Annotated in this window: 49 protein-coding genes; 29 read left to right on the top strand and 20 right to left on the bottom strand. The window is 68.9% G+C overall.

All coding sequences use genetic code 11. The annotated features are described in order from the left end of the window. The first annotated feature begins 339 nt into the window (after positions 1 to 339). Positions 340 to 1,674: an LLM class flavin-dependent oxidoreductase gene (locus MKK63_RS26815; protein ID WP_244006962.1), complete on the top strand. Its 1,335-nt coding sequence runs from the start codon at positions 340 to 342 to the stop codon at positions 1,672 to 1,674. Between the two features lie 311 nt (positions 1,675 to 1,985). Here MKK63_RS26815 and MKK63_RS26810 read toward each other — a convergent pair whose 3' ends face one another. Together MKK63_RS26810 and MKK63_RS26805 are read right to left on the bottom strand one after the other, a co-directional pair. Then, complete coding sequence (locus tag MKK63_RS26810; protein WP_244006960.1) at positions 1,986 to 3,023, bottom strand: class I SAM-dependent methyltransferase; 1,038 nt, start codon at positions 3,021 to 3,023, stop codon at positions 1,986 to 1,988. 632 nt (positions 3,024 to 3,655) lie between these two features. Next, the gene (locus MKK63_RS26805; protein WP_244006959.1) at positions 3,656 to 5,542 is read right to left on the bottom strand and encodes an ABC transporter ATP-binding protein; all 1,887 of its coding nucleotides are present in this window, start codon (positions 5,540 to 5,542) and stop codon (positions 3,656 to 3,658) included. Positions 5,543 to 6,000: 458 nt separating this feature from the next. Here MKK63_RS26805 and MKK63_RS26800 point away from each other — a divergent pair, with 458 nt between their 5' ends. From MKK63_RS26800 to MKK63_RS26760, 9 genes are all read left to right on the top strand, one after another. Beyond that, positions 6,001 to 7,587 carry an ABC transporter substrate-binding protein gene (locus MKK63_RS26800; protein WP_244006958.1) on the top strand — a complete coding sequence of 529 codons (1,587 nt, stop codon included), beginning with the start codon at positions 6,001 to 6,003 and terminating at the stop codon, positions 7,585 to 7,587. A gap of 389 nt (positions 7,588 to 7,976) precedes the next feature. Further along, entirely contained in the window at positions 7,977 to 8,918 is a 942-nt protein-coding gene (locus MKK63_RS26795; protein WP_244006957.1) for an ABC transporter permease, read from the top strand. Next, on the top strand, positions 8,915 to 9,889 hold the full coding sequence (locus MKK63_RS26790) for an ABC transporter permease (RefSeq protein ID WP_409564565.1): 975 nt from the start codon (positions 8,915 to 8,917) through the stop codon (positions 9,887 to 9,889). Before MKK63_RS26795 ends, MKK63_RS26790 begins: the two co-directional genes overlap by 4 nt. A 13-nt stretch (positions 9,890 to 9,902) precedes the next feature. Continuing rightward, entirely contained in the window at positions 9,903 to 10,901 is a 999-nt protein-coding gene (locus MKK63_RS26785; RefSeq protein WP_244006956.1) for an ABC transporter ATP-binding protein, read from the top strand. Next, positions 10,898 to 11,914, top strand: a complete 1,017-nt coding sequence (locus MKK63_RS26780; RefSeq protein ID WP_244006955.1) for an ABC transporter ATP-binding protein — start codon at positions 10,898 to 10,900, stop codon at positions 11,912 to 11,914. Before MKK63_RS26785 ends, MKK63_RS26780 begins: the two co-directional genes overlap by 4 nt. Before the next feature lie 13 nt (positions 11,915 to 11,927). Beyond that, positions 11,928 to 13,067 carry an amidohydrolase/deacetylase family metallohydrolase gene (locus tag MKK63_RS26775; protein ID WP_244006953.1) on the top strand — a complete coding sequence of 380 codons (1,140 nt, stop codon included), beginning with the start codon at positions 11,928 to 11,930 and terminating at the stop codon, positions 13,065 to 13,067. Between the two features lie 157 nt (positions 13,068 to 13,224). Continuing rightward, complete coding sequence (locus tag MKK63_RS26770) at positions 13,225 to 13,995, top strand: ABC transporter ATP-binding protein (protein WP_244006951.1); 771 nt, start codon at positions 13,225 to 13,227, stop codon at positions 13,993 to 13,995. Further along, complete coding sequence (locus MKK63_RS26765; protein ID WP_244006950.1) at positions 13,988 to 14,941, top strand: ABC transporter permease; 954 nt, start codon at positions 13,988 to 13,990, stop codon at positions 14,939 to 14,941. Before MKK63_RS26770 ends, MKK63_RS26765 begins: the two co-directional genes overlap by 8 nt. Positions 14,942 to 15,475: 534 nt before the next feature. Then, positions 15,476 to 15,925 carry a MucR family transcriptional regulator gene (locus tag MKK63_RS26760; protein ID WP_244006949.1) on the top strand — a complete coding sequence of 150 codons (450 nt, stop codon included), beginning with the start codon at positions 15,476 to 15,478 and terminating at the stop codon, positions 15,923 to 15,925. Here the strand turns inward: MKK63_RS26760 and MKK63_RS26755 are convergent. The 6 genes from MKK63_RS26755 to MKK63_RS26730 form a co-directional block, all read right to left on the bottom strand. After that, on the bottom strand, positions 15,898 to 16,248 hold the full coding sequence (locus MKK63_RS26755; protein WP_244006948.1) for a hypothetical protein: 351 nt from the start codon (positions 16,246 to 16,248) through the stop codon (positions 15,898 to 15,900). The genes MKK63_RS26760 and MKK63_RS26755 overlap by 28 nt on opposite strands. Before the next feature lie 191 nt (positions 16,249 to 16,439). After that, a complete protein-coding gene (locus MKK63_RS26750) occupies positions 16,440 to 18,044 on the bottom strand; it encodes an ABC transporter ATP-binding protein (protein WP_244006947.1) in 1,605 nt (534 codons plus the stop codon). Positions 18,045 to 18,047: 3 nt separating this feature from the next. After that, entirely contained in the window at positions 18,048 to 19,469 is a 1,422-nt protein-coding gene (locus tag MKK63_RS26745) for a M20 family metallopeptidase (protein WP_244006946.1), read from the bottom strand. 61 nt (positions 19,470 to 19,530) lie between these two features. Next, complete coding sequence (locus tag MKK63_RS26740; RefSeq protein WP_244006944.1) at positions 19,531 to 20,466, bottom strand: ABC transporter permease; 936 nt, start codon at positions 20,464 to 20,466, stop codon at positions 19,531 to 19,533. Between the two features lie 14 nt (positions 20,467 to 20,480). Further along, positions 20,481 to 21,398 carry an ABC transporter permease gene (locus MKK63_RS26735; protein WP_244006941.1) on the bottom strand — a complete coding sequence of 306 codons (918 nt, stop codon included), beginning with the start codon at positions 21,396 to 21,398 and terminating at the stop codon, positions 20,481 to 20,483. A 242-nt stretch (positions 21,399 to 21,640) separates the two neighbouring features. Further along, the gene (locus MKK63_RS26730) at positions 21,641 to 23,173 is read right to left on the bottom strand and encodes an ABC transporter substrate-binding protein (RefSeq protein WP_244006938.1); all 1,533 of its coding nucleotides are present in this window, start codon (positions 23,171 to 23,173) and stop codon (positions 21,641 to 21,643) included. A gap of 170 nt (positions 23,174 to 23,343) precedes the next feature. Here MKK63_RS26730 and MKK63_RS26725 point away from each other — a divergent pair, with 170 nt between their 5' ends. Beyond that, positions 23,344 to 24,243, top strand: coding sequence for a LysR family transcriptional regulator (locus MKK63_RS26725; protein ID WP_244006936.1), 900 nt, complete (start codon positions 23,344 to 23,346; stop codon positions 24,241 to 24,243). A 7-nt stretch (positions 24,244 to 24,250) separates the two neighbouring features. On the opposite strand, the gene MKK63_RS26720 is transcribed toward MKK63_RS26725, so the two are convergent. Further along, positions 24,251 to 25,003: a CDP-diacylglycerol diphosphatase gene (locus tag MKK63_RS26720; protein ID WP_244007006.1), complete on the bottom strand. Its 753-nt coding sequence runs from the start codon at positions 25,001 to 25,003 to the stop codon at positions 24,251 to 24,253. Between the two features lie 137 nt (positions 25,004 to 25,140). Between MKK63_RS26720 and MKK63_RS26715 the strand changes: the two genes are divergently transcribed. Both MKK63_RS26715 and MKK63_RS26710 read left to right on the top strand, forming a co-directional pair. After that, positions 25,141 to 26,145 (top strand): DUF2891 domain-containing protein, encoded by a 1,005-nt coding sequence (locus tag MKK63_RS26715; protein ID WP_244006935.1) that lies wholly within the window; start codon positions 25,141 to 25,143, stop codon positions 26,143 to 26,145. A gap of 770 nt (positions 26,146 to 26,915) precedes the next feature. Next, positions 26,916 to 27,848, top strand: a complete 933-nt coding sequence (locus MKK63_RS26710) for a DUF535 family protein (RefSeq protein ID WP_244006933.1) — start codon at positions 26,916 to 26,918, stop codon at positions 27,846 to 27,848. Here MKK63_RS26710 and MKK63_RS26705 read toward each other — a convergent pair. Further along, a complete protein-coding gene (locus tag MKK63_RS26705) occupies positions 27,822 to 28,586 on the bottom strand; it encodes a class I SAM-dependent methyltransferase (RefSeq protein WP_244006931.1) in 765 nt (254 codons plus the stop codon). The two genes, MKK63_RS26710 and MKK63_RS26705, sit on opposite strands and share 27 nt — an antisense overlap. Positions 28,587 to 29,254: 668 nt before the next feature. Next, positions 29,255 to 32,098, bottom strand: a complete 2,844-nt coding sequence (locus MKK63_RS26700) for a PAS domain-containing protein (protein WP_244006930.1) — start codon at positions 32,096 to 32,098, stop codon at positions 29,255 to 29,257. 485 nt (positions 32,099 to 32,583) lie between these two features. Between MKK63_RS26700 and MKK63_RS26695 the strand changes: the two genes are divergently transcribed. Further along, positions 32,584 to 35,883 (top strand): DEAD/DEAH box helicase, encoded by a 3,300-nt coding sequence (locus MKK63_RS26695; RefSeq protein ID WP_244006929.1) that lies wholly within the window; start codon positions 32,584 to 32,586, stop codon positions 35,881 to 35,883. A 64-nt stretch (positions 35,884 to 35,947) separates the two neighbouring features. After that, positions 35,948 to 36,382, top strand: a complete 435-nt coding sequence (locus MKK63_RS26690; protein ID WP_243924497.1) for a GlcG/HbpS family heme-binding protein — start codon at positions 35,948 to 35,950, stop codon at positions 36,380 to 36,382. Positions 36,383 to 36,390: 8 nt separating this feature from the next. On the opposite strand, the gene MKK63_RS26685 is transcribed toward MKK63_RS26690, so the two are convergent. Next, complete coding sequence (locus MKK63_RS26685) at positions 36,391 to 36,942, bottom strand: PAS domain-containing protein (protein WP_244006928.1); 552 nt, start codon at positions 36,940 to 36,942, stop codon at positions 36,391 to 36,393. A 390-nt stretch (positions 36,943 to 37,332) separates the two neighbouring features. On the opposite strand from MKK63_RS26685, the gene MKK63_RS26680 reads away from it, so the two are divergent. Beyond that, positions 37,333 to 38,604 (top strand): Zn-dependent hydrolase, encoded by a 1,272-nt coding sequence (locus tag MKK63_RS26680; RefSeq protein ID WP_244006927.1) that lies wholly within the window; start codon positions 37,333 to 37,335, stop codon positions 38,602 to 38,604. A gap of 82 nt (positions 38,605 to 38,686) precedes the next feature. Here MKK63_RS26680 and MKK63_RS26675 read toward each other — a convergent pair whose 3' ends face one another. Next, entirely contained in the window at positions 38,687 to 39,058 is a 372-nt protein-coding gene (locus tag MKK63_RS26675; protein ID WP_244006925.1) for a hypothetical protein, read from the bottom strand. Between MKK63_RS26675 and MKK63_RS26670 the strand changes: the two genes are divergently transcribed. Together MKK63_RS26670 and MKK63_RS26665 are read left to right on the top strand one after the other, a co-directional pair. Next, positions 39,057 to 39,362: a hypothetical protein gene (locus MKK63_RS26670; protein WP_244006923.1), complete on the top strand. Its 306-nt coding sequence runs from the start codon at positions 39,057 to 39,059 to the stop codon at positions 39,360 to 39,362. The two genes, MKK63_RS26675 and MKK63_RS26670, sit on opposite strands and share 2 nt — an antisense overlap. A gap of 54 nt (positions 39,363 to 39,416) precedes the next feature. Next, the gene (locus MKK63_RS26665) at positions 39,417 to 39,935 is read left to right on the top strand and encodes an SRPBCC domain-containing protein (RefSeq protein WP_244006921.1); all 519 of its coding nucleotides are present in this window, start codon (positions 39,417 to 39,419) and stop codon (positions 39,933 to 39,935) included. Between the two features lie 74 nt (positions 39,936 to 40,009). On the opposite strand, the gene MKK63_RS26660 is transcribed toward MKK63_RS26665, so the two are convergent. Next, positions 40,010 to 40,261 (bottom strand): hypothetical protein, encoded by a 252-nt coding sequence (locus MKK63_RS26660; protein WP_243924492.1) that lies wholly within the window; start codon positions 40,259 to 40,261, stop codon positions 40,010 to 40,012. 124 nt (positions 40,262 to 40,385) lie between these two features. On the opposite strand from MKK63_RS26660, the gene MKK63_RS26655 reads away from it, so the two are divergent. From MKK63_RS26655 to MKK63_RS26640, 4 genes are all read left to right on the top strand, one after another. Further along, entirely contained in the window at positions 40,386 to 41,129 is a 744-nt protein-coding gene (locus tag MKK63_RS26655) for a spermidine synthase (protein WP_244006919.1), read from the top strand. Positions 41,130 to 41,195: 66 nt separating this feature from the next. Next, positions 41,196 to 41,402, top strand: a complete 207-nt coding sequence (locus MKK63_RS26650) for a hypothetical protein (RefSeq protein WP_243924489.1) — start codon at positions 41,196 to 41,198, stop codon at positions 41,400 to 41,402. 93 nt (positions 41,403 to 41,495) lie between these two features. Continuing rightward, complete coding sequence (locus MKK63_RS26645) at positions 41,496 to 43,841, top strand: Orn/Lys/Arg decarboxylase N-terminal domain-containing protein (protein ID WP_244006917.1); 2,346 nt, start codon at positions 41,496 to 41,498, stop codon at positions 43,839 to 43,841. Further along, positions 43,841 to 44,419, top strand: a complete 579-nt coding sequence (locus MKK63_RS26640) for a GNAT family N-acetyltransferase (protein ID WP_244006916.1) — start codon at positions 43,841 to 43,843, stop codon at positions 44,417 to 44,419. Before MKK63_RS26645 ends, MKK63_RS26640 begins: the two co-directional genes overlap by 1 nt. Before the next feature lie 200 nt (positions 44,420 to 44,619). Here MKK63_RS26640 and MKK63_RS26635 read toward each other — a convergent pair whose 3' ends face one another. After that, positions 44,620 to 45,228 carry a YceI family protein gene (locus MKK63_RS26635; protein WP_244006915.1) on the bottom strand — a complete coding sequence of 203 codons (609 nt, stop codon included), beginning with the start codon at positions 45,226 to 45,228 and terminating at the stop codon, positions 44,620 to 44,622. Positions 45,229 to 45,329: 101 nt separating this feature from the next. On the opposite strand from MKK63_RS26635, the gene MKK63_RS26630 reads away from it, so the two are divergent. After that, on the top strand, positions 45,330 to 46,325 hold the full coding sequence (locus tag MKK63_RS26630) for a LysR family transcriptional regulator (RefSeq protein ID WP_244006914.1): 996 nt from the start codon (positions 45,330 to 45,332) through the stop codon (positions 46,323 to 46,325). A 135-nt stretch (positions 46,326 to 46,460) separates the two neighbouring features. Further along, positions 46,461 to 46,823, top strand: coding sequence for a hypothetical protein (locus tag MKK63_RS26625; RefSeq protein ID WP_244006913.1), 363 nt, complete (start codon positions 46,461 to 46,463; stop codon positions 46,821 to 46,823). Positions 46,824 to 46,833: 10 nt separating this feature from the next. On the opposite strand, the gene MKK63_RS26620 is transcribed toward MKK63_RS26625, so the two are convergent. Beyond that, positions 46,834 to 47,325 (bottom strand): hypothetical protein, encoded by a 492-nt coding sequence (locus MKK63_RS26620; protein WP_244006911.1) that lies wholly within the window; start codon positions 47,323 to 47,325, stop codon positions 46,834 to 46,836. A 303-nt stretch (positions 47,326 to 47,628) separates the two neighbouring features. Beyond that, positions 47,629 to 48,609 (bottom strand): hydroxyacid dehydrogenase, encoded by a 981-nt coding sequence (locus MKK63_RS26615; protein WP_244006908.1) that lies wholly within the window; start codon positions 48,607 to 48,609, stop codon positions 47,629 to 47,631. A gap of 227 nt (positions 48,610 to 48,836) precedes the next feature. Here MKK63_RS26615 and MKK63_RS26610 point away from each other — a divergent pair, with 227 nt between their 5' ends. Further along, positions 48,837 to 49,604, top strand: a complete 768-nt coding sequence (locus tag MKK63_RS26610; protein WP_244006906.1) for a hypothetical protein — start codon at positions 48,837 to 48,839, stop codon at positions 49,602 to 49,604. A gap of 9 nt (positions 49,605 to 49,613) precedes the next feature. Here the strand turns inward: MKK63_RS26610 and metB are convergent, their stop codons facing one another. Further along, on the bottom strand, positions 49,614 to 50,774 hold the full coding sequence (gene metB / locus MKK63_RS26605) for a cystathionine gamma-synthase (protein WP_244006904.1): 1,161 nt from the start codon (positions 50,772 to 50,774) through the stop codon (positions 49,614 to 49,616). A gap of 338 nt (positions 50,775 to 51,112) precedes the next feature. Between metB and MKK63_RS26600 the strand changes: the two genes are divergently transcribed. The 4 genes from MKK63_RS26600 (at position 51,113) to MKK63_RS26585 (ending at position 54,362) form a co-directional block, all read left to right on the top strand. Continuing rightward, positions 51,113 to 51,715 (top strand): TetR/AcrR family transcriptional regulator, encoded by a 603-nt coding sequence (locus MKK63_RS26600; RefSeq protein WP_244006902.1) that lies wholly within the window; start codon positions 51,113 to 51,115, stop codon positions 51,713 to 51,715. Positions 51,716 to 51,845: 130 nt separating this feature from the next. Next, positions 51,846 to 52,076, top strand: coding sequence for a hypothetical protein (locus MKK63_RS26595; protein ID WP_244006901.1), 231 nt, complete (start codon positions 51,846 to 51,848; stop codon positions 52,074 to 52,076). Positions 52,077 to 52,164: 88 nt separating this feature from the next. Beyond that, entirely contained in the window at positions 52,165 to 52,848 is a 684-nt protein-coding gene (locus MKK63_RS26590; RefSeq protein ID WP_244006900.1) for a type 1 glutamine amidotransferase domain-containing protein, read from the top strand. A 107-nt stretch (positions 52,849 to 52,955) separates the two neighbouring features. Continuing rightward, positions 52,956 to 54,362, top strand: coding sequence for an amidase (locus MKK63_RS26585; RefSeq protein WP_244006899.1), 1,407 nt, complete (start codon positions 52,956 to 52,958; stop codon positions 54,360 to 54,362). A 109-nt stretch (positions 54,363 to 54,471) separates the two neighbouring features. Here MKK63_RS26585 and MKK63_RS26580 read toward each other — a convergent pair whose 3' ends face one another. Together MKK63_RS26580 and MKK63_RS26575 are read right to left on the bottom strand one after the other, a co-directional pair. Continuing rightward, positions 54,472 to 55,011, bottom strand: coding sequence for a cytochrome b (locus tag MKK63_RS26580; RefSeq protein WP_244006898.1), 540 nt, complete (start codon positions 55,009 to 55,011; stop codon positions 54,472 to 54,474). Next, positions 55,008 to 56,120 (bottom strand): catalase family peroxidase, encoded by a 1,113-nt coding sequence (locus tag MKK63_RS26575; RefSeq protein ID WP_244006896.1) that lies wholly within the window; start codon positions 56,118 to 56,120, stop codon positions 55,008 to 55,010. The genes MKK63_RS26580 and MKK63_RS26575 overlap by 4 nt, the downstream gene beginning before the upstream one ends. Positions 56,121 to 56,915: the final 795 nt, after the last annotated feature.

Here is a 56,915-nt window from a genome sequence, read left to right as displayed (position 1 = left end):
TCAATGCGGATTTATGATGCATTGAATTCCGAACAATTCCAAATCACGTCTCGTTAAAGCTCCTGAGTAGCGCTATCGTGCTACAAGGCCGGCACTATTCATGCCCGGTGATCGCCCGCTCGGCCATCGGCGAAGGCCGGGTGACGGGATGGATCGTCACGGCGCGTGCGTCACCCACCGCGGCCTCGCGGTGTCGCGAACCGCCGCTCCGGGCCCCATCTGGAGAAGACGCTTCTCAATCGCGGGCCCGGATCCAGGCGGCGGTTGCATCCCGCCCACCGGCCTGATTCACATCGGCGGACTCACGTCCCGCCCGCACCGCCACGAGTCCATTGGTTCATGCGACACGACACGCTGCGCCTCGGCGCCTTCTTCTACGCCACCGGGCACCACGTGGCCGGCTGGCGCCACCCGTCCAGCGAGGCGGATGGTGGCCTCGTGCTCGAACGCTACGTCGGGTGGGCGCAGAAGGCCGAGGCCGCGAAGTTCGACCTCGTGTTCCTCGAAGACGGGACCGGCATCCGCGACAGCAACCTGCGCTCCAGCGAGCGGACGGCGCGCTCGACCCATTTCGAGCCGGTGACGCTGCTCTCGGCGCTGGCGGCTGTGACGAGCCGAATCGGGCTGGTGGCGACCACCTCGACGAGCTTCAACGAGCCCTACAACGTCGCCCGCCGGTTCGCCTCTCTGGATCATCTCAGCGGCGGCCGCGCCGGCTGGAACCTCGTGACCTCGACCACCGACGCGGAGGCCGTCAATTTCGGTGCCGACCGGATCGCGCGCCACGGCGACCGCTACGAGCGCGCGGAAGAGTTCGTCGACGTCGTCCTCGGCCTGTGGAACACCTGGGACGACGGGGCCGTGGTCATCGACAAGACGACCGGCCAGTTCTCGAAGCCGGACGGCTTCCGCCCCCTGAACCATCACGGCACGCATTTCGAGGTGCGGGGCCCACTCAACATCTCGCGCACGCCCCAAGGCCAGCCGGTGCTGGTGCAGGCGGGCGCGTCGGGCCCCGGCAAGGATCTCGCGGCCCGCACCGCCGAGATCGTGTTCACCGCCAACCAGACGCTGGATGAGGCGACGGAATTCTATGGCGACCTGAAGGACCGGATGGGCCGCTTCGGCCGGGAGCGCGACGATCTGAAGGTCATGCCCGGCCTGTTTCCCGTGGTGGGACGCAGCGAGGCGGAGGCACGGGCGAAGTTCGAGGCGCTCCAGGACCTGATCGACCCCGTGGTCGGTCTCGCGCTCTTGGAGCGGATGATCGGCGGCTTCGACCTCTCGGGCTACGATCCGGACGGGCCCGTGCCGGAACTGCCCGAGGCCAACGGCGCCAAGTCGCGTCAGCAATTGATGTTCGACCTCGCCCGCCGGGAGGGGCTGACCCTGCGCCAGCTCTATCTGCGGATCGCGGGCGCGCGCGGCCATTCGCAGATCGTCGGGACGCCCGCCCAGATCGTGGACGAGATGGAAGAGCGCTTTCAAAAGCGGGGCGCGGACGGCTTCAACATCATGCCGGCGACCCTGCCCGGGGGGCTCGACGACTTCATCGAACTGGTTCTGCCGGAACTCCGCCGCCGCGGCCTGGTCCGCACGGAGTACGAGGGCCGGACCCTGCGCGGGCATCTCGGCACGCGGCCGCCGGCCAGTCATCCGCTGCGTCAGGGGTGATCGGGCCTGCGGCTCTCGCTGGGAACGCGCGCCGGCTCGGCTTCTCTCCCTCCCCCGCGGATCCCCGACGTGCGGGGCGCCTGCGATAGGTCCATGGAGCCGGACTTGCCGGCCCCGATCAGGCCCACCCGAACGGGCCGGCCCTCCTGTGCGCGCCGCTGCAGCTTGGCGGATAGGGACATGGCGGATCCTCCCCGGCCTTTCAGCGGTCGGTCGGGATCGGGGTCCCGTGCCCGCCGCGTTTGGTCTCGGTTGCCGGCCGGGATTACCAATTGCGGCTGTCCGAGCCTACGCGACGGCGTGTGCCGCGCTCAGTCCGCCCCGGCCGTCATCGTCATCAGCCTGGACCGGTGGACGACCGTGTCCTCGCCCTGCTGGCGGACGGGCCAGGGGAGGTCGAGGGGCGGCCGAGTCGGCTTCAGGGATTTGGCGCCGGGGATGTCGGAGTTGGCCGCGGCGATCATCGTCGCAAGGGCATCGGGACCTTCGAGCCACGCGGATGGTGCAGGGGCATGACGACCCCGATCGAGGGGCGTTGCGAAGGCGACATCGCCGCCCGGCCGCGTGACTCGGCTGGCCTCGGCGACGAGGCGGGCCGGATCCGGCACGCAATCGAGCCCGTTCAGCGCGACGACGAGGCGGAACGTGTTCGCGGCGAACGGGAGGGCCTGGGCATCGGCGATCCAGAAATCCACCCGTTCGGCCTCGGGCGGGAAGTGGTAGGTTTCCCGGCGCTCATAGGTGTCGCCGCCGTGCCGGAGCGGGTAGCGCAACAGGCCCCGATCGAGGATGCCTCGGCCAATCCGCAGAAGGGGCCAGTTCAGGTCCACGCCGAGCACCGGCGCGTCGTAGGCGGCCGCCAGATCGAAACTGGTCCGGCCGGCGGTGCAGCCGATATCGAGCCTCGGGCCGCGCCCAACACCAAGGTGCCGCAGGGCTTCCGCCAGGCAATGCCGGGCCCGGCCGTGCGGCGGCTCCGCACCGTCCGGCTCGCCCTCGAACAGGTCACCGTAATGATCGTGGGCGTATCGCGATTGCTGTGCGCGGCCGATGCTGTGGACCGAGTCCGGCCCGAGCGCTGCACTGATCACCGCCTCCACCGCTGCATCCTCGACATCGCTCGCCAGGACGAGCGGAAGATTCGCCGAAAGCCAGCCGCGGACGTCCGGGACCAGGATCGGGACGCCCGCGATGATCGGGAAGCGCTCACCGCACGCCGGATCGAGGCAGCGCAGGACCCCGGACACGACCGCGTTGCTCGTCGCCTGCGCGCCCGGCTCCAGGACCAGCGCGATGCGGCGGCAGGTCGGGCAGATCGGCTTCAGGGCGTCGAAGTGCAGGCGGCGCATCGGGTCAATTGCCGATCATCACGGCGGCGCGCTGCCGGCGCGAGAGTATCAAGCCGGGCGCATTCAGGTTGCGCCAGCGCCCGCCGCCGGCCCGCCACTGTACATCAACCATCATCATCCAATCGTTTCCAGCGCTCATTTTAGGCCATCATAAGCCATATCCCGCTTTATGGCCATCTTTCATGGTTTGTGGTGCAGATTTCGAGAATTAAATGAAAGATATTTAAGGAAAATAACAATTTCAGAAGCTTATTTATCGTTCGAAAAAATCGTCCATTGTATATGATCCAGCACACAAAATATTTTATTTTCCAGCGATAAGCTATTCCAGCAGAAGTTTTATTGGATACAGGTTTGACAGCGGTTGGTTGTTTCGCAAACGCTCAGGTTTCTTCACCGATGCAGCGTCGCGGTCGGCTCGCCTGAAGGCCACCGCACGTAGGGGACACCGCGGTCGGTTGAGCGGCCCTGCACAGCGCTGCAGCGCCCGCCGGTCGGCCGTTTCGCGTGGACGGCCGCGTGCGGCACGGCCGGCCCATCAGGCGCGGTTCGATCGGCAGGGGTGCAGGCTTCGGCGCAGCCGACTGGGTCGGGTGCGGAGCCCGCGTCGTGCCGTCAGGCCATCGCTGCCGTCAGGCGGCTGCCGCCCCGGGCTCGACGTCGGCCCCTGCGGGGCCCCAATCGGCGTCCCAATCCTGCACGCTGTGGCCGGGTGAGACCTCCCGATACAGCCGCTCCGGCGGCTCGTAGTCCGGGGCGCGGATCGGGCTGCGGATCTCGTCGTCCGGCAGGGCGTGCCGCGCCCGGCGCCGGGCCGGATCAGGCACGGGGACGGCCGCCAGCAGCTTCTTGGTGTAGGGGTGCTGCGGGTTCCCGAACACGGCGTCCCGCGGGCCGATCTCGACGATTTCGCCGAGATACATCACCGCCACCCGGTGGCTCACCCGTTCCACCACCGCCATGTCGTGCGAGATGAACAGATAGGCGAGGCCGAACTCGGCCTGCAGGTCGAGCATCAGATTCACGACCTGCGCCTTGACCGAGACGTCGAGGGCCGAGACCGCCTCGTCGGCGACGATCAGCCGGGGGTTCAGGGCCAGCGCCCGGGCAATGGCGATGCGCTGGCGCTGGCCGCCGGAGAACTCGTGCGGGAAGCGCCGCGCCATGTCGGGGGCGAGCCCGACCCGGGCGAGCAGATCCTCGGCGCGGCGCAGGGCGTCCGTGCGGGAGGCGAGGCGATTGATCAGCAGCGGCTCGGCCACCGCGGCGCCGACGCTCATGCGCGGGTCGAGGCTCGCGAATGGATCCTGGAAGATCATCTGCATCCGGCGGCGGCGGGTGCGCAGGGCGCCGGCGTCGAGACCCGTGATGTCCTCGCCGTCGAGCACGACCGAGCCCGACAGGGGCTCGACGAGCCGCAGGATCGAGCGGCCGGTGGTGGACTTGCCGCAGCCGGATTCACCGACCAGCGCCAGGGTCTCGCCCGCCGCGAGACTGAACGAGACTCGCTCGACCGCATGGACGCGGCCGGTCACGCGGCCGAACAGGCCGGAGCGGATCTCGAACCGGGTGGTCAGGTCGCGCACCTCCAGCAGCGGGCGTTCGGCGGCTCTGACGGTGTCGGGCAAGGGATCGGGCGAGAAATCCGGATCGTCGGCAGGCGCCGTGGCGAGGCCGGTGGCCCGGTCGATGATGGGGAAGCGCATGGGCCGGGAGCGGCCCGCCATCGCGCCGAGCCGCGGGACGGCGGCGAGCAGTGCCCGAGTATAGGGCTCGGTGGGCTCGGAGAAGATCCGCGCGGTCGGGCCGTCCTCGACGGCGCGGCCTTTGTACATCACCACCGTCCGGTCGGCGATCTCGGCCACGACGCCCATGTCGTGGGTGATGAACAGGACCGACATCCCCTCCTGATCCTGGAGGCTCTTGATGAGGTCGAGGATCTGGGCCTGGATGGTCACGTCGAGGGCGGTGGTCGGCTCGTCGGCGATCAGGAGCTTGGGCCGGCAGGCCAGCGCCATGGCAATCATCACCCGCTGGCGCATGCCGCCGGAGAAGCGGTGCGGGTAGTCGTGCAGCCGCGCGCGGGCCGCCGGGATCCGCACCGTGTCGAGGAGCCGGAGGGCCTCCGCCTCGGCGGCGGCGCGCGACAGGCCCCGGTGCCGGATCAGCGCCTCGGCGATCTGGAAGCCGATCGTCAGCACCGGGTTTAGAGAGGTCATCGGCTCCTGGAAGATCATGGCGATGGAATCGCCGCGCACCCGCCGCATCTCGGACTCCGGGGCGGCCAGGAGGTCCCGGCCTTCGAAGCGCACGCTGCCGCCGATGCGGCTCGCGTCCTGGGGCAGGAGCCGCAGGACCGACAGGGCGCTGACGCTCTTGCCCGAACCGGATTCGCCGACGAGCGCCACGGTCTCGCGGGGGCCGACATCGAAGGAGACGCCGTGCACCACCGACCGCCAGCGCCCGTCCGAGCGGAAGGAGACCGTGAGGTCGCGGACGGAGAGGATCGGATCCGTCATGGCCTGTCTCCCGGGGCTTTCATGGAAGCGTAGGGCGTCGCGCCCCGTCGGCGAGGGGCGGGGGCGCTGCCCGCGTGTCGTAAGCACAAGACGGTCCACCCACGGCGGTCCGTCCACAGCCAGCGGGACAAGCGGCTTCGGCTCCCGTCTGAGGTCGCACGCCCGCATCGTCCAGTGGCCACATCGCGGAGGGGCGATCAATCCGCCTGCCTGAATACAAAACGCAAAATCGGACCCCTGGCGCAGGGTTTGCGAGGCGCCGCCCGTGATCGCGATGACCGTACTGCCCGTCCACCTCTGGAGCCTGCCTGCCGCCGAGCCGGCGGCTGCGTTGGTGCGCGTCCCGTCCCCGTTGTCACACCGGGCCATTGCGCCCCTGCCTAAGAATTGTTCAAACTCGCCCACAAGGCGTGGGCCGGCGACGCGTGCCTGAGATCCGCACCGCCAGGGAGATCACGATGGACCGCAGGACCTTCCTCAAGGGTTCGGCCGCGCTCGGGCTGGCCGCGCCGCAGGTCGCGATGCCGGCGCTCGCCCAGGGCGCCAAGGTGCTGCGCTTCGTACCGCAGGCGAACCTCGCGAATTTCGATCCGATCTGGGGCACCCAGTACGTGGTGCGCAACGCCGGCACCCTCGTGTGGGACATGCTGTACGGCGTCGACGATCAGCTGAAGCCGCAGCGCCAGATGGTCGAGTCCGAGGAGGTCTCGGGCGATCACCTGACCTGGACGTTCCGGCTGCGCCCCGGCCTCACGTGGCACGACGGCGAGCCCGTCCTGTCCAAGGACGTTGTGGCGAGCCTCACCCGCTGGATGGCCCGCGACCCGATCGGCCTCATGATCCGCGGCGTCCAGGACGAACTGGCAGCGACCGACGACCGGACCTTCCGCTGGCGCCTCAAGAAGCCGTTCCCGAAATTGCTCTACGCGCTCGGCAAGACCAACGCCCCGATGGCGCTGATCATGCCGGAGCGGATCGCCAAGACCGACCCGTTCACGCAGATCACCGAGTATGTCGGCTCGGGCCCGATGAAATTCGTGCGCAACGAGTGGGTTCCGGGCGCGCGGGCGGTGTTCGAGAAATACGCCGGCTACAAGCCGCGCGAGGAGCCGAATTCCTGGCTGGCCGGGGGCAAGCGCATCCTCGTCGACCGGGTCGAGTGGGTGATCATGCCGGACGCCGCCACCGCCTCGGCGGCCCTGCAGAACGGCGAGGTCGATTGGTGGGAGAACCCGATCTCCGACCTCGTACCGCTGCTGCGCAAGAACGCCAACCTGGCCGTCGATATCGCCGACCCGCTGGGCAATGTCGGGTCGTTCCGGATGAACCACCTGTATCCGCCCTTCGACAATCCGAAGATCCGGCAGGCGGTCCTGACCGCCATGAACCAGGAGGATTACATGCGGGCGATCGTCGGCGACGACGACAACCTGTGGAAGAAACTTCCGGGCTTCTTCACCCCGGGTACGGCGCTCTACAGCGAGGCGGGCGGGGAGAATGTCGGCAAGGGCGACATCGCGCTGGGCCGCAAGATGCTCAAGGAGGCCGGCTACAAGGGCGAGCCCGTCACCTGCATCGTGGCGCAGGACCAGCCGATCACCAAGGCGCAGGGCGACATCACCGCCGACCTCCTGAAGCAGATGGGCTTCAACGTCGATTTCGTCGCCACCGACTGGGGCACAACCGGCACCCGGCGCGCCTCCAAGGCGCCGCCCAGCCAGGGCGGCTGGAACATGTTCCACACGTGGCATGCGGGCGCCGACACCATCAACCCGGCGGGCTACCCGGCGGTGCGGGCCAACGGCGACAAGGCGTGGTTCGGCTGGCCGAACGTCCCGCCCGTGGAGGCGGGGATCACCGAGTGGTTCGACGCCGCCGACCCGGCCTCCGAAAAGGCCGCGATCGACAAGGTCAACGCCGCCGCCTGTGAGGGCGTGGTCTACGTCCCGACCGGGTTTTTCCTCGGCTACCAGGCGTGGCGGAAGAACGTCTCGGGCATCGTGAAGGGGCCGATCCCGTTCACCTGGGGGGTGTCGAAGGCGTGATGGTGCAAGACCTCGAAAAGTCGGGTCGCCCGATCCGTTCGGTTTCTCGCGCGGGCTACCAGCTTCAGACATCGCGCTCTGCAACGCGGTCGCAGGCTGAGGCGGGGGTCCCCTCCCCCGTGCGGGAGAGGTCTGCTTTCGCAGCAAGCCGGGTGAGGGATCAGGTTCTTCCGGACGAGGTGCGCCGTGTCGGCGCATCGATAGCGCGCTCGATCCTGATGCTTCTCCTCCCTCACCCCAACCCTCTCCCGCACGGGAGAGGGGGCAGGTCGCGCTCTGCCGCTAGCGTCGGCGCCCGACTCGGACCTGTGAACGCCCTCACCCGCAGTGGGGGGAGGGGGATGCGCCGCACCCCTCAGCCCACCCCGTCCACACCCTAGCGAGGACCCATGCTCGGCTATATCGGCAGGCGCATCCTCGCCACCATCCCGGTCATGGCGGTGGTCGGGCTGTTCGTCTTCAGCCTCCTCTACTTCGCCCCCGGCGATCCGGCCGCGATCATCGCGGGCGATCAGGCGAGCCCCGAGGATATCATCCGCATCCGCGCCACGCTCGGCCTCGACCGACCGTTCCTGGTGCGGTTCGGCGAATGGTCCTGGCAGATCATCCACGGGGATCTCGGCACCTCGATCTTCACCAACCTGCCGGTCACCACCATGATCGGCCAGCGGGTGCAGCCCACCGTCTCGCTGATGCTGGTCACCCTGGTCTTCGCCATCGCGGTGGCGGTGCCGCTCGGCGTCGTGGCCGCCTGGAAGGCCGGCACCCTGATCGACCGCCTCGTGATGGGGCTCGCCGTGATGGGCTTCTCGGTGCCGGTCTTCGTGGTCGGCTACATCCTGGCCTACGTCTTCGCCCTCGAACTCGGCTGGCTGCCCGTGCAGGGCTACACGCCGATCGAGCAGGGGCTGTGGCCCTGGCTGTCGAACCTGATCCTGCCCGCGGTGACGCTCGGCCTCGTCTACATCGCGCTGATCGCCCGGGTGACCCGAGCCACCATGCTGGATGTGCTGAGCCAGGATTACGTCCGCACCGCCCGGGCCAAGGGTCTGTCGCAGGGGCCGGTCCTGTTCATCCACGCCCTCAAGAACGCCGCGGTGCCGATCGTCACCGTCATCGGCATCGGCATCGCCCTGCTGATCGGCGGCGCGGTGGTGACCGAGACGGTCTTCGCGATCCCCGGCCTCGGCCGGCTCACGGTCGATGCGATCCTGCGGCGCGATTACCCGGTCATCCAGGGCGTCGTGCTGCTGTTCAGCTTCGTCTACGTGCTGGTGAACCTCGCCATCGATCTCTTCTACACCGTGCTCGACCCGAGGATCCGCTATTGACCGCGACCGTCGCGCCCTTCCCCGATCGCGCCCCGCAGGCGGGCGCTCCGCCCGGAGGCACGCTCTCAAAGGCCTCGCCGCCGCCGGGCCTCGCCGTCGCGGCGCCGCTGCCGGACGTGATCCCGGTGCGCAAGCACCGGGGCCCGGTCTGGACCTATGTCCGGCGCAACCCGACCATCGTGGTCGGTGGCCTGCTACTACTCATCGTGTTCCTGATGGCGGCGCTGGCACCATGGCTCGGCACCGTCGATCCGACCGCCCTGGCGCCGGCCAAGCGGACCCGGATGCCTTCCGCGCAGTACTGGTTCGGCACCGACATGCTCGGCCGCGACGTCTACTCGCGGGTGGTCTACGGCGCCCGGGTCTCGCTGCTGGTCGGCTTCTCGGTGGCGTTCCTCGCCTCGATCGCGGGTCTGGCGGTCGGACTCGTCTCCGGCATGGTGCGCTGGCTCGACGGGATCGTCATGCGGGTCGTCGACGGCATGATGTCGATCCCGCCGATCCTGCTCGCCATCGCGCTGATGGCGCTGACCCGCGGCTCGGTCCAGAACGTCATCGTTGCGATCACCATCGCGGAGATCCCGCGCGTCGCCCGCCTCGTACGCGGCGTGGTGCTGTCCCTGCGCGAGCAGCCCTACGTGGAGGCGGCGGTGACCACGGGCACGCGGATGCCGGCGATCATCTGGCGCCACATCCTGCCCAACACGCTCGCGCCCATGACCGTGCAGGCGACCTACATCTGCGCCTCCGCGATGATCACCGAGGCGATCCTGTCGTTCATCGGCGCGGGCGTGCCGCCCTCGACGCCCTCCTGGGGCAACATCATGGCCGAGGGCCGGGCGCTCTGGCAGGTGAAGTTCTACATCATCCTGTTCCCGGCGATCTTCCTGTCCACAACCGTTCTGGCGGTGAACCTCGTCGGCGACGGCCTGCGCGACGCCCTCGATCCCCGCATGGCGAAAGATGTCTGAGATCGGACGCGTGATGAGCGGCGCACCCCTCCTGTCGATCGAGAACCTGCAGGTCCATTTCCGCACCCCCGACGGGGTCAACCGGGCGGTGGACGGGGTCTCGTTCGCGATCGGATCGGGGGAGACCCTGGCGATCGTGGGCGAATCCGGCTGCGGCAAGTCGGTGACCTCGATGTCGATCCTGCGGCTCCTGCCCGAGCCGCCGGCCCGCATCGCCGGCGCGATCAAGTTCGAAGGAAAAAACCTCCTCGATCTGCCGGACCGCGCCATGCGCAAGATCCGCGGCAACGACATCAGCGTGATCTTCCAGGAGCCGATGACCTCGCTGAACCCGGTGCTGACGGTCGGCCGCCAGATCGGCGAGACCCTGCGCCTGCATCAGGGCTTGAGCCGGCGCGAGGCCGAGGAGCGGGCCGTGGAGATGCTGACGCTGGTCGGCATCCCCGAGCCGCGGCGCCGGGTGCGGGAATATCCGCACCAGCTCTCCGGCGGCATGCGCCAGCGGGTGATGATCGCCATCGCGCTCGCCTGCTCGCCGAAACTCCTGATCGCCGACGAGCCGACCACGGCGCTGGACGTGACCATCCAGGCCCAGATCCTCGACCTGATGCGCGACCTGAAGGCCCGGGTCGGCGCCGCCATCATGCTGATCACCCACGATCTCGGCGTGGTCGCCGAAGTCGCCGACCGGGTGGTGGTGATGTATGCCGGCCGCAAGGTCGAGGAGGCGCCGGTCCGCGAGCTGTTCCGGGCGCCGCGCCACCCCTACACGCGCGGCCTGATGGGGGCGGTGCCGAAGCTCGGATCGGTCGAGCACGGGGCCGACGCGCGGCTCGCCGAGATCCCCGGCATGGTGCCGAGCCTCAAAGGTCGGATCGAGGGCTGCGTCTTCGCCGGCCGCTGCCCGGACGTGACCGACCTGTGCCGCACCTACGCGCCGGCCCTGGAGCCGAAGGCCCCGGGCCATCTCGCCGCCTGCCACTACGCGCCGAAGGACGCCCTCGCGGCATGAGCGCCACGCCCGCACCCGTCGGTCGCACCCTGCTCGAGGTCAACGACCTCAAGAAGCATTTCGCCCTCGGCGGCGGCCTGTTCGGCCAGTCCAAGCGCGTGCTGAAGGCGGTGGACGGCCTGTCCTTCACGGTCGCCCGCGGCGAGACCCTGTCGCTCGTCGGCGAATCCGGCTGCGGCAAGTCCACTGTCGCCAAGGCGCTGATGCGCCTCTACGCCCCCACCGCCGGCCAGGTGGTGCTGGACGGGCGGCGCATCGACGACCTTTCGCCCGGGACGCTGCGGCCCCTGCGGCGGCACATCCAGATGGTGTTCCAGGATCCGTTCTCGTCGCTCAACCCGCGGATGCGGGTGCGGGCGATCCTGGCCGAGCCGATCCACAATTTCGGCCTCGCCCGGAATAAAGCCGACTTGGAGAGCCGGCTGGCCAGCCTGATGGAGCGGGTCGGCTTGCCGCGCGAGGCGCTGGGGCGGTTTCCCCACGAGTTCTCGGGTGGCCAGCGCCAGCGCATCGGCATCGCCCGGGCGCTCGCCGCCGAGCCGGACCTGATCATCTGCGACGAGGCAGTCTCGGCGCTCGACGTCTCCGTGAAGGCGCAGATCGTCAACCTGCTGCGCGACCTGCAGCGCGAACTCGACCTCGCGATGCTGTTCATCTCGCACGACCTCGCGATCGTCGAGCACATGACCCACCGGGTGGCGGTGATGTATCTCGGCAGGATCGTCGAGATCGGGCCGCGCCGCGACATCTTCCTGGCCCCGAAGCACCCCTACACCCAGGCCCTGCTCTCGGCGGTGCCGATCCCCGAGCCCGGGGCCGGGCGCACCCGGATCGTGCTCAAGGGCGACGTGCCGAGCCCGATCAACCCGCCGTCGGGCTGCCGCTTCCATACCCGCTGCCCCCACGCCTTCGACCGCTGCCGAACCGAGGTGCCCGGGCTCGATGCCGTGGGCGCCGGCCACTTCGCGGCCTGCCACCTCAACGACAAGGCCGTGCCTGCCAAGGCGGCCTGACCCGGAGCCAGACGTGCAGCACGACCTCATCCTGAAGGGCGCGCGGGTCATCGACCCGTCGCAGAACCATGACGGCCTCTGCGATGTCGCCTTCGCGGACGGCCGGGTCTCGGGCTTCGGCCGCGACCTCCCGGCCGGCCCGGGCACGCAGGTGCGCGACATGGCCGGCGCGATCGTCACGCCGGGCCTGATCGACCTGCACACCCACGTCTACTGGGGCGGCACATCGATCGGCATCGACGCCGACGAATTCTGCCGCACCTCCGGGGTGACCACGTCGGTTGATACCGGCAGCGCCGGGCCCGGCAACTTCGCCGGCTTCCGCAAGCATGTCATCGACCGCTCGGAGGCGCGGATCCTCGCCTACCTGCACGTTTCCTTCGCGGGCATCTACGCCTTCTCGAAGACCATCATGGTCGGCGAGAGCCAGGATCCGCGCCTGATGGCGCCCCGCGAGGCCGTCGAGGTCGCCGAGGCCAACCGGGACGTGATCATCGGCATCAAGGTCCGGGTCGGGCGCAATTCCTCGGGGGACCAGGGCACCGCGCCGCTCGGCATCGCGCTTCAGGTCGCGGAGGAGACCGGCCTGCCGCTGATGGCCCATATCGACGAGCCGCCGCCGAGCTACGAGGAGGTGCTGGCGATGCTCCGCCCCGGCGACGTGCTGACCCACGCGTTCCGGCCCTTCCCCAATTCCCCCGTGACCGCCCAGGGCGCGGTGAAGCCCGCCGTGCGCGAGGCCCGCGCCCGGGGCGTGCTGTTCGACATCGGCCACGGCAAGGGCTCGTTCGCGTTCAAGACGGCGCGGGCCATGATGGCGGGCGGCTTCCTGCCCGACACGATCTCGTCGGACGTGCACCAACTCTGCATCGACGGGCCGGCCTTCGATCAGGTCACCACCATGTCCAAGATGCTCTGCCTCGGCATGAGCCTCACCGACGTGATCGCCGCCTCCACGGTGAACGCCGCCGTGGCGGTGAAGCGGATGGAGTACGGCACCCTGAAGGTCGGCGCGCTCGGCGACGCCACCGTGCTGGCGGTCCGGGACGGTGCATTCGACTACGTCGACACACGCGGCGAGCACATGACCGGCGCGCAGCGGATCACCGCCGAGGGCGTGGTGCTCAAGGGCCGATGGTGGCACCCGACGTAACGGATCAGGACAGGTGAATTAGGATATCGGTCCTGTTACATACAAAATAACGGCCTTTACAGCCTGTTCGGCGCACCGATACACTTTCCCGTGAGGGCTAGGCCATCGTGGAGCCCTTAGCGAAACGCGCACCAAGCCGCGGCGCCCGGGAGGATGGATGGATACGGATCGACCTCTTCTGGAGGTGGACGGCGTCACGCTTCGGTACAAGACACGGGACCATCTGGTAACCGCGACCTACCGGGTGAGCTTCCAAGTGTTTCCCGGGGACCGGTTCGTGCTGCTGGGCCCTTCGGGTTGCGGGAAGTCGACGCTGCTCAAGGCCGTGGGCGGCTACATGGCCCCCACCGAGGGCGAGATCCGCCTCAAGGGTCGGCCGGTCACCCAGCCCGGTCCCGACCGCATGATGGTGTTCCAGGAATTCGACCAGCTCCTGCCCTGGAAGACGGTGCGCCAGAACGTCGTGTTCGCGCTTGAAGCCTCCGGCCGGCTCACCGGCAAGGCCGCGCGCGAGCGGGCGGACCTGTACATCGATAAGGTCAACCTGACCCGCTTCGCTGACAGCTACCCGCACACGCTGTCGGGCGGCATGAAGCAGCGCGTGGCCATCGCCCGCGGCATGGCGATGGAGCCCGACATCCTGCTCATGGACGAGCCGTTCGCGGCGCTCGACGCGCTCACACGCCGGCGCATGCAGGACGAGCTTCTGGCCCTGTGGGAGGGCACGCGCTTCACCGTTCTGTTCGTGACCCACTCGATCCCGGAGGCGATCAAGATCGGCGCGCGCATCCTGCTGCTGTCGCCCCACCCTGGCGAGGTCAAGGCCGAGCTCAACAGCGTAGCCACGCCCGAGGCCGCGCTGGCCCTTGAGAGCCGCATCCAGCAGATGCTGTTTGCCGAGGAGATCCCGGAGGCCGAGAATGTCTAGCGCCCCAGTGCTCGCCCAACCGCGCCCCGCGCCGCCCGTGGCGCCGGGTCCGTCCGCAGGCATGCCGCCCCGCCCGGCGCCGTCGGCCCGGCCCGAGATCGAGTACGCGCTGGGCCCGGCCCGGGGCGGGGCAGGCGCGCCGGTGGTGGAGAAGCCGCTGTCGCTCTTCGAGCGCCTGTTCAACCAGGGCTGGCTGCGCAAGCTGGTGATCCTGGCGGTGCTGGCCGGGATCTGGGAGGCCTACGGGCGCTACCTCGACAACGACCTCCTGTTTCCGACCTTCTCGGCGACGGTGGAAGCCTTTGTCCGGGGCATCATGGACGGCACGCTGCCGGCCCGTGCTTGGTCGTCGCTCAAGGTCCTGCTGATGGGCTACGCGGCCGGTGTGGGGCTCGCGAGCCTACTCACGGGGCTGGCGATCGCCTCGCGGATGGGCACGGATGTGCTGGAGACGCTGACCGCCATGTTCAATCCGCTGCCGGCGATCGCGCTGCTACCGCTGGCGCTGATCTGGTTCGGCCTCGGCAATGGCAGCCTGATCTTCGTGCTGGTGCATTCGGTGACCTGGGCGATCGCGCTCAACACCCATTCGGGCTTCCTGTCGGTGAGCCGAACGCTGACGATGGTGGGGCGCAATTATGGGCTCTCAGGTCCGCGGCTGATCGGCAAGATCCTGATCCCGGCGGCTTTCCCGGCCATCCTGACGGGTCTGAAGGTGGGCTGGGCCTTCGCGTGGCGCACGCTGATCGCGGCCGAACTGGTCTTCGGCGTGTCGTCGGGCTCTGGTGGGCTGGGGTGGTTCATCTTCGAGAACAAGAACATGCTCGACATCCCCAACGTGTTCGCCGGGTTGCTAACCGTGATCCTGATCGGCTTGGTGGTCGAGAACCTGATCTTCCAGACGATCGAAGCGCGCACCATCCGGCGCTGGGGCATGCAGGCCTGAGATAGCCCGGTCCCGGCAGAACGCGTCCCGCCGGAGCGGACCCCGCAATGCGACGCAGACCCGGTGTATCTGACCGGGTCTCGGCCTGCGCGTGCGACGGTGTGGGCCTGAGCGGCGATGCCGCCGCGCCCGAGGTTTCCCAGGGGCGGATCCGGGCGTCAACGCGCGGGGCGATCCCCGGCCGATCCCACCACCGCGCGAAGTCCGATCAACGGCGCCGCTCGAACGACCGCGATTCGCTATCCACACCTCCGTCCTCCGTCGCGGTCCGGAACGGTCTCATCCCGTAAAAAATGATCCACGCACAGGCCGAGACGATATTGGGCGTCAGTGACGAACAATGATGCTATAAGTAGCCTCGATTTATGGCTGTACCGTTTGAGGATAATCTTATTCGCAGCTGAATTTCGGCCGAGATGAATTAAATTTCCCTCTTCTCGGCAGGATTTCGGTCAAGGACGTCTTGACACAAGCGTGGGTTTTGCTTTTGGAACCATCGACGCCACCCTTGAAAGATTTGATCGGACTCGCGCTGTGCCCGAAAGAAATCCAGAGACTGCCCTCGAGCGCGTCAAGCTCGCTGCCGAAATCGTTGCGGCTTATGTCTCGAACAATCCCGTCCCGCCGACCGCACTGCCCGAGCTGATGGCGGGCGTGCATGCGACGCTGAACAATCTCGGCGGGCCGCGCACCGTCGAGGCCGCGCCGCCGGTCGAACAGCCGACGCCCGCGCAGATCCGCAAGTCGGTCCAGCAGGACGGTATCACCAGCTTTATCGACGGGCGGTCCTACAAGACCCTGAAGCGCCATCTCACCGCCCACGGCCTGACGCCCGAGCAGTACCGGGAGCGCTACGGCCTGCCGGAGGATTACCCGATGACGGCTCCTGGCTACGCCGCGCAGCGCTCAGCGCTTGCGAAGGCGATCGGCCTGGGCGTCCCTGGCGGCCGGGTCGATCAGCGCCGGACGGGTACGAACGGCTGATCGGCGTCGCGCCGCGCTGCGCTCTGTCGATCCGCTCTGCTCCGGAACGGCAGCACCTGCGCGGTCATCGGATCGGACTGGAACCACCGACCGAGATCGGGGCGTGCGGGCCGACCGAAGGTGTCGGCCCAGCTCAGCCTGATGACTTCGCCCGGCATCACCGGGCCCGCGGGTTCCGCATCCGACAGTGCCACCTTGCGCTGACCCGCGCCGATCCAGCGCGTGACCCGTTTGTCGGCCCCGCGGCGCAGCGAGGGCGGCACTTCCGGCAGGGCGCGCTTGGCGGATCGCCGGATATCGTCGGGCTGGTCTGAAGTGGACACGCTGAAAGAATCCCGGCCGCGTTCGAGGTGCGAGCGTGGACGGATAGCGGGTTCGGCCGTGGATCCGCCGGGGGCGCTCGACCCTCGACACGACACCATCCTACCGAAAGGCCCGATTCTCGACAGGGCAACTCTGTCCAAAAAACTTGTCTCAGCGTCCCAGATGGGCCCGATTTTGGCTCGAGAGGCGCTCAGGACACGTGTGTGCCCGGGACGGCCGCCAGCAGGCTGCGCGTATAAGCGTGCTCCGGGGCGGCGAACAGGTCGGCAGTGCCCCGCATCTCCACGATGGCGCCCCGGTGCATCACGGCGATCCGGTCGCAGATCGTGGCCGCCACCCGCAGGTCGTGGGTGATGAACAGCATCGCCAGCGACAGGCGTTGCTTCAGGTCCTCCAGCAGGTCCAGCACCTGCCGCTGGACCGAGACGTCGAGCGCCGAGACCGCCTCGTCGGCCACCAGCACGTCCGGCTCCATGGCGAGCGCCCGGGCGATGCCGATGCGCTGGCGCTGGCCGCCCGAGAAGGCGTTCGGGTAGCGGGCGGCGGCCTTGGGATCGAGGCCGACGAGGTCGAGGAGGCTGCGCGCCCGCTCGCGCGCCTCGGCGGCCGGCACCCCATGGGCGATCGGGCCCGCCGTGATGATCTGTTCCACGGTGCGACGGGGATTCAGCGACGCGAACGGATCCTGAAAGATCATCTGGATGCGGCTGCGCTTGTCGCGCAATTCGGCCTTCCCGAGGGCCGTGTAGTCGAGGTCGCCCAGCCGGACCGTGCCGCCGTCGGGCTCGATCAGCCGGATGGCGAGCCGCGCCGTGGTCGACTTGCCTGAGCCGGACTCGCCGACGATGCCCAGAGTCTCGCCACGGCGGACATCGAACGAAACCTCCTTGACCGCCGCCACGATCCGCGGCTTGCCGAACAGGCCGGAGCGTCCCGCATAGGTCTTGGACAGGCCGCTCACCGTGAGGGCGACCGGGGCCGCCGCCAGAGGTGGGCGCGCCGGCGGTGTGAGGCTCGGGACGGCGGCGAGCAGCGCCTTGGTGTAGGGGGCCTGGGGATTGCGCAGCACCGCTTCGGCCGTGCCGGATTCCACCAGCCGCCCGCGCTGGAGCACCGCCACGTGGTCGGCGATCTCCGCAACCACGCCGAAATCGTGAGTGATGAACAGGACGCTCATCCCGCGCTTCTGCTGCAAGTCGCGGATCAGCCGGAGGATCTGGGCCTGGGTGGTGACGTCGAGGGCCGTGGTCGGCTCATCGGCGACCAGCACGGACGGTTCCAGCGCCAGCGCCATGGCGATCATCGCCCGCTGCCGCTGGCCGCCGGAGAGCTGATGCGGGTAAGCCCGCACCGCCTCCTGAGGGTTCGGCAGCCCGACCTCGGTGGCGAGCGCCTCCACCCGGGCCCAGCGCTCGCTGCGGGTGAGCAGGTTGTGCGCCTCGAACATCTCGGCGATCTGGTCGCCGATCCGCATCACCGGGTTCAGCGCCGTCATCGGCTCTTGGAACACCATGGCGATGCGCCGGCCCCTTAAGGTGCGCCACGCAGGCTCGTCGAGGGTCAGGAGATCCCGGCCCTCGAACAGGATCGACCCGGCCGTCGGTTTCAGCGCCCGGGGCAGGAGGCCGGTCAGCGCATAGGCGCTCATCGACTTGCCGGAGCCCGATTCCCCGACCACGCACAGGATCTTCCCGGCTTCCAGATCGAGGTTCAGGCCCTCGACCGCGTGCGGGCGGTCGGCACCCTTGGGGAGCGCGATCGTCAGATCGCGGATGCGGACGACCGGCTCGCTCATGGTTCAGGCCCTCGCGGTGCGGCGGCGGAGGATGTCGGGTCCGGCCTCGGCCAGATCCCAGAACAGGCCAGCCATGATCGCCAGACCCTCTCGGGTGCCGGAGGCGAGCATGTGCTCGTCCGGCCCGTGCTGGCGGCAGGCCGGATAGGAATGCGGCACCCAGAGGGTCGGCAACCCCAGGATCTCCGAGAACGCATCGTTCGGCAGCGAGCCGCCGAGATTGGGCAGCAGCGCCGGTTTTTTGCCGGAACTCGCCTCGATCGACTGTAGGGCCCATTCGACCCAAGGGTCCTCCACCGGGAGCCGGGTCGCCTGGAAAACCTCGGCGGCGCGGGCGGGCCGGACCTCGACCATCGGGAAGCCGTGCGCGTCGAGATGGGCGCGCACGTTCTGGATGAGATTCTGCCAATCGGTGCCGACCACGAAGCGCAATTGCAGGGTCGCCTTGGCGTGGGGCGGCACGGCATTGAGCGGCCCGTCCGGATCGCCGGTCTTGAAGGCCAGGACTTCGAGGGTGTTCCAGGCGAAGACCCGCTCGGCCGGACTCAGGCCCGGCTCGCCCCAGTCGGAATCGATCTTCGGCGCGGTCGGGTCCTCGCCGACGCGGATATCGGCCAGAGCCGCGCGCACGCCCTCGGGGATCGGCGGCGGCCGCAGGGCCTGGACCAGGATGGTGCCGCGCGCATCGACCATCGAGGCGATGGCCGAGGCCAGCACCGTGCCGGGGTTGCGCAACAGGCCGCCCCAATTGCCGGAATGGTGCGGGCCTTCCCGCAGATCGAGGCTCAGTTCGAAATTGTAGGCGCCGCGGGAGCCGAGGAAGAGGGTTGGGCGCTCGCCGTTGAGGCGGGGGCCGTCCGAGGCGATCAGCACGTCGGAATGCAGCGCTTCCGCCTGAGCCCGGCAGAACGGCCGCAGGCCCGGGGAGCCGGATTCCTCGCCCATCTCGATCAGCAGCTTCACGTTGAAGCCCAGATGCCCGTCGCGGGCCGCGATCACCTGCTCCAGAGCCGCGAGGTTGAGGACGTGCTGGCCCTTGTTGTCGGCGGTGCCGCGCCCGTACCAGCGGTCGCCCTCGACCACGATCTCCCAGGGGCCGAGGCCCGCGCGCCACTGCTCGGGGTAGCCCCGCACCGTGTCGCCGTGGCCGTAGATCAGCACGGTCGGCAGGTCGACGCCCTCGTGGCGCTCGGCGATCAGGAACGGGCCGTGCACGCCATCCGGGTTGTCGAAGACTTTTGGGGGCGCGAAGCCGAGCCGGGTGACCAGCGGCGTGATGAAGGCATCGAGATAGGCGCGCAAAGCCGCCTCCTGGCCGGGGGCCTGGCTCTCGGTGGGCATCGCCACCGCCTCCCGCAGGAGGGCGAGGAACGCGCCCGAATCGAAGCTGTCGGTGGCGCGCGCGATGGCGGCGTCTCGCGTCATGGTGTGTTTCCCGTGAAACATTTTGGTGCCGTGCCGCCCGGATCTTCGCCGGAGGGCATCGTCAGTGGCGCGCCTCGGGCGCCGTGATGTCGCGCAGGCCATCCCCCAAGAGGTTGATCGCCAGCACGAGGAGGAGGAGCGCCACGCCCGGGATGGTGATCACCCAGGGCTGGAAGAACATGTACTGCTTGCCCTCGGCGATCATCAGGCCCCAGGAGGGCAGGGGCGGCTGCACGCCGAGCCCGAGGAACGACAGGGCAGCCTCCAGCAGGATCGAGTGGGCCATCTCCAGGGTCGCCACCACGATCAGGGCGTTCATGAGGTTGGGCAGGATTTCCTGGCCGATGATGCGCAGGTCCGAGAGCCCGACTGCCCGAGCCGCGCTGACGAAATCCTGGTTGCGGATCTGCTGGGTGGCGGCGCGCGTCACCACGGCGAAGCGGTCCCAGAGCAGGAAGCCCAGCACCAGCACCACCACCTTCAGGGAGCCGCCGACCAGCGCCGCCATGGCGAGCGCCACCAGCACCACCGGCATGGCGAGCCGCGTGGTCACGATGTAGCTCACCACCGAATCGACCCAGCCGCCGAAATAGCCGGCGCATAATCCGAGCACCGTGCCGATCAGCCCGGAGATCAAAGCCGCCGAGAGGCCGATCAGCAGGGAGATCTGGCCGCCATAGAGCAGGCGGCTGAGGTAGTCGCGGCCGAGCTTGTCGGTGCCGAACACATGGTCCCAGGTGCCCTTGGCCTGCCAGATCGGCGGGATCAGGCGGCGGGACACATCCTGCGCGTAGGGGTCGTGCGGGGCGATCAGCGGGGCGGCGAGCGCCGCCAGCACGATCAGCCCGAGGATCCCGGCGCCGATCAGGAAGCCGGTGTGGCGCAGGCCCCGCCGCAGGATCAGGCGGGTCGGGGAGGGCACCGGCGCCAGGGCGATCGGCACGTCCGGGGGCAGGGCGGGGGCGGCGAGCGCCGCCGTGTCGGGGGGGAGGCTCATGGCGGGCTCCATCCTCATGCCTGGCGCAGGCGCGGATCGAGGAAGGCGTTCAGCAGGTCGGCCGCGAGCGTCAGGCCGATGTAGATCATGGCCAGAACCAGCACGATCGCCTGGACGACGGGGAAGTCGTTGCGGGCGATGGATTCCCAGGCCAGCTGGCCGAGGCCCTGGAGCGAGAACACCGCCTCGATCACGATCGAGCCGCCGAGCATGAACCCGAACTGCACCGCCGACAGGGCGATCACCGGGATCACGGCGTTGCGGAGCGCATGGCGCACCAGGATTTTTCTGGGCGGCAGGCCCTTGGCGCGGGCGGTGCGGACGTAGTCGGAGGCCAGCACCTCCAGCATGCCGTTGCGGGTCAGCCGCATCACGGCGGGCATCGCGTAGTAGCCCAGCGCGATCGCCGGCAGGACGAAGTTCTTCCACGTGGCGTTGCCTGAGACCGGCAGCCAGCGGAGATTCACGGAAAAGATCAGGATCAGCGTCAGGCCGAACCAGAAGCTCGGCATCGCCTGGCCGAGCACCGAGACGGCCAGCGCCGTGCGGTCGATCCAGGTATCCCGCTTCACGGCCGCGACGACGCCCAGCGGAATCGCCACGAACAACGCCACGGCCAGCGCGATGAAGCCGAGATAGAGAGTGATCGGCAGGCGGGCGGCCAGCAGGTCGATCACCCGCTCGCGGAAGTAGAAGGAATTGCCGAAATCGAGGTGCAGCGCCCGCCAGCCCCAGGTGAGGAACTGGGTCAGCATCGGCTGGTCGAGCCCGTAATCCTGGCGGATCTGGGCGATCTGCGGTCCGGTGGCCTCGGGCCCGGCGATCGCGGTGGCGAGATCACCCGAGAGGTGGAGGAGCAGAAAGCTCGCCACCGACACCGTGAAGGCGACCGCCAGGGCGACCAGGATGCGCCGGACCGTGAAGACCAGCATGGCTCAGGCTTCCTTTTGGAGATGCGGAACTCGCGGCGGGTTCTCCCTCCCCCCTCTGCGGGGGAGGGTGGGCCGGCCGTCAGGCCGGGTCGGGAGAGGGGAGCGACGGTGCCGGAGGAGACATCGGCCTTCATGAAGGCTGCGCCGGATCCTGAAGCCGGGCTCCCCTCTCCCCCCCTGCTTCGCAGGGTACCCTCCCCCGCAGAGGGGGGAGGGGGACCGTTGCGATGCGGCGGCCCCCCTCACTTCCACGACGCCGCGTAGAAGCGCGCCACCTCGTCGGGCTGAGCGGTGAAGTTCAGGTCCGACGTGAAGGCGTAGTTGGTCGAGTAGGAGAACATCGGCAGGGCGTAGGCCTCGGCGGCGATCCGCTGGAGCGCCTTGGCGTAGGCGGCCTTGCGGGTCTCCGGATCGGTGGAGCCGTCGCCCTTCTGGAGGTCGGCGATCACCTGTGGATCCTTGGTCAGATCCTCCTCGCCGCCGCGGAAATACACGCCGTCGAAGGCCGAGACGTCGAGAACCGAGAACGAGCCCCAGGTCTGGTAGCCGATGGAGATCTTACCGGCCCGCAGGGAGTCCCGGAAGGCCGCGTAGCGCAGGTAATTGAGTCGCACCTTGATGCCGACGGCGCCGAGATAGCCGATCACCGCCTCGGCGTAGTCCCGCTCGCGATAGGCGCCGAGGTCGATCTCGAAGCCCTTCTCGTAGCCGGCTTCCTTAAGCAGTGCCTTGGCCTTGGCGGGGTCGTAGGGGTAGCGCATCACACCCTGGTCGGTGCAGCCGAACTGATCGACGAAGCACAGGGCGTTCATCACCCGGGAGGCGCCGCGCACGAGGTTGTCGACCATCGCCTTGCGGTCGATGGCGTAGGAGATCGCCTGCCGGACGCGGACGTCCTTGAGGGGCGAGTTCTCCTTGGCACGGCCGAGCGTGTCGAATTGCAGGAAGCCGACCCGCATGGTCTCGGAGTTGAGCACCGTGATGTTCGGGGCGGCGCGCAACTGCTCGGCCTGATCGCTCGGCACCCGCCAGATCCAGTCGACGCCGCCGGTCATCAGTTCGGCCATCCGGCTCTCGCCGTCCGGGATGACGCGGAACTGCAGCTTGCCGATCTTCGGCTTCCCCAAGGGGCTACCGGCCCAGTACTTCTCGAACCGCTCCATGTTGACGCCGCGGCCGCTATCGACCTTGGTGATACGGTACGGGCCGCTGCCGACCGGCGCCTTGGCGAAACCGTCGAGTCCCACTGTCTTGAAGTAGGTGGCCGGGAAGATCGGCGTCGGGCCGGCGAGGTATTCCAGCGCCGCCGGGAACGGCGCCTTGAGGTGGATGCGGACTGTATGCGGGCCGGTGACCTCCACCGACTTCATCCAGTCGACGTTCTGGCGGGTGACCGTGCGGGCCTCCGGCGTCAGCACGTAGTTGAACGTGAAGGCCACGTCCTCCGGCCCGAGCGGGTCGCCGTTGTGGAAGGTCACGCCCTCGCGGATCGTGAGATCGAGGCTCGTATCGTCCGCCCAGGTCCAGGCGGTGGCCAGCATCGGCTTGTAGGACCCGTCCTTGGGGTCGCGGTACAGCAGCGTGTCCCAGCAGTTCCGGGCCAGGATCACGCCCTCGCGGGCGCTGTTGTGGTACGGGCTGACGTTCTCGGGCTCGCTGTCGGACGCGTAGACCAGGGTGTCGTCGGCCTTGCCGGCCAGCGCCGGATGCGCGGCGATCAGGGTCGCGAGCGAGGCGGCCAAGGTGGCGGCTCGGGTGAGAGTCCGTAGCGGCATGGAGGCTCCGACGGCGCGGTGGACAGGTCACACGGAGCAATCCGCGGCTGCCACCTTTTTCACCCTGCCATGATGTTGTGCATCTGGGATCGCAACAAGTAGAATTTGGCGAGCGCTGCCTTGCTAAATCGGCAACGGACGTGGTTGTATAGTGGTATCAAGGTGGGATAGTGCAAACGACGGGCCTTCGCTACTTCCTGGCCGTGGCCCGCACGGGCTCGATTGCTGCGGCCTCCGCGCAGCTCCACGTTGCGGCCTCGGCGATCAGCCGGCAGATCGGCAACCTGGAGGCCGAACTCGACTGCGTCCTGTTCGAGCGGCGCCCGCGCGGCATGGTGCCGAGCCCGGCCGGGGAGCTACTGGCCCAGCACGCCCATCAGGTGCTGCTCCGTGCCGAGCAGGTCGTCACGGAGATCCGGGAGCTCGAAGGGCTCGCCCGGGGTCTGATCCGGGTGGCGAGCGCCGAAGGCTTCGCCCTCGATATCGTGCCGAACGCCATCGCGGCCTTCCACGCGGCCCATCCGGGCATCCGCTTCGAGGTGACGGTCCTACCGCCCGCGCAGGTGACCCAAACGGTGGCGGTGGGGGAGGCCGATCTCGGGATCACCTTCGCGCTGGCGCCCACCGCGCAGGTGGAGGTGCTGTATGACGGGCAGGTGGAAATGCGGGTGCTCGCCGCCGCCGACCATCCCCTGGCGGGCGCCTCAGTCCTGCGCCTCGCCGATCTGGCTGCGTATCCGGTCGCGCTGACGACCCGGGACACGACCCTGCGGCAAGCCTTCGATGCCGCCTGCGTGCAGGAGGGCATCGCGGTCGAGCCGGTTTTGACCGCCAACACCCTCTCGACGCTGCTGCCCTTCGTGCGGCGCTCGCGCGGGCTGGCGCTGATGTCGGCGCTCTCGGTGCAGACGCCCCTGCGGCTCAACGAGCTGGTGAGCCTGCCGATCCTCGCCCGGGCGGGCCTCGCCCGCGGCATCCAGGTCCAGGCCATGCGCGACCGGCGGCTGCCGAAGGCGGTGCGGGCGTTCCTGCGCCAGCTCATCGACGCATTGCCGCCGCAGACCGGCTGAGGATCGTTCAGGCGCCCCGGTCCGCGACCGTGCAGCTGTGGTCCATCACGTCCTCGGCGCTGGCGCTCGGCGCCCGGTAGGCCAGCAGGATGAAGCCCGGCTCGGGATCGCCCGGCGGCGTTGCCACCGCCGCAAAACTCGTCCGGTGCAGGTCGGGCCGGGCGCCCGGCAGAGTGTGCAGGACCGCGAACGGGTTGAACCGCGCTGCCTCCGCCTCCGGCACCCGCAGGGCGTAGTAGCGATCGCCCGCAAGCGGCACCGGGAAACGGCTCCAGCGCCGCTGAATCTGGTGGCCGTGGACCTTTAGGGCCGCCAGCACGCTGGGCTTCAGGCAGTCGATGTGGATGTGGAGCTGGTCCTGGCTGCGGCCCCGGGCCGAGTTGACCGCCAACCCCACCGCGTCGGGCGAGAGCTTTCCCTTGAACACATCCGACACGAAGGGGCGCGCCGCGAGCGCTGCCCGCCAGTAGGCGGCCCCACGCGGGCCCCGCAGCACCGGCGCCTCCAAGCCCGCCACGGTGTCGGTCGGCATGACGACGCTGTGGGTCGGCTCTCCGGGCGCCCGCAGGACCGCCGTGCCCGGACGCTCCCCGTCGCCGAGATCCACCGAGAGGCACGGAAAGGTCCGGTTGGCGAGCCGCTTGGCCAGCACGCAGGTCTTCAGCGCCGCCCACAACACGTCCCGGCTCGGATCGGGCGCGGCCGAGACCGGCACGGGGAGCATGAGGGTGGCCAGGACGGCGAGCAGCGCGGGGCGCATGGTGGCTTCCGGTGCGGCCGGCGGCGCGGCCCGGGGCATCGATAGCCGATCCGACGGTGCGCCGGCAAAGCGGCTCGATGTCCTGACGGTGGGCTTCGAAGCAGCTATGCCAGCCCATCCCGAACCCGGAGCCCCCGATGGCGCCTGCCCTTACCCCGGAGATCGCCGCCCGCTTCGCCGGCATCGCTCTCGGGCACGTGACCCAGGAATACCCGAACAAGCCGGGCCATGTCCTGGACGGCCCCGAGGACGCGCACACCCCCGCCGCGCTGCACCCGGTCTTCTACGGTAGCTACGATTGGCATTCCTGCGTCCACGGAACGTGGCTGCTCGCCCGCGTGCTGCGCCTGTTCCCGGACGGCACGCAGGCCGGGGCGATCCGCGCCCATTTTGATGCCCAGCTCACCCCCGATAAGGTCGCCGGGGAATGCGCCTATCTCGGTCGGCCGACGGCCCGGGGCTTCGAGCGGCCCTATGGCTGGGCATGGCTCCTGAAGCTTGCCGACGAACTCGCCCGCTTGGCCGAGCCCCGCTGGGCCGAGGCGCTCGCGCCGCTCGCCGGGATCGTGGTCCGGCGGTTCCAGGATTTCCTGCCGCTGGCCGCCTACCCGGTGCGGGTCGGGACCCATTTCAACACCGCCTTCGCGCTGCGCTTGGCCGCCGACTACGCCGAGGGAGCTGGCGATGCGGCGCTCCGGGCCCTGCTGCTGCACAAGGCCGAGCGCTGGTACGGGGCGGACGAGGCATGCCCCGCCTGGGGCGAGCCGGGCGGCGGCGACTTCCTGTCCTCCGCGCTGATCGAGGCCGAGTGCATGCGCCGCCTGCTGCCGCCGGAGCGGTTCGGGCCCTGGTTCGACCGGTTCCTGCCCGATCTCGCGGTGGGCCGGCCCGTGACCCTGTTCCGCCTGGCCGCCGTCACCGACCGCAGCGACGGCAAGATCGCCCATCTCGACGGGCTGAACCTCAGCCGGGCGTGGTGCTTCCGGGCGCTCGCCTCCGCCCTCGCTTCGGAGGATCGCCGCCGGCCGGTCCTGATAGCAGCCGCCGAGGCACACCTCGCGGCGGGGCTTCCGCACGTAGCGGGCGACTACATGGGCGAGCATTGGCTCGCGACCTTCGCGCTGCTCGCCCTGGAGGCGTGAGCCAGGTCCCGGGGACGGCCGGTAGACGATAAGGATTACTTGAGTACCTGCCGCCGCAGCCCGCGTTGGCTCGAACAGGCCAAAAAAAAGGACCGTTCGCAGAGAACGGTCCGAAGTCTAGGGAGGAAACGCCCACGATGGGCAGCAGCACGCCGACGCCGTCGTTGTGCTGCACTGCATCAACCCGAGAGGGGACGGCGTTGTTCCGAACCGAATGGTGCACGTCACGGAGCTTGGTTGACGCGAACTCTCCAACCCTTGCGCGAGGCCGGCAGGCGAATCTTTCCGTCTGCCGGGGGAGCATGTAGCGCCGGCGGACCGCCGGACTTGGAAGGGGTCTGCGTCACGGGCGGCGCTGCACAGTCCGCTGAAGGGTCGGTGTGCCGTCCCGGCGCATGATCTGCGCTGAGTCGTCAGTCAGGCGTAGCGCCCGTACGAGGACGCGTTCCTCATTTAAGCGCGGCGAACTACGAGCCGCTTTGCGCGCGTGGCCGATAGGCGTCTGACACGACCTGCACACGAAGACAGTCACGACATGGCGCAGCCGGTGTGTTTGCCGCGCTCACACGCGTGAACAGGCCCAGCCCACGCGTGTGAACAGGCCCAAGAGCAGGGCGCTGCCTCCGGCCGAAGAGACCGTCGTGGTCGCTCGTCCCCTCCGCTCCGCGGAAGCCCGCTGAATATATTGCACACACCGCCACATTCCATCTGGCGCAGCGTGAGATTTATCGCCATACGTCAGGTTTCATGGGCCGCAACGAGTGAGCGACATGATATTCGTTGACCGTAAGATTCAGTTGAATCTGCTTATAAAGCGTCTTGGTAAAATCATTTACGTGATGAAGCAGCTTCGTGAACACGTTAAATTAGTTAATATTGTATACAAAAACGATAAAGTTCCGTATTTCCGCTTTACTGGTGTGAATGCCCGCAAATACTTAGACGAATATATAGCCCTCAATCTCGATACGTGCACGAGGAGGGAGATCATATATAGCCACCACGAATGGATGCGTGATTGCACAACTCTGGTCGTGGAAGACAATACCGTGCTGTGGAAGAATCCGGGGGGTGATCAGTGCATCGTACTTCGGAAAGCATCTCTGGCGCCACTTGAAGGCGAACTTGAATTCGTTTTCCAGGTCCGAGATGTTTCGATCTGTACCTTGAGTTTTGTGGTTTGTCGCGGCGATCTCGTCGGGATTAGGAAAAAATTGGTGCTTGTCATCGGTGGGTTGCAAGGCCGACCCAATACGGCGTCAATCCTTAGAGAAGTCTCAAAATCAAATCGTGAGATATCTCCGGCTGATATGCTATTTCTGGCCTGCAAAGCGTTCGCCGTCGAGGCTGGAATTAAGCAGATCGTAGGGTACTCAGCGGAGTTTAATTCAGCATCTAGTCATTCCACTTTGGTCACGATGGATTATGGCGGATTCTGGGCCGCGAACAACGCCATCGCCGGGAACGAAGGGCAATACCTTTTGGATCCCAGCCTGGAAAAGGATCCGGGCGATCCGGTGTTCTCGAGCAATCCCTCGCGGACCCGCCGCAAGCGACGGGACAAAATTCTTTTCAAGGAACAGGTCATGGGAAATATATCGCGGGCTCGCATACTGGCGGCCCGCATGAACGACAACAGTCAGACGGTCGCTAATCCGGAACGATCATTGCCTCGTTCAATGCAGCACGGCACGCATCGATGACAGGACGGTCACCGCGGCTTGGTAATCGCTGGCGGGACGAGGATGTCGATTGCCTCGGTTCCGCCAGATCACCACGGTGTCGTCGGGGTCCGACCCGTAGGCGGCTTCATCTGAGCTATAGCGCATCTGCTCCGCAAAATACCGCTCCAGTGCCGGCGATCCATCTATCATAGGGGCGGCAACGGGATTGAGGAGGATCAGGAACAGATCCCTGGGATCTTGAGCCAGGCTCATCTCTAAGTTTTTGATCACTTTCTGCATCAGATCTGCCGGAAACGGATTGTACATAAAGATTGCAATCGGGCCTTTCGGTGGTTCGAAGATTGTCGCGTCTTTAGTTATGACGACCGGTTGCCGGGATGCTTGAGCGCGTTGGCTATAGTGCCTGATGTTCTGTCGCGCGATGTCGGCGAGGATTGGATTGTATTCTATGCCCGTGATGGACCGAAAACCGAATTCACTTGCGACGAGGATCGCGCGCCCTTTTCCGCAGCCGAGATCGATGAGGTGAAGATTTTCGACATCGGGTAAAAGCGAGAAGGTCCGGCGAAGGGCACTTGGTTGAGCGGCCAGATAGCCGTTCGAGGCTTGCGGGGTGAGGGCGTAGCCTGGAATGTAGCCGCTGGTCTCAACACCATATTCGACATCGAACGGGTGCCTTGCAGAGGATCGACGGGACAATTTTCCATCAGCGAGCAACACCAGCGCGAGTCTGACTCCCGGAACGCGAACTGCCATGCCCAGGAGCGGCTTCGCGGAAGCCTTAAGAAATCGCCTGCCGATGTGAAGTAACCCGCCGTGCTGGTGCATCTCTATGGCCCATGATCGTTGCGTCGGAATTCAGATTTCAATGAACTGTATGGGATTTGTTCGACGGTTTATCAATTTGTCATTTTAAGCATCACGTATCTTAATTCGTCTCTGCTATGGGTGTTGTCTAAATCGTATGGTATTGTGTCCTTGCCATTAGAGATTGAACTCCTTGGCTAAGGAGCGATCGAATCGCTGACGATACTCGTACAAAAAATGTGCCGATCAACAAAACGCCCCTGCCGTCGGGCCTCGGCTCCCCGTTCGCTCAAGCCCACTGCGTCCAACGCGCCTTGTTCGAGTCTCCGCGTCCGGCACGCAGGCCGCGCAGCGCGCGCACTGGCGCAATTCCCGGAGAATCCGTCTCGGCCCCGCATCATCCGGCAGAATGATGCCGACGGTGCATGTCCGCCTCTCGAAGCGCCTTGAGCGCCACCTGCACCGCGTCCGCCCCGGCAAACGCAGCATCCCGGATCGTCTGCACACAAGGATCAACGACGATGCGGCTCAGCCGGGCCAGGATTGGAGGGCTACGAGTTGGGGGAAAACGTCTGCGCGCGGCTCGCGCCGGGGCTCCGGGGGAGCCGCGAAAATCGTCAGTCCCGCGCTACGCCTTCCTCCGCGATGCGGCGCGCCGCCAGCGCCTTCAGCGGGCTGCGCCGCTTGGCCGCCTCGTACAACACCTGGGCGAGTTGCTCGGCCGCGTACGGCTTGCGCACCAGGGGGAAGCCATGGGCGTCGTCCGTGGCCAGGATGTGGCTGTAGCCCGAGGTCAGCACCACCGGCAGGTCGGGCCGCGTCGTCTGCAGGTGCCGGGCGAGCGCGAAGCCGCCCATGCCGGGCATCACCACGTCCGAGAACACCACGTCGAAGCGATCCGGCGTGCTGTCGAGTTCGGCCAGCGCCTCCTCGGCGGATTTCGTCCAGACCGGGGCATGGCCCAGATCCTCCAGGATCTGGGTGCAGAAGCGGCCGACCCCGAGATTGTCCTCCACCACGAGGATGCACAGGCCCCGCTGCGGCCCCGTCTCCCTCTCCGGCTGCGCGTCGCCGCCGGCCTCGGTCACCGCCGCGGGGGCTGCGATCTGCGGCAGGTAGAGGGTGAAGGTGGTCCCGCCGCCCAGCGCGCTCGCCACGTCGATGTCGCCGCCCGACTGCTTGGCGAATCCGATCACCTGGGAGAGGCCGAGCCCGGTCCCCTTGCCGACCTCCTTGGTGGTGAAGAACGGCTCGAAGATCCGTCCGAGATCCGGAGCCGGGATGCCGGTACCCGTATCGGTGACCCGGACGGCCACGAACGGCCCGCGCGCGCCGGCGTGGCCGCGGATCGGCGGCATCGGGCAGTCGCCGTCGAGACGCAAGGTCAGGCCGCCTTCCCCGTCCATGGCGTCCCGGGCGTTGACCGCCATGTTGATCAGGGCCGTCTCGAACTGGCTCTCGTCGGCGCGCACGTAGCGGGGCGTCTCAGGGAGATCGATGGTGACGCTGATCCGCGCGCCGGTCACCGAATCGAGCATGTCGGCGATGCTGCGCAGCCGTGCGCAGATGTCGAACACCTGCGGCGTGAGCGCTTGCCGCCGGGCGAAGGCGAGGAGCTGCCCGGTGAGCTTGGCGGCCCGGTCGACCGTGTCGGAGACCGCATCGAGGTAGCGCCGCCTGCGCTCCTCCGCGAGGTCGGGCCGGCGCAGGAACTCCATGGAGGAGCGGATGATCGTCAGGAGATTGTTGAAGTCGTGCGCCACGCCGCCGGTGAGCTGGCCGATCGCCTCGAGCTTCTGCGATTGGCGCAGGGCCTCCTCGGCCTCGCGCTGCTCGGTGATGTCGCGCCCGAACCCGTAGAACAGCCCGTCCTCCGGAACGACCGTCCAGAGCACGCGGCGCCGGTCGCCGGAATGGGTCACGCAGGCGAGTTCCACATCCTCGGCCCGTCGATCCTCGCAGAGCGGCCGCAGGGCGATCCGGGCGCCCTCGCGCTCAGGCTCCGCCACGAAGTCCAGGGCGGATCGGCCCAGGGTCTCCGCCTCTGACCACCCGAGCGCACGGGTCCAAGAGGGGTTCACCGCCTGGACCCGCCCGTCCCGGTCGGAGACGAGCTTCAGCACCGGCGACAACGTCCAGACCCGGTCGCGGTCCCGGGTCTGCGCGGCGACCTGCGCCTCCAGGCGCTCCGCCCGCGACTGGAGCAGGTCCTCGACCTGCTTCCGCTCGGACACGTCGTGGGCGAACACATAGAACCCATCGACCTGCCCGTCCGGCCCGCGGCGGGGGAGGTAGCGCGTGTCGGCGGTCCGTCTCCCGCCATCCGGGAAGGTCCAGACCCATTCGTGCCGGATCTCGTGACCGGCGAGCGCCCGCTCGATGGCGGAGCGCCGCGCCGCGAACGCCTCGGGGCCGAGGAGGTCGATCACGGTCCGCCCCACCACATGGGCGGCGGACAGGCCCGTCCAGGTCTCGTAGGCGGCGTTGGCGAACCGGTAGACGAGGTTGCGGTCGATGAAGGCAATCAGCACCGGCATCGCGTCCGCGACGAGGCGCAACTCGGCCTCCCGCGCCTGGAGGGTCATCTCGCTCCGGCGGCGCTCGGTGATGTCGTTGAACAGGATCGCGACGCGGTTCCGCATCGGCCCGTCGACCCGGTAGGCGTGCACGTCGTACCAGCGGCCGAGACCTGCGATCGGCTGCTCGAACCGGACCGGCTCTCCGGTCCGCACGACCTGCCCGTAGAGGTCGAACCAGTGCTGCTCGTGGCCAGGCACCAGCTCCCGCATCGTGCGGCCGACCACGTCGGTCAGGCCGGCCAGATGCTCGAAGGCGGGATTGACCTCCAGGAAGCGGTAATCGACCGCGCGGTTGTCCTCCGCGAAGATCATCTCCACGAGGCAGAAGCCGGCATTGAGGAAGGCGAACAGCGAGCGGTGGCGCTCCTCGTTGCGGCGTAGCGCGGCCTCGGCGCTGCGCGATTCCAGCTGCGCCATCACCGCCCGGGCGAGCGCGCTCAGGATGAAGACCTGCTGGTCGGTCAGGGTGCGCGGCTCCTGATCCAGCACGCAGAGCGTCCCGATGGCCCAGCCATCGGGCGTCACCAGGGCGACGCCCGCGTAGAAGCGCAGGTGCGGCTCCCCGGTGACAAGAGCATTGCCGGCGCGATCCGGCTCCGCCGCGAGATCGGGCAGCATCAGGATGCCGTCTTCGCGCAGCGCCTCGGTGCAGAACCCGGAATCCAGCGGCATCGCCCGCGGCGCGTGGCCCACCGCGGCCTTGATCCATTGCCGGTCGGCGTCGATGAACGTGATGTGGGCCATCGGCGTGCCGCAGGCCTTTGCGGCCATCTCGACGATCTCGTCGAATGCCCGTTCCGGAGGCGTGTCGAGGATGGCGTAGGCGCGCAGGGCGGCCAGACGCTGGGGATGCTGGGGCTCGAAACCCGACGAGCGGGGCATTGTCTGGGTCCGCGACACGGAGGGGTCATAACCCACGTCCTCGACCCTCCCAAGCGAGTCCATGCAACGCAGTTCCGGCGATACGGCCAACATAGGGTTTGCGCGCGGATAAGCTCTCGAACGAACGGTTCGGATCCCGACCGGCGATCGTCACCATGCGGGTCTGACACCCCGCCACGCCTGATTGCTCCGCCGCGGTTTGCAATCTTAAATTGTATCGACGTCCCTCACGCTGCGTGGTGGCGACGCGGGGTGTCGACCGGCATCGTGCTGGGTCATGTTCACGAATCCGTGTTCTCGCCCCCGATCTCCGCCCGGTGTCGGGTCGACGTAGCGGCCGCTTCTGTCGGAGTGATGTCACCTGCACCTCCGGACCGACGCGAATCCGATCCGCGACATCCGCGCTGTGGACGGGATTGCCGCGCCCGGGAGCCCCGGCGGCCCACGCTGCGTTGGCGGCACGAGGAACACGGATTCGGATCGGCATGGCCAATCGCAAGTTGAAGCCGGGCGCGCAGCAGGGCGTCGAGGACGCGCCGCTGATGCCTACGGGGGCCCTGGCGGTGGCGCTCCTGGGCTACGGGGCGGGGGCCGCGCCCCTCGTCCACGTCGCCCGGGACGGCCGCCGCTTGGAGGAGCTGGCCGCGACGCTCAGGGCGCTCGATCCCGAGGCCCGGGTCGCGATCTTCCCCGAATGGGATTGCCTGCCCTTCGACCACGCCTCGCCGTCCCGGGCCACCATGGGCGCCCGGGCCGCACTGATGCGCTGGCTGACCGACCGGGACGCGCTGCCCGCCTTCGTGCTGACGACCGCCCCGGCCCTGATCCAGCGGGTGCCCCCGCCGGAGACCTGGGCGACGGCCCGTGTGACGCTTCGGGTCGGCGACCCCCTCGACGTCGCGGCGGCGACGGCCGACCTCAAGCGCCTCGGCTATATCTTGGACGAGCGGGTCGACGAGCCCGGCGAGATCGCCGTCCGGGGCCGCACCGTGGAGGTGTTTCCGGCCGCAGCGCCGCGCCCCTGCCGGATCGAGCATGCGGACGGCCGCGTCACCGCGATCCGCTCCTACGATGCGATCTCGCAGCGCTCGGTCGCCGAGACGGACGAACTCGTGATCGATCCCGCGACCGAGATCGTCCTGGAGCCCGGCTCCGGGCAGAGCTTCGAGCCGTTCACCGGCCAGGAGCACCGGCTCGAGCGCTACTACCCGCGCCTCGTCACTCTGCTCGACTACGTGCCGGCGGCCCGCCTCGTCGTCGAGGACGGCACGCAGGCCCGGATCGACGCCGTGTTCGAGCAGATGGAGGAAGCAAGAGGCCGGCTCGGCGGCCGGGGGCAGGCCGGGGCGGGCCTCTACCTCACGCCGCAGGCATGGCGCGACATCGTGGCGGCCCATGACCGGATCGCCGCCACCGCGGCGGCCGGCGAGCCGCTGACGCTGCAATCCTTCGCCCGGGAGCGTCGGCCGGGCACCGCCTTCGCCAAGCTGCTGCGCGAGCGGCTGAAGGCCGGCGACGTGATCGTCCTGGCGGGCAGCCGCCAGCCGCTGCGACGCTTGGTGCGCCAGACCGGCAAGATCGCCGAGCGCCCGATCCGCCTGATCGATGCCTGGGCCGACGTCGCCAAGGCGGCCCCGGGGGACGTCCTCGCCCTGGAGGCGCCGCTGGGAGCCGGCTTCCGGGCACCCGACCAGAGCGCGACCGTCATTGCCGCCGCGGACTTGTTCGGGCCGGATGCCGCGGTCACGGGGGGCGCCCGGGCGATCCTGCCGATGGGCGAGGTCGATCTGCGCCCCGGCGACGTCGCGGTCGACCGCGACCGCGGCCTGTGCGTGTTCGAGGGGCTGGAGCCGGTGGCGACCCAGGGCGAGGAGGCCTCCGAGGCCCTGCGCCTGCGCTTTTCCGGTGACGCGATCCTGATGGTGCCGGTTTCCCAGTCGGACCGGATCTGGCGCTACGGACCGGAGCCCGACGCCGTCACCCTCGACAAGCTCGACGGCGGCAAATTCGCTGGCGGCACTTGGCCCCGCCGCCGCCTGGAGGCCGAGGCCACGATGGCGCGGACCGCCCGGATCATGCTGGAAGCCGCCCGTGCCCGCCGGGAGACCGCGGCCTCCGTCCTGGCGCCCCCGGCCAAGGACATGGAGCGCTTCGCCGCCGGCTTCGGCTTCGCCCCGACCCCGGATCAGTCCGCTGCGATCGACGAACTGATGGCCGACCTCGCCTCCGGTCGGCCGATGGACCGGCTGGTCTGCGGCGATGTCGGCTTCGGCAAGACCGAGGTGGCCTTACGGGCGCTGGCGGCGGCTGTCTTCTCCGGCAAGCAGGCGGCGCTCATCGCCCCGACCACCGTCCTGGCCCGCCAGCACGCCGAGATCCTGCGCCGCCGCTTCGGCCGGTTCGGCATCGCGGTTGCGCAGCTCTCCCGCCTCGTGGCGCCGGCTGAGGCCAAGCGGGTCAAGGCGGGGCTCGCCGACGGCACGGTCCGGCTGGTGGTCGGCACCCATGCGCTGGCCGGCAAGGGCGTCCAGTTCGCCGATCTCGGCCTGACGGTGATCGACGAAGAGCAGCGCTTCGGCGCCAAGATGAAGGCGGACCTGCGTCGTCTGGCCGAAGGCGGCCATGTGCTCACCCTCACCGCGACCCCGATCCCGCGCACGCTTCAGGCGGCGCTCGTCGGTCTCCAGAGCCTGAGCGTGCTCGCCACGCCCCCGGCCCTGCGTCAGCCGGTCCGGACCGTCGTGGCGCCCTACGATGCCGAGGCGGTGCGTGAGGCGCTGGTTCGCGAGAACCGCAGGGGCGGCCAGAGCTTCGTGGTCTGCCCGCGGATCGAGGACATCGCCTCCATGGCCGAGCGCCTGCGCGCCCTCGTGCCGGATCTCTCGATCCTGGTGGCCCACGGGGACCTGAAGCCGTCGGCCATGGACGAGGTCATGGTCCGCTTCGCGGAGGGCGACGGCGACGTGCTGCTCGCCACCGCCATTGTGGAGAGCGGGCTCGATGTGCCCCGGGCCAACACGATGCTGGTCTGGGAGGCCGCGAAATTCGGGTTGGCCCAGCTCCACCAGCTGCGCGGGCGGGTCGGCCGCGGCCAGCGGCGCGGCACCGTCCACCTGCTGAGCGACCCCGCTGCGCCCCCGCCGCCGGCAGCGCTCCAACGCCTGCGCGCCCTGGAGGCCCTGGACCGGCTCGGCGCCGGCTTCGCGGTCAGCGCCCGGGACCTCGACCTGCGCGGCGCAGGCGACCTCGTCGGCGAGGATCAGGCCGGCCACGCCAAGCTCGTCGGGCTCGGCCTCTACCAGCATCTGCTGCAACTGGCGCTGACTGCTGCCAAGGGCGGACGCGCCGAGGATTGGAGCCCGGAGATCGAGCTCGGCCTGCCGACCCGGATCCCCGAGGATTACGTGCCGGAGCCGGAGATCCGCCTCAGCCTTTACACCCGCCTCCTGCGCATGCGCGAGGTCGAGGCGATCGACGCCCTGGCCGGTGAGGTGGAGGACCGGTTCGGTGCCGCCCCTGCGCCAATGCTCGCCCTGTTCGACCTCGCCCGGCTGCGCGCGGCCTGCTGCGAATTGGGCGTCGCGCGGCTTCGGGGCGGCCCGCAGGGCGTGGCGGCCGATCTCAGGCCGGACCGGCCGCTGCCCGCCCTGCCGGTCACGGATGGCGTCATCCTGCGCGAGGGCCGCGTGGTCTGGAAACAGCCCTGTCCCGATGCCGCGTCCTGCGCGGCGCTGGCGTCCGATCTGCTCGAGCGCATCCGCACTGCCCGGGAGCGCGCCGGCTGAGCTTGCGCCCGCCGCTTCAAACGGTCACAGGCTGTCGCGCAGAAACCGCCAAGGGGAGTGTTCCATGCACGTCACGATTGAGCAGGCCGATAAGGCGATCGCTGCAGCACGGGCGAAGGCGATCGAGCTCGGCACCCAGATGTGCATCGCGGTGGTGGATTCCGGCGGCAACCTCAAGGCGTTCCACCGCATGGACGATGCCTGGGTCGGCTCCATCGACATCGCCCACAAGAAGGCCAAGACCTCGGTGTTCTTCGGTATGATGACCGGCCAGATCGGCCAGCTGTCGCAGCCCGGCGGCCCGCTCTACGGGATCGAGCATTCGAACGACGGGCTGATCACCTTCCCGGGCGGGATCCCGATCGTCGACGCCGACGGTGTCATGTCGGGCGCCATCGGGGTCAGCGGCTCCACGGTGGAAAACGACCACACGGTCGCGGAGGCCGGCGCGAAGGCCATCGGCCAAACCGAACTGCCGGCCCATCCCTGGCGGACGTAAGGCTGGGCTCAGGACGCGCGCTGCGCGAGCGCGCGTCCGACCCCGAGCAGCAGCATCCGCGAGAGCATGTGCAGGGAAGCGTCCCCATGACGCTCCAGGGCGGTATGGGCCTGGATGCAATGATCGGCCGCCGCGTCGAGCGTCTCCGCCGGTCCCAGGACGCCGCTACGCGGTGACGCCCAGCCGCCGTGAAACTCCGTGATGTCGATATAGGCACCGCACCCGTGCAGGCGCCCGGTCTCGTCGGGCGCCAGATGGCCCTGGTTGAGGATCCAGCGGGTTTCGCCGGCCCCGGTCAGGATGCGGAACGCGATGGCGACCGATCCGCCGGCCTGCCGAAGGCGTTGGATCGTGTCGAAGACCCTGTCGCGGTCCTCCGGGTGGATCCGCCCAAGGGCGACATCCAGGGGTACAGGCTTGCCGACCAAGCCGGGATTGCCCGCGAGCACGGAGGCGGCGCCCAGGTCGAGCACGGATCGACCGGCTGGAACATCGGTATTCCAGGTCCCGATGAAGCCCGCGGCCTGCAGGGCCGGACCTGCGGTGGAAGCCAGTAGCATGAGAACCCCTCATCCGGTCTGGGCTGGCCATCGTTCCGCGGTCGGATGAGCCATCCGGCGGACGCCCGCGACGTCACTGTCCGAACGGGGCAGATGCTCGTGTGCATTCGAGGTTCTTGTCAGGCTGTCATAGAAAATAACACAGGTCAAATTTCCAGCGGAAGCAATATATAAGCGCATATGTATGAATTTATACAAAAGACCGACCGCTGGATTCCTTTGCTAGGCCCGGCTGCCTCGGTCGATACTACCCCATCGGGCTTCAGGACGGCCATGATCCGTACGGGCCGCCCGATCGTTCAGGCCGATCCCGGCCCGTCCCTGGCGCCGATCGGGATCGCGGCCTAACCTCCCGTCTCCGGGACGCCTTCGGCAGAGGGGCATCGCATCGTGGATCGCATCAATCTCCCGCTTTCACAGGACCGGCTCTGGGACAGTCTGATGGAGCTCGCCCGGATCGGGGCGCTGCCCAACGGTGGCAATGACCGCCAGACGCTGACCGACCGCGACGCGGAGGGGCGGGCCCTGTTCCAGCGCTGGGGCGAGGCCGCGGGGCTCACGCTCACGGTCGACCGGATCGGCAACATGATCTTCCGCCGCCCGGGGCGGAACCCGGATCTGAAGCCGGTGGCGGTCGGCAGCCACCTCGACACCCAGCCGACCGGGGGCAAGTTCGACGGTCCGCTCGGCGTGCTGGCCGGCCTGGAGATCATGCGCGCCCTGCAGGAGGCCGGGATCGAGACCGAGGCGCCGCTCCTGCTGATCAACTGGTGCAACGAGGAGGGTTCGCGTTTCCCGCCGCCGATGAGCGGCAGCGGCGTCGCCATGGGGATCGTCCCGGAGGCGGAAGTCCTGGCGACCCGGGACCTGTCTGGCCACGGATTCGGCGACGAATTGCGCCGCATCGGCTGGCAGGGCGAGGCGGATCCGGCGGACCTGCGGGCGATTGGTGCCTATTTCGAGCTGCACATCGAGCAGGGCAAGCGCCTGGAGGATGCCGGCCTGACCATCGGGGTGGTCGACCGGGCGCTGGCGCAGATCTGGTACGAGGTCACCGTGCAGGGCGAGGAGGCCCATGCTGGCAGCCCCATGGAGGGGCGGCGCGACGCCCTGATGGCCGCGGCGGCGCTGATCGCGTCCCTCGAAGGCATCGCCCGAGACGCGGTGGCGGCCGGCGGCGAGCGCGGGCGGGCCACCGTGGGCGTGCTGAAGGCCGAGCCGGAAAGCCGCAACATCACGCCGGGGCGGGTCTGGTTCAGCCTCGACACGCGCCACGGCGACACCGAGCAGCTGGAGGCGATGCGGATCCAGATTCAGGCCCGGGCCGACGCCCTGGCGGCCGAGCGCGGCGTCTCAATCCGCGTAGAAGAATTCTGGCGCGCGCCGCCGACCCCGTTCGATCCCGTGCTGGTGGATCGGGTCCAGGCCGCCGCCGAGTCCCGGGGCCATGCCTGGACGCGGGTGCCGACGGCGATTTACCACGACGCCGTCTACTGCGCCCGCGCGGTCCCTGCGGCCCTGGTGTTCTGCCCCTGTCACGGCGGCATCAGCCACAACGAGGCCGAGAGCATCACGCCGGACTGGGCCGGGGCCGGTCTGGAAGTTCTGGCGGACGCCGTTCTGGCGACGGCGGGCTTGGCCGGCGCCGGGAGGGCAGGGTGACAGACCTCGCTACGGTCCCGGTTCCAGGCGACGACGTGTCAGGGGGACTGCAGTCACGCAGTGACCGGGACGCCATCGTCGATCAAAGGATTGGACGCTCGACGCGGCGTATCTCGTGCGGGAAGACCGAGACGAGGGCGCCGGGTGGCTCGGCGAACTCCACGATGTAGCTTTCGCCCTCGCCATGGACGCTGACGATCGTGCCTGCACGCCCGGCCGGAAAGAGATCACCGTCATCGCTCATGACGTCGACAAGCAGAACCACATCGTCGAGATCCCGGAGGCTCGACCGTGGAACGTCCTGCTGGAATCGATAGGCAAACGCGACGGACATTCCTGTAGGGTAGGATGCCCGAGAAAACTGGACAAATCGGCCGCCTCCATCCTCTGCAACGGAGGGTGGCGCGACGATCCCAATGTCCGGCGTGCGGATCGAGGAGGGAGCGGCCATCATGTCCGACGACAACGTCATCCGCCCGGCCTTCGGCGCCCCCCGCCGGCCCGCTCCCGCCGGGCCGGAGGAGGTCGTTCCGCCGTTCCTGCGCGTCCTCGGTACGGGGGCCGGCCACCGGGTCGGCCTGATCCGGGATCCGGCGGCGCAGGAGGGCGAGGTCTTCCGGATCGTGGTCGGACCGGAGGACGAGCCGGAGGTCGAGACCGTGGCGCTGCTGCCGGCCAGTGCCGACGCGGAGGCCGAGGCCGAGCGGATCGGCTTCGCGGTCCTGCGGGCCCTGGAGGTGGTCGAGGGCGCGCTCTGATCCGCACCGTTCTTCGTCCACGGGTGTTCTCCACGGCAGGTGCGGGAGGGACGCATGACGGTCGGCAAGGAAACGGTCGACAAGGAAACGGTCGACAAGGGCCGGACGGCGGGCCGGGTCAGCAGCACGACAATCGCGATTCCCGCCCGGGCCGGGATGGTCTGGTCGGTGCTGACGGACCTCGAATCCTATCCGGATTGGAACCCGTTCATCCGGAAGGCCGCGGGGCAGCGGCGCGCGGGCGCGCAGTGGCGCCTGGAACTGACCCTGAACGGCCGCACGTACCGGACCGTGCGTGTGCAGGTAACCTGCTGGGAGCCCGGCCGGCGCCTGACCTGGCGCAGCGGCATCCCGATTCTGCGCATGCCGATGCCGCACCTGAGCACCGGCACGCACGACGTTCGAATCACCGAGACCCGGCAGGGCGTCGATCTCGTCCAGGCCGAGACCTGCGCGGGCTGGTTCGCCCCCGTGCTGTTCCCCTGGCTTCAGGGGCGCATGCAGGCCCGGTTCGCGGAGATGAACGCGGCGCTGCGGGACGAGGTCGCCCGCAGGACGGCGGAGACGGCCTGACCGGCGCTAAGCCCTTGTTGTTGTGCGCGCTCCTGCGCCGAACCGGTGTCCACGTCGGCCGAGCGCGCGCCCAGTCATTCGACCGGCTTCGGCTTGACGATCGGCGAGCGGGTCAGGCTCTGGATCTCGCGGCTGGGCCGCCCCGCCTTGAGGGCGATCTCCGCCTCTTGTTCGAGGATGAGCTCGCGGGCCGGCTCGTCGCCGTCCAGGCCGCCCAGGATCTCCATCGGCACCCGCCGGTTCGAGGCCCGGGAGCCGTCGGTATAGACGACATCGAACATCACAAAACCCCGCTCTTGCGGTCTCGACTTGATACGCTTGGCCATAGGTGCTGATACGCCGCCGGAATTGGTTGCGGCAAGCCGCTGCGACATGTGGGGGCCATGCGGCGTGCATAGGCCGCGCCCGGCGCCTCCCCCGACACCCCCGCGCCAGACGAGGACGCCGCCCGTGATACCCTGGGTTCATCTCGATACCGGATCCGTGCCCGGTGGTGGCACCTCCTTGCGCCTGATGCGGCGCGGCGAGGAATTCGCGATCCTGGCCGACACGATCGAGCTGATGAACAACCGCCGCAGCGGCTCCGAAGTGGCGCTCGCGACGCTGACCTGTGCGCGGCTCGCGGATCGGCCGCGCGCCCGAATCCTGATCGGCGGCCTCGGCATGGGCTTCACCCTGCGGGCGGCGCTGGCGCATCTCGGCCCCGAAGCGCAGGTGGTGGTGGCCGAGCTGGTGCCGGCGGTGATCGCCTGGGCGCGGGGTCCCCTGGCGCATGTCTTCGCCGGCTGCCTGGACGATCCGCGGGTCGACCTGCAGGAGGCCGACGTGAACCGCCTGATTCAGGCCGGGCCGGAGCGCTACGACGCGATCCTGCTCGATGTCGACAACGGCCCGGAGGGTCTGATGCGCCGGTCGAACGACCGGCTCTACGACAATTGGGGTCTGAAGCGGGCCCGGTGGGCCCTGCGGCCGGGCGGGATCCTGGGCGTCTGGTCGGGCGCCCCGGACCGGAAGTTCAAGAGCCGGATGCAGCGCTCCGGCTTCGACGTGGACGAGCAGCGCGTTCATGCCAGCGGCCGGGGCAGCGGGCCCAAGCACGTGGTCTGGTTCGGGACGAAGATCGCCGGATTCGCGGAGCCTGCTCACGATGCACCCGCGCAGGCCGCCCCCGGTCGAAAGCGGCAGATCCGATAGACGGTTTGCTGCCGCTCACGGTCGCACCCCCTGTGCCGACCGCGGGATCTCCCGCACATTCGATCCATGGGTGTGAATTGCGGGCATCTCTACACGGTTGAGGTAAGACCGAGCCGGCATGACCCGGGCGGCTTCACCTGGGCGATCCGCGACCGCGGCAAGCTGGTCCGGGGATCGTACCGCCCGCACGCCTCCGAGCACGCCGCCCGCGCCGTCGCGCTGGCCGAGGTCGAGCGGCTGATCGGGCACGACGGGCGGTCGGGCGGCGCCTGATCCGACGATTCATCGCGCCGGTCCAGCGCTGTCATCCAATCGTCACGGACCGGCCAGAAAGCCTCGCGCTGTATCCCTGGCAAAGAGAGCTCCATGGACTTCCACCGTCGCTTCACGGTCCTGATGTGCACGCCGGCCTTCGATCCGGACGATCTGGAAGGCGCGCGCGTCAATCAGATCGTGGCGGCCGTGGAGAGTCGCGGCTTCGAGGTGGTGCGCGCCCGGCGCGTCGAGGACGCGGCGATCGCGGTCCAGACCGACGCGGCGGTCGGTTGCCTCGTGGTCGACTGGGGCAAGCGCGGCCTCGACGGCAAGACCGCCGCGCTCATCGACATGATGCGCAAGCGCGGCCTGGAGATGCCGATCGTCATCATGGTCCGCCGCAAGCGGCTGGAGGACATCCCGGTCGAGCTGCTCGACTTCATCGACGGCTACATCTTCCTCGCCGAGGAGACGCCGGAATTCATCGCCCGCGGCCTCGTCAGCCGGGTCACGCAATATGCCGGATCCCTCAAGACGCCGTTCTTCGGCGCGCTGGTCGACTACGCCGAGAAGGGCAATCAGCTCTGGACCTGTCCAGGCCACAACGGCGGTATCTTTTACAACCGCTCGCCGATCGGCCGAATCTTCGTGGAGCACCTGGGCGAGGCGATTTTTCGCGATGACCTCGACAACTCGGTGCTCGATCTCGGCGACCTGTTGACCCACGAGGGTCCGGCGCTGAAGGCCCAGAAGGAGGCCGCCAAGATCTTCGGGGCGGAAAAGACCTACTTCGTCCTCAACGGCACCTCGGCCTCCAACAAGATCGTCCTGTCGTCCCTGGTGGCGGAGGACGACCTCGTCCTGTTCGACCGCAACAACCACAAGGCGGCCCACCATGGCGCCCTGTTCCTCGGCGGTGGCATCCCGATCTTTCTGGAGACCGATCGCAACGCCTACGGGCTGATCGGCCCGATCTACCACGAGGCCCTGGACGAGACGCGCATCCGCGAAAAGATCCGCCGCAACCCGCTGGTGACGGATCCGGAGGCGTGGCGCCGGGAGCGGCCGTTCCGCGTCGCGGTGATCGAGCAATGCACCTATGACGGCACGATCTACGACGCCCAGGAGATCCTGGAGAAGATCGGCCACCTCTGCGACTACATCCTGTTCGACGAGGCCTGGGCAGGCTTCATGAAGTTCCACCCGCTCTACGCCCGGCGCTTCGCCATGGGGCTGACCGGGCTCGACGAGACCTCCCCCGGCATCGTCGCCACGCAATCGACCCACAAGCAGCTCGCGAGCTTCTCCCAGGCCTCGCAGATCCACACGCGCGACGGGCACATCCGCGGCCAGACCCGGCGGGTCGAGCACAAGCGGCTCAACGAGAGTTTCCTGGTCCACGCCTCCACGTCACCCTTCTATCCCCTGTTCGCCTCGCTCGATGTCGGCGCCCAGATGATGAAGGGCCGCTCGGGCATGATCCTGTGGGACGACACGATCCGGCTCGGGATCGAGTGGCGCAAGAAGGTCCGGGCGATCCGGCGGGAATTCGAGGAGAACGAGCGCGATCCGGCCCGGCGCTGGTTCTTCGACCCCTTCGTGCCGGACGTGACCAAGAATGCCGACGGGGCCGAGGTGCCCTGGGAGAGCGTGCCCACCGATGAGTTGGCAGCCACGCCGCGCCACTGGGAGCTGAAGCCCGGCGCCCGATGGCACGGCTTCACCCATGTGGCGTCGGGCTACGCCATCACCGACCCGAACAAGCTGACGGTGCTCACCCCGGGCTTCGACCGGAAGACCGGCGCCTATGCTGCCCACGGCGTGCCGGCGCCGATCGTGGCCCAGTACCTGCGTGAGAACCGGATCGTCGCCGAGAAGAACGACCTGAACTCGCTGCTCTTCCTGCTGACCCCGGGGGTGGAATCCTCCAAGGCCGGCACGCTGATCTCGGGCCTCGTCGCCTTCAAGCGGCTGCACGACGACAACGTGCCCTTGGAGGAGGCCATGCCGGAATTCGTCGCCCGCCGGCCGAATCGCTACCGCGGCGTGCGCCTGCGCGACCTGTGCGGCGAGTTCCACGCCTTCCACCGGGAGGCCGGCACCTCCACGCTCCAGCGGCGGCAATTCGCCCCCGATCACCTGCCCGAGATGGTGATGCCGCCCAAGCGCGCCGCCCAGATGCTGACCCGCAACAAGGTCGATTACGTGCCGATCGCGGAAGCCGAGGGCCGGATCGCCAGCACGCTGATGCTGGTCTATCCCCCGGGCATCGGCACGGTGCTGCCGGGTGAGCGGCTCGACGAACGGGCCGCGCCCATGCTCGACTATTTCAAGATGTTCGAGGCCTCCGCCAACCTGTTCCCCGGCTTCGAGGCCGAGATCCAGGGCGTCTACCGGGAGGTCGAGCCGGACGGGCGGATCCGCTTCCACACCTACGTCGTGCGCGAGGGGGCCTGATGGAGATCGAGGTCGAGCCCCCCGGGCCGCTCGCCGCGCGGCCTTGCCCCGACATCGTCATCCGCGCCTCCTCGGACGCGGATCTCGAGGCGATGGTGGCGATCTACGAGCACCACATCGGCAAGGGCGTGGGCGATGTCGGGGCCTTCGAGGAGGAGCGGATGCTCCCCGACGACCTGAAGCGGCGGCGCAAGTCGATGCGCAAGAAGCGCCTGCCGCACCTCGTGGCCGACCGCGGTGGCGTGGTGGCGGGCTACGCCTACGCGGTGCCGTTCCGGAAGCGCCCGGCCTATCGCTACACGCTCAAGCATTCGATCTACGTGCATCCCGACCACCTGCACGCGGGGATCGGCCGGCGGCTTCTTCCGGCGCTGATCGAGGCCTGCGCGGCCGGCGGCTACCGCCAGATCATCGGCTACATCGACGCCGAGAACGAGGCGTCGTTGCGCCTCCACGAGGCCTGCGGCTTCGAGCGGGTCGGCTTTCTGCGGGCGGTGGCGTTCAAGTACGGCCACTGGGCCGACAGCGTGATGGTCCAGCGGGCGCTGGGGACGGGGTCGGAGGACCGACCGGGGTAGGGGGGCTGTCGAGCCGCTCGCGCGGCTTGTCATTGTGCTGGGGCCGGTTTCCTTCGGAAAGGTAGGACGGCACCGCGCGTCTCCCTCCCCCCTTTGCGGGGGAAGGGGAGATGCGGGGGCCTTCGTGCCGGTTCTCGAAAGGAGAGGACGCGCCGCGAAGCGACGCCAGACGGCAGCCGTCCGCGGCCGTCTGCCCGCCCTCACTCCTGCTTCTCGAACGCCCCCGCGATGGTGAGGTGCAACTCGTCGCCGATCAGCGGCACGTAGGTCTTCACGCCGAACTCGGAGCGTTTGAGTGTCCCGGTGGCTTCGAAGCCGACCGTGACCTTCTTGCTCAGCGGGTTCACACCGGCGCCGACAAGCGTGACGTCGAGCGTCACCGGCTTGGTCACGCCGTGAAGCGTCAGGTCGCCCGTCACCTTCGCGTGGTCCTTGCCGGCGGGGGCGACCTTGGTGGACACGAAGGTCATGTCGGGGAACTTGGCGGCGTCGAGCCACTGGTCGCCCTTCAACTCGTCGGTGAGCTTGGCGCTGGTGGTCGTCACCGAGGCGACCGGGATCTTCACCGACAGCTTCGCCGCCGCCGGGTTCTTCGGCTGCAGTTCCAGCGTACCCGACACCTCCGAGAAGCCGCCGGCGTAGTTCGAGAAGCCCATATGGGACACCCGCCAGCCGACCTGGGTGTGGCCGGGATCGACCGCGTAGGTGCCGGCCTGGATCTGGGCGGGATCGCGGGTCGGCGGGGTCTGGGCCAGGACGGGGGTGGCGACCAGCAGGGCCAGAAGGCCGGAGGCGAGAATCGACTTCAAGGGTGTCTCCTGCAGAGCAGACGGTCGAGCGCGATTCGTTGCGCCGCAGCAGCCGTGTAGCCCCGTTCACGGCCCTGGTTGAGCCTGCTATCCGGAACCCCATGGTTGCGAAAACGGAAACCTTCCGCGGCGGGCTGGACGATGTACGGGCCTTCTGCACCGTCGTGGATCTCGGGACCGTCACCGCGGCGGCGGCCAGCCTGCGCGAGACCAAGGGCAGCGTCAGCCGGCGGATCTCCCGGCTGGAACGGGCGCTCGGTGTCCGGTTGATGGCACGGACCTCCCGGGCGGTCTCGCCGACCGCCGAGGGTCTCGCCTTCTACACCAAGGCACAGGAGAGCCTAACTCTGCTCGATGAGGCGGCCGAGACCGCCCGCGATGCCCGGACGGTGCCGGCCGGGCACCTGCGGATTACCACCTCGATCGATTTCGGCATCGAGGTGATGCCGGAGATCATCGCGAGCTTTCGCGAGGCCTATCCGCAGATCACCGTGGAGATGCTGAACACCGACGCGCGCCTCGATCTGGCGGCCAACCGGATCGACCTTGCCCTGCGGCTCGGCAGCGCCGAGGAGACCGGCTATCGCGCCGTCGTCCTGGCGACGCTGACGGCGTCCCTTTACGCCGCCCCCGCCTACCTGCTGCGCCGGCCGGCCCCGGCGGACCTTGCCGCCCTGCACGACCACGACCTGATCCTGGCCCGCGAACGCTTCGGCGCGGCGGCGCTGGCGCTGACCGACGGCCAGGGCCGTACCGAGCCGCTCTCCGTGAACCCGGCGATCCGCGTCAGCGATTTCGCAACCGCGCTCCGGTTGACCCTGGCGGGCGCCGGGATCGGCCATCTCCCCAGCCTCGTCGCCGCCCGGGCCGTGGCGGCGGGCCAGCTCCAGCGCGTGCTGGCCCCCTGGGCGACCCGTGGCGCGGCCCTGCGCGCCGTCACCCTGGCCGGTCGTGAGCTGCCCGCCCGAGTCCGGGTGTTCCGCGAGCACGTCGGCAGCGCCCTCGCGGCCCGCGACTGCGCTCACGAATTCGTGGATTTAGACGTGAATACTGCTGAGATCCGGGTACATACAGTAAAACATGGGTTAGATTTCTGAAGCTCGCTCAAATTTGAACGATCGACGTATCGATTCGTTCACGGGCATCCCTCACCATGCACTGCAACAGGGTCCAAACGCCCGGTCAGCGAGCCGGATCGTGCAAGCCCCTTCGAGGTCATTGCGAACGCCATCATGCCCCCTGCCAGCAGGCGCCTGCGTTCTGTCCTCGTCGTCGGTACGCTCACCCTCGCAGCCACCGGCGCAGCGCTGGAAAGCGCGCGGGCGACCCTATCGACCGCGGCCCGGATCGTGTTGCAGAAGGGCCGCCACTATGCGCCCACCGACCTGTATCTCCGGCGGGGCGACACGATCACCCTGCGCAACGGCGATGAGAGCTTCACCCACCATGCCTTCATCGAAGCAGACCGGTTCTCGTTCGACGCCGGTGATCAGGAGCCCGGGACCGAGACGCGGCTGACGCTGGTCGAGCCGGGGGATTTCGTGATCCAGTGCGGCATTCATCCGAAGATGAAGCTGACCATCCACGTCGAGTAGGAGTCGTGGATCAGCTGTCGCGGCCGAATCCGAGGCCGCGCAGGATGTCGCCGATCGGATCGATCCGCCCCGATGCATCCGGTGCCGGCCGAGGCGCGGATTGCGGCATCACGGCGGGATCGGCGGCGGCGGTGCGGGCACGGGTGGGACGATGCAGATGGGCAGCCCTGGAGCGGTTCTTCCGCTCCGCTGCCTTCCCCCGGTGGTTCGCGCTGCTATTGCGGGGCGGTTCGACGGAGAGAGCGATCGTGGCCGGTGGCGTCGCGGCGGTGGCCAAGGCGCCTAGCTGCTCCGACGCGGGTTCGGCGGTGATCTCGGGGGTGCCGCGGGCCGGCGGATCGATCCAAGCCACCGGCTTGATGGATTCGGCGACCGCGGCGGGTCGCGTCGGCGCGTTGCGATCGCGCGAATGCAGGTTCTGAGTCGCCACGCCCAGCCCGAATACGGCAAGGACCGTGGTTACGAGGATGGAGCGAGCGTATTTCATGACGGGAAAACGCACGGTCAAGCTCCTGGTTCCGCTTGACTGTTTAATCCCGCTCTGAGAGTGGCGGCCGGCGCTGGATCCGGTCCGAAAACAAAAAAGGCCACTCCCGAAGGAGCGGCCCGAAGTCTAGGGAGGAAACGCCCAAGAAGGGCAGCGGGAGGGCGACGCCATCGCCATCCCGCAGCGCACAGATAGGATATCGCAGTGCGGTAGGCAATGGCTCGATGCGCCGAAAGGCATGCAGACCGTGCGCTTTCATAGCCTCCATGCTCTGACGTCATGCCTCGGCGTGTCGAGCTCGCCCGGCACGGGGCCGTCTCATACGCCGCGCCGCTGATCCCAAATCTCCGGGTTGACCAGCCCGCCGGGATGGCGACCGGCCAACACGTCGATCACCCGTGTCGCGGCGGTCTCGGCGGTGCGGATCAGGGCGGCCTCGGTCGAGCCGCCGACATGAGGCGTGAGGATCACCCGCTCCTGGTGGGCAAGGGGATGGTTGCGGGGCAGCGGCTCCTGCGCGAAGACGTCGAGGCCGGCGCCGGCGATCGTGCCGGCCTCCAGGGCCTCCATCAGGTCCGCCTCGTCGATCAGGCCGCCGCGGCTGGTGTTGATCAGGAACGCGCCCCGCTTCATCCGGGCGAGCTGCTCCCGGCCGATCAATCCGCGGGTGCCGGGGGTGAGCGGCAGGTGCAGCGAGACGATGTCGGCCTCTGCCAGCACGGCCTCCACCGAGGTGGCGCGCAGGGCGCCGGCCGTGGCGAAATCCGTTTCCGGGCGGCTCGGTCCGTAGGCCAGGACCCGTAGTCCGAGGGCGCCGCCGAGCCGGGCCGTGGCCTGCCCGATCGCCCCGAACCCGACGAGGCCGAGGGTGAGGCCTGCGAGCTCGACCAAGCGGGTGGTGAACTTGAAGCTGTCGTCGCCCTGCCGGACCGACCGGTCGGCCCCGGGCAGGGCCTTCGCCAGGGCGAAGATCAGCGCCAGCGTGTGCTCGGCCACCGAAACGGCGTTGGCGCCGGGGGTGTTGACCACCACGATGCCGGCCTCGGTCGCCGCCGCCTTGGCCACGTGATCGGTGCCGGTGCCGTGCACGCCGATCACCTGCAGCGCCGCCGCCGCCTCGATGGCATCGGCCGGGAAGCCGGTGTTGCGGGTGATGACCGCGACGCAGCCGGCGACGTCGCAGGCCAGGGTCTCGGCGTCGGTGCCACGGGCCGCGCGGGGCTCAAGCCCGGCCGCGCGCAGCCGATCGAGACCCGCCGCGTGGATCGGCTGGACGATGAGGCACGGACCGGTGATCAAGGCGGCATATCCTTGGCCGACCCGGAGGGCCGGCTGCGAGTGCTTCAAGCCCGGTCGTCCTAGGACCCGCTTGGCACGGTGGCAACGAGCACTCTGGAGGCCGCGCCGGTTCAGGTGCGTTCAGGCCGTCGATGTTTCACGGGAAACATTGCGTTTACCCTATGCGACAACCCCTGTGGCGGCGGCGTCATCGCGGTCCCGCCCGCATTCTGGTAGCACCGGCCGGGATGACGACATCGCAATGGCGTACCCTTCGGAACGTGCAGGCCCGGGCGCGGCTGGAGCGGGCGCTGCCGCCGGTCTTCCCCGTACCGGTCCTCCGGCACGCCCTGGCGCGGCCCCTGATCCCGCCGACGCCGCGCCTTGCCGTGGAGAGCTACTGGCGCAGCCATGTCCTCCGGGCCGACCGGCTCGCCCGCGCCCTGGCGGCCCGCTCCGGCACGCCGGAGGGCTGGACGTGGCAGATCGGCCGTGATGGCTCGGGGGAGGGGCGCGCCGGCGGTTTCCGGACGCCGCCCGCTCCCTTTCGCGATCCCGCCTTCGCCCGCGGCCGCGGTGCCTGCTGCATCTGCGGCCAGCCGGTCTACCGGTTCGGCTGGCACCGGGATCTCTGGGGCGGCGGCACGCCCAACGCCAGGGCCGGCTGGCATGCGGCCTGTGTCACGGCCTGGAAGTTCTGGCTCGCCCCGCACGCGCAGGTCCGGGCGCTGAAGCTCCGCCAGCGGCATCGCTGCGCGACCTCCGGCAAGCGGCTGCTGCGCACCGCCGAGGTCGATCACGCCCTGCCGCTCTATCAGGTCTGGCGGGAGCACCGCACCCGCCCCTGGCCGGACCTCCTTGCCTACTGGGGCGCGCCGAACCTGCAGGTGGTCAACCGGGCGGTCCACGTCCTCAAGTGCCGGGACGAGGCCGCCGAGCGCTCGCAGACCCTGCGGCTCTCCCGTTTCCGGGTGGTCGAGGACGAGTCCGGGTTCAGCGTGATCGAGGAGGGGTGAGCGGCCTGCTCACCCACCCACGGCTTCGAGGCCGCGCGATAGGTCGGCCAACAGGTCGTCCTCCGCCTCCAGCCCGACCGAGAGGCGCAGCAGCCCGTCGGTGATGCCCGCGATCGCCCGCGCGTCCGGGTCCATGGCCGCATGGGTCATAGTCGGCGGGTGGGCGACCAGGCTCTCGACCCCGCCCAGGGATTCGGCCAGGGTGAAGACCTGCACGGCGCCTACGAAGGCCCGCACCGCCTCGAGCCCGCCCGCGAGTTCGAAGCTCAGCATGGCGCCGAAGCCCGCCTGCTGCGCCTTGGCGAGGGCGTGCCCGGGATGGGACGGCAGGCCCGGGTAGTGGACGCGGCTCACGGCCGGATGCGCATCCAGGAAGCCGGCGATCCGCCCCGCGTTGCGCTGCTGCTGGTCCACGCGCACGAACAGGGTGCGCAGGCCCCGGAGCGTCAGGTAGGCGTCGAGCGGCGAGCCCGTGACGCCGATCGTGTTCGCCCAGGCGGCGAGTTCCTCGCCCACGGCCTTGTCGGCGGCGATCACCGCCCCGCCGATCACATCGGAATGACCGTTGAGGAACTTCGTGGTGGAGTGGACCACGAGATCCGCCCCCAGGGTGATCGGTTGCTGCAGGGCCGGCGACAGGAAGGTGTTGTCGACCACCGCCAGCGCGCCGACCGCCTTGGCGGCGGCGGTCACGCGCCGGATATCCACGACCCGCATCAACGGGTTGCTCGGCGTCTCGATGAGCACGACCTTCGGCCGTCCGGCCAGGGCCGCCGCCAGGGCGTCCGGGTCGGTCTGGTCGACGAAGTCCACGCGGTAATGGCCCCGGGCGGCGCGGAAGCTCAGCAGGCGGTGTGTGCCGCCGTAAAGATCGTGCGGCGCGACCAGCAGGTCGCCCGGCCGCAGGCTCGACAGGGCGAGGTCGAGGGCCGCCATGCCGCTCGCCACGATCACGGCCCGGGCGCCCCCTTCGAGCTTGGCGATCGTGTCGGCGAGGGCGTCCCGCGTCGGGTTGCCGAGGCGGGAGTAGTCGTATGGGCCGGGCTGCTCGAAGGCCGGGAACTTGAAGGTGGTCGACAGGTGGATCGGTGCGATGACCGCCCCGAAGGCCGAATCCTGCGCGACACCATTGGCTGCCGCGACGGTACGGGCCGCGAATCCGTCTGACATCGGCTCTCCTCCATGCCCGGTCGGCAATTCCGGCCGAACCCTGGCGCGTTCTTTATGGAGAACGGATCAGACTTTCAAGAGAACGATACCCGGTCCTTGGTCGCCTGTGCGGCTCGCATCTGACCGTGGCCGACGCACCCGGGTGGTGGCTATGGTCAAGGGGATTTTGATCGAAACAGGCGACACACCCGCAGCTTGAAAGCGGATGCGACTTTAAAGATGGTCATGGATTGCATCCGGGTCAGCACGACGACCCGGCAAACCGCAACCAGCCTTGCTACCGGAAAAAATGCGAATGGCCACTAGACGACCGGTCTAATCCATTCTATCTCACCGTCATGGCACGCGTCACCGCACATACCGACACCCGGCAGGGGATCCTCGACACCGCCTACGGCCTGATCGGCGCGAAGGGGTTTTCCGGGGTAGGACTCAACGAGATCCTGACCTCGGCCGGCGTGCCGAAAGGGTCGTTCTACCACTACTTCGGCTCCAAGGAGGCTTTCGGCGAGGCCCTCTTGGCGGACTACTTCGAGAGTTATCTCGCCGACCTCGATACGACGCTGGCCGAGCCGGGGTTGAGTCATGCCGAGCGCCTGATGAACTACTGGCGCAAATGGCAGGCGACGCAGGGAAGCGTCGACTATCAGCGCAAATGCCTTGCGGTGAAGCTTGCGGCGGAAGTCTCGGACCTGTCCGAGGCGATGCGCTTGGCCCTCAAGGCCGGCACCGCCGCGATCATCGAACGGCTGTCGCAAGCCATTGCGGCGGGCGTGGCGGAGCGCTCTCTCACGGTCGAGAGCGAGCCGCATACGACCGCCGAAGACCTGTATCACGTCTGGCTCGGCGCGAGCCTGATGGGCAAGATCGTCCGGACCGACGCACCGTTCGCGGCGGCCATCGGGACGACCCGGCGCATCCTGGGCCTCACGGCGCACTGATCCACCGCCTCCGACTTCGCCGGACGCAGCCCCTCACTGCGTCCATATTTGAGACGACCGGTCTACTCAAGGCTGAGCCAATCATCTCCTCCATGCCGGTCGGGGAGCAGCAGTCAGACGGAGAAAACCCATGCCCCACCACGCCAACACCTCTGTCGTCACGACCCTCATCGCTGAGGGGCTGATGGCACTCCTCACTGGGCCACAAGCAACGGCGCAAGAGCGGATCACCCTCGAGACCATCGGCGCCGTCCGCATGGCCCGGTTCGACGAGGTCCGCCGCGCGGGCCCCGAGTTCCGCCCTGCACAAGCCGCGCAGGCGCGCGACCCGGCCGCCGGACGCACCGCGAAGGCGCGCTAGCGCCGGCCCGCCTTCCCCGAACCCGTTCCGAGCGCGGCCTCGAACCCAAAACCCTCCCTCACACAACTGAAAGACCTGGAGACCGACGATGAAGATCCTGATGGTGCTGACCTCGCACGACCGGCTCGGCGAAACCGGCCGGAAGACCGGCTTTTGGCTGGAGGAGCTCGCTGCGCCCTATTACGTGTTCAAGGATGCGGGGGCGGGGGTGGTCCTGGTGTCGCCCAAGGGTGGCCGCCCGCCGCTCGATCCGAAGAGCGCCGAGCCGAGCTTCCAGACGGACGCGACGCGCCGCTTCGAAGCCGATGCGGCGGCCATGGCGGCGCTGACCGAGACGGGCCGGCTCGACGCCGTCGGCCACGCGGGCTTCGACGCCGTCTTCTATCCCGGCGGGCATGGGCCTCTCTGGGACCTTGCCGAGGACCCTGCCTCGATCACGCTGATCGAGACGACGCTCGGGGCCGGCAAGCCCGTGGCCCTCGTCTGCCACGCCCCCGGCGTCCTGCGCCATGCCAGGGCGCCGGAGGGGAAGCCGCTGGTCGAAGGCCGGAACGTCACCGGCTTCACGAACACCGAGGAGGAGGCCGTCGGCCTCACAGAGGTGGTCCCGTTCCTCGTCGAGGACGAGCTGAAGCGGAACGGAGGCCTCTACGCCAAGGGTGCCGACTGGGGACCCTTCGTGGTGACGGACGGCCTGCTCATCACCGGCCAGAACCCGGCCTCCTCCGGCCCCGCCGCCGAGTGTCTCGTCGCTCGCCTCGCCAACCGCTGAGGACGCGGGCGCCCCCGGCGGCGCCGCATCCTGCCACCCAACCCCTGATCGTCACCCCCCGAAGCGGCGTACGCCACCCGCATCGGCGACCTCGAAGGATCCAGCCCATGACCACGGACATCGTTTTCTCGGACGCGACCCGGCTCGCCGAATTGATCCGGACCAAGCAGCTCTCACCGGTCGAGGTCGTGCAGGCGCACCTCGACCGCATCGAAGCGGTCGATCCGAAGGTCAACGCCATCGTCGCGGTCGCGGAAGGCGCGCTGGCCGCCGCGCGGGACGCGGAGGCGGCACTCATGGCCGGCGGGGAACTCGGGCCGCTTCACGGTGTGCCGTTCACCGTGAAGGATTCCATCGACACCGCCGGCGTGCTCACCCAGCGCGGCTCGCCGATCTTCAAGGGCCGGGTGCCCGACGCCGATGCCACCAGCGTGGCGCGCCTGAAGAGGGCCGGTGGCATTCTGCTCGCTAAGACCAACCTCCCGGAGTTCTCCTACTGGATCGAGAGCGACAACCTGCTCTCCGGCCGCTCGAACAACCCGTGGGACCTCGAGCGTACGCCCGGGGGCTCCAGCGGCGGCGAGTCGGCGGCCATCGCGGCGGGCATGTCGCCACTCGGACTCGGCACCGACCTCGCGATATCGGTGCGCGGCCCGGCCGCGCAGACCGGTATCGTCTCGCTGAAGGCCACCCATGGGCGCGTGCCCATGACCGGCATCTGGCCGCGGGCGCCCCGCCGCTTCTGGCACGTCGGCCCGATGGCACGTTCGATCCGCGACCTCGCGCTCGCCTTCTCGCAACTCGCCGGCCCAGACGGGCAGGACGCCTTCGCGAGCAGCACCGTCCCGTTCGATGCCGGCCTCGGTGCCGCGCCGAATCGCAAGCTCCGGGTCGGCTGGATGGTCGGGCCGGGCTTCGGGCCCATCGACACGCAGGTCGCCGCGACCGTGCGGGCTGCGGCCGAGGCCCTCAAGGGCGAGGGTCACCACGTGGAGGAGGTGCGCATCCCGGCGCTGGAGCGCGACTTCGCCCTCGACGTGTTCAACACGCTCCACGTCATGGAGATGAAGCCGGCGTTCCGCGAAGCGACCGCCGGGCACGAGGACCAGATGTACAAGATGGCCAAGACCATGTTGTCCCTGCCGGACCCGTCGGTGGAGGACTACGTCGCGGCCGAGCAGGCGGCGGAGCGGCTCCGGGACGGCTATGCGGCCTTCTTCCGGAACTTCGACGTGCTCCTCACCCCGGTGCTGCCGGTACCGGCGCACAAGCACGGCATCCAGGAACTCGTCGTCAACGGCGAGACGGTCGATCTGACTTACCTGCAGGGCGCGACCGTGCCCCTGAATGTCACCGGCCTGCCGGGCCTGTCGATACGGTTCGGGACGAGCCGCGAGGGCTTGCCGATCAACGTGCAGCTGGTTGCAAGCTGGCAGGCGGAGACGACGATCCTGCACGCGGCCTCGGTGCTGGAGGGCGTGAGCCCGGTTCGCGGCCTGCACCCGAGCCTCTGACCTGAGGGACTCGGCCGGGGGGCGCCATGCGGCCCCCGGCCATCGACCGGACCGGCTGGGAAACACCCGGTGTGGATATCAGGCCGGCTGGCTGGATGCCGCCCGGACCTTACCGGCGTGGTCGCCAGGGGGCCATGCTGGCGAAGACGTCGTCCTGGCGGATCAGCGCGTGCATCAGCGCCGCCCCGAGATGCGCCAGAAAGGCAGCGAACAGGGCATAGGCGAGCCCGGTATGGAGGTGCCGCAGCGCCGCGGCGAGCATCGGGTCCTGCGGCAGGATCGGCGACAGCACCACCGGCCCAGCCAGCACGATCGGATAGCGCGCCGCCGACAGCATGCCCCAGCCGACCAGCGGCAGGGTCAGCATCAGCCCGTAGAGCGCGATATGCGAGCCGTGCGCGGCGATCCGCTGCCACGCGGGCAGATCCGTCGGCAGGGGCGGGGGCGGATGGCGCCAGCGGTTGACGAGCCGCAGGCCGGCAAGGAGCAGGATCAGGAGGCCGAGGGGTCGGTGCAGCGCGACCAGGGCGTGATAGTCGGCGAGCGACGTCACCATGGCGACGCCGATCAGCAGCATGGCGAGGATCATCACCGCCATGCCCCAGTGGAGCAGGCGGGCCGGCCAGTTGAAGCGCGCGGGTTCGGTCACAGGGCAGCTCCGTGGATCGGCGCGCCGGTCACGGCGCTCGGCGTCTTCGCCTCGCCGGCTCGGCGGGTGAAGGACTGCGCATAGGCCGCAGAGCGCGCGCTGAGCAGCGGATCGTCGCTCGGTGCGATACCCTCCGGCAGGACGAGCGGGTCGAAGTTGACGTCGCGGCAGGTGTGGGGCGCTTCCGGCATGGCCTCGGTGAGGGTCAGGGTGCCGACATCCACGCGCTCGCGGTCGGCGGGCCAGGGCTGCGTCGCGTCGGCGGTGGGGGCCTCCCCCCGGCCGACCGTCACCACGAGGTGCCAGCGCTGCGGACCCTGGCGCAACTGCGCCTCGAAAGCATCGAACAGCCCATCTGGGGCGGGCGAACCGGTCCCATCGGCGGTCTCGGGTGCGGCTGTCCGCTCCGGGACGAAAGCCCAGCGCACCGGTCGCACGGTGCCGTCGGCGGCTACGAACCGCAAGGCGTTCAGGCTCCAGAAGGTGCTGTCGGCGAAACCGGAGGTCACGGTCCGCGCCTTGATCAGGGACGCGGCCCGCGCGCTCTCGGGATGGGCCGCGAAGAACGCCGCCATGCGGGCGGGATCGGGCTTGCCGGTGGCTGGATCGGGCTTGGCGGCGCGGAGCTGGTCGTAGAAGGCCTCCGGCGTGCGCACGGGGAAGACCGGGATGTTGTTCATGCCGGTGCGCCACTCCGCGCCGTCCGGCGACCGGAACAGCAGGGCGAGGCTGCGCACGGTGGTCTCGGCATCGGCCGCGTAGGGCTGGCCGCCCGCCAGCGCGATCCGGCCCAGGACGGGGGTCACCTGCCCGGGGGCGAACACGGTGGCTGTCGAGAGGCGCGCGCCCGCGCCGTTGGGGGCGAAGCGCCCCGCCACGCACAAGCCCTTGGCGTGGTTGCGCCGGAAGCCGGGATGGGGCCCGTTCACCACCTCGAAGCGATCGACGATCCGCGCCGGTGTGAGGAGGCCGGGCGACAGCCAGCCCCCCGCATAGGCGAAGCCGCCGGCCGTGCCGGCCACCACCGCGCCGATCACGGACAGGCGCAGGAGCAGGCTGCGCCCGGTCATGCCGGGCGGCGCCCCTGTGAGGTCGTTGATCAACGTCATCTGTCCGGTCCGGGATTGGTCGCGATGACGCCTATTCGACGACGTGACGCGCGGGTTTCACCCGTCGGTTGCCGAACCCGCATGCGGGGAGCAACGGAGCCGAGGCCGTCTCCCTCAGGTCCACCGCGCGCCCTCGTGCGGCACGCGAAGTCCAACTGGGCGTGGTGCTGGAACGCCCGCAGGGTCCGCCCCGACAATGCTGGGCGGGGCGAGCGCATCGCAGCCCGGTGCTGCCATAAGCCCGCTACGGACGCATGGGACAGCCCTGCGACGCCACGAGCCTTGCAAGATCGGCCGAGTTTCGCCATATCGACTTCATCGGCAGCGACAGAACACCGTCCGCCGAAATCTCTCAGCCACGGGTTGCACGGCTCCGCTTCGGCGGGGCGTCGACGTGCCGGACTTAAGCTCTGGCGGGTTGCGAGATGCCTTTCACGTGCGAATGGATGGGGCTGCCCTCTTGGGGGTGTCGTCGTCCGCCAACGGGATCCGGGCTTCCGGGTCCGGTGGTTTCGCCGGGAAAAGGTCGGTTGACAGGCCGGGCGGGCTCGGCCTATACGGCGCCTCCCGACGCGGTGCCGAAGCAAAACGGCCGGGTCGGGCGGGTTTCCTGAGGTTAAGAAAAGTAGATCTGGCGATAGCCAAGGTACTTGACTTCCCCTCGAAAGGTACTTACGAAAGTTTGTACTGATCTTTGACAAGTTATGATTGAGGAAGGGAGACGCGGGCGGCGTTTGTCCTTGCGGTCGGGTCGAGAGGCCTGACGTGAGAGACTTGTGCTGATCTGTTGTTCTT

It is taken from the genome of Methylobacterium sp. J-088 (genome assembly GCF_022829295.1).
GTDB lineage: Bacteria > Pseudomonadota > Alphaproteobacteria > Rhizobiales > Beijerinckiaceae > Methylobacterium.
This window is presented reverse-complemented; position numbering and strand designations above follow the sequence as displayed.

Excerpts from the sequence above, each read along its gene's own strand:
- metB (WP_244006904.1), bottom strand. The coding sequence starts at position 50,774 with ATGTCAGACGGATTCGCGGCCCGTACCGTCGCGGCAGCCAATGGTGTC.
- MKK63_RS26645 (WP_244006917.1), top strand. The coding sequence starts at position 41,496 with ATGGACTTCCACCGTCGCTTCACGGTCCTGATGTGCACGCCGGCCTTC.
- MKK63_RS26575 (WP_244006896.1), bottom strand. The coding sequence starts at position 56,120 with ATGACGTTGATCAACGACCTCACAGGGGCGCCGCCCGGCATGACCGGG.
- MKK63_RS26595 (WP_244006901.1), top strand. The coding sequence starts at position 51,846 with ATGCCCCACCACGCCAACACCTCTGTCGTCACGACCCTCATCGCTGAG.
- MKK63_RS26690 (WP_243924497.1), top strand. The coding sequence starts at position 35,948 with ATGCACGTCACGATTGAGCAGGCCGATAAGGCGATCGCTGCAGCACGG.
- MKK63_RS26745 (WP_244006946.1), bottom strand. The coding sequence starts at position 19,469 with ATGACGCGAGACGCCGCCATCGCGCGCGCCACCGACAGCTTCGATTCG.
- MKK63_RS26810 (WP_244006960.1), bottom strand. The coding sequence starts at position 3,023 with ATGCGCCGCCTGCACTTCGACGCCCTGAAGCCGATCTGCCCGACCTGC.
- MKK63_RS26585 (WP_244006899.1), top strand. The coding sequence starts at position 52,956 with ATGACCACGGACATCGTTTTCTCGGACGCGACCCGGCTCGCCGAATTG.
- MKK63_RS26735 (WP_244006941.1), bottom strand. The coding sequence starts at position 21,398 with ATGCTGGTCTTCACGGTCCGGCGCATCCTGGTCGCCCTGGCGGTCGCC.
- MKK63_RS26800 (WP_244006958.1), top strand. The coding sequence starts at position 6,001 with ATGGACCGCAGGACCTTCCTCAAGGGTTCGGCCGCGCTCGGGCTGGCC.
- MKK63_RS26600 (WP_244006902.1), top strand. The coding sequence starts at position 51,113 with ATGGCACGCGTCACCGCACATACCGACACCCGGCAGGGGATCCTCGAC.
- MKK63_RS26765 (WP_244006950.1), top strand. The coding sequence starts at position 13,988 with ATGTCTAGCGCCCCAGTGCTCGCCCAACCGCGCCCCGCGCCGCCCGTG.
- MKK63_RS26675 (WP_244006925.1), bottom strand. The coding sequence starts at position 39,058 with ATGATGGCCGCTCCCTCCTCGATCCGCACGCCGGACATTGGGATCGTC.
- MKK63_RS26665 (WP_244006921.1), top strand. The coding sequence starts at position 39,417 with ATGACGGTCGGCAAGGAAACGGTCGACAAGGAAACGGTCGACAAGGGC.
- MKK63_RS26590 (WP_244006900.1), top strand. The coding sequence starts at position 52,165 with ATGAAGATCCTGATGGTGCTGACCTCGCACGACCGGCTCGGCGAAACC.
- MKK63_RS26640 (WP_244006916.1), top strand. The coding sequence starts at position 43,841 with ATGGAGATCGAGGTCGAGCCCCCCGGGCCGCTCGCCGCGCGGCCTTGC.
- MKK63_RS26695 (WP_244006929.1), top strand. The coding sequence starts at position 32,584 with ATGGCCAATCGCAAGTTGAAGCCGGGCGCGCAGCAGGGCGTCGAGGAC.
- MKK63_RS26730 (WP_244006938.1), bottom strand. The coding sequence starts at position 23,173 with ATGCCGCTACGGACTCTCACCCGAGCCGCCACCTTGGCCGCCTCGCTC.
- MKK63_RS26705 (WP_244006931.1), bottom strand. The coding sequence starts at position 28,586 with ATGGCAGTTCGCGTTCCGGGAGTCAGACTCGCGCTGGTGTTGCTCGCT.
- MKK63_RS26815 (WP_244006962.1), top strand. The coding sequence starts at position 340 with ATGCGACACGACACGCTGCGCCTCGGCGCCTTCTTCTACGCCACCGGG.
- MKK63_RS26770 (WP_244006951.1), top strand. The coding sequence starts at position 13,225 with ATGGATACGGATCGACCTCTTCTGGAGGTGGACGGCGTCACGCTTCGG.
- MKK63_RS26780 (WP_244006955.1), top strand. The coding sequence starts at position 10,898 with ATGAGCGCCACGCCCGCACCCGTCGGTCGCACCCTGCTCGAGGTCAAC.
- MKK63_RS26630 (WP_244006914.1), top strand. The coding sequence starts at position 45,330 with ATGGTTGCGAAAACGGAAACCTTCCGCGGCGGGCTGGACGATGTACGG.
- MKK63_RS26700 (WP_244006930.1), bottom strand. The coding sequence starts at position 32,098 with ATGCCCCGCTCGTCGGGTTTCGAGCCCCAGCATCCCCAGCGTCTGGCC.
- MKK63_RS26710 (WP_244006933.1), top strand. The coding sequence starts at position 26,916 with ATGATATTCGTTGACCGTAAGATTCAGTTGAATCTGCTTATAAAGCGT.
- MKK63_RS26720 (WP_244007006.1), bottom strand. The coding sequence starts at position 25,003 with ATGCGCCCCGCGCTGCTCGCCGTCCTGGCCACCCTCATGCTCCCCGTG.
- MKK63_RS26750 (WP_244006947.1), bottom strand. The coding sequence starts at position 18,044 with ATGAGCGAGCCGGTCGTCCGCATCCGCGATCTGACGATCGCGCTCCCC.
- MKK63_RS26670 (WP_244006923.1), top strand. The coding sequence starts at position 39,057 with ATGTCCGACGACAACGTCATCCGCCCGGCCTTCGGCGCCCCCCGCCGG.
- MKK63_RS26795 (WP_244006957.1), top strand. The coding sequence starts at position 7,977 with ATGCTCGGCTATATCGGCAGGCGCATCCTCGCCACCATCCCGGTCATG.
- MKK63_RS26740 (WP_244006944.1), bottom strand. The coding sequence starts at position 20,466 with ATGAGCCTCCCCCCCGACACGGCGGCGCTCGCCGCCCCCGCCCTGCCC.
- MKK63_RS26685 (WP_244006928.1), bottom strand. The coding sequence starts at position 36,942 with ATGCTACTGGCTTCCACCGCAGGTCCGGCCCTGCAGGCCGCGGGCTTC.
- MKK63_RS26715 (WP_244006935.1), top strand. The coding sequence starts at position 25,141 with ATGGCGCCTGCCCTTACCCCGGAGATCGCCGCCCGCTTCGCCGGCATC.
- MKK63_RS26660 (WP_243924492.1), bottom strand. The coding sequence starts at position 40,261 with ATGGCCAAGCGTATCAAGTCGAGACCGCAAGAGCGGGGTTTTGTGATG.
- MKK63_RS26805 (WP_244006959.1), bottom strand. The coding sequence starts at position 5,542 with ATGACGGATCCGATCCTCTCCGTCCGCGACCTCACGGTCTCCTTCCGC.
- MKK63_RS26785 (WP_244006956.1), top strand. The coding sequence starts at position 9,903 with ATGAGCGGCGCACCCCTCCTGTCGATCGAGAACCTGCAGGTCCATTTC.
- MKK63_RS26610 (WP_244006906.1), top strand. The coding sequence starts at position 48,837 with ATGACGACATCGCAATGGCGTACCCTTCGGAACGTGCAGGCCCGGGCG.
- MKK63_RS26650 (WP_243924489.1), top strand. The coding sequence starts at position 41,196 with ATGGGTGTGAATTGCGGGCATCTCTACACGGTTGAGGTAAGACCGAGC.
- MKK63_RS26625 (WP_244006913.1), top strand. The coding sequence starts at position 46,461 with ATGCCCCCTGCCAGCAGGCGCCTGCGTTCTGTCCTCGTCGTCGGTACG.